Origin of the sequence: Enterococcus sp. AZ119, assembly GCF_050546175.1 — a bacterium.
Classification (GTDB): domain Bacteria; phylum Bacillota; class Bacilli; order Lactobacillales; family Enterococcaceae; genus Enterococcus; species Enterococcus faecalis.
In genome coordinates this window covers 2,613,356-2,671,026 of the sequence record NZ_CP172951.1, presented here as the reverse complement: position 1 = coordinate 2,671,026, position 57,671 = coordinate 2,613,356, and the positions used below count along the sequence as shown (strand labels likewise).

Genomic DNA, 57,671 nt, shown 5'->3' with positions numbered 1-57,671 from the left:
CTACCGAGTTGAAAAATGCGGTCGGTACTACGAGTGCCATTAGCTTGAATGCCAACAACACGGCCACTAGGATTATTGCCAACCAGCAATTCACTGGGAGTAATATTTATCAGTTGGACTTCACCTTCAACAATGTCAAACTTCAAGTGCCAGCCAACCAAGGGGTCAAGGGGCAACAATACCAAGCCGCAGTTACGTGGAACTTAGTGACAGGTCCTTAAAATAGTTAAGTTATCATGAGGAAAGCTCAAAATGTTAGTACCAAACACTAACATTTTGAGCTTTTGATTATAAAGATTAAGGAATTTAGTGGAGAATCAGTAGCAAAATGGCAGAAATTCTTGATTTTTCGCGCATTTTTCTAGTGAAAAAGGACTCTTCTACCTTGGTATAATAGGAATCGTCGGAAAAGTCACTTAGCTGTAGTAAAATTTGAAATTTCAAAGGCACCTTTTTTTGATAGAATGGAGAAAATTAAAAGCTGTACATAGACCAATGAACAATAAATCAATACATAAAGAAAGAGAATAGCATGAATCAAAAATGGCAACGCTTAGCATTCTCGGCTTGGCGGGAATGGTACATAGAAAGAAGGGACGACATGAAGAGAATTAACTGGCAACGCTTAGCAACCATTGGCTTGTGTAGTTCTTTAGTGATTAACGCCTTTTCTGGCGTGACCGTAGTTGCGGAAACAGTCACGAGTGAAAGTAGTCCGACAGTAGCAAGTAGCACAACGCAAGAAAGTACGGAAAGCAGTCAAGAAACGACTGAAACGAGTCAGGAAGAAGTAACACAGGAAACAGCGAAACAAGCAGAAATACCAGAGGTGAAAACTGAAACAATAGAATCGGTACCAGAAAGTAGTAATGAAAATGACCGACAAACGAGCATTTCACCACGTTGGGTACCGAATAATCAAGTGATTTATCCGAGAATGATCTTTGGCTTTACTGATGAAACAGGAAAAGCTTTTGCTGATGAAAACTTAACGTTATCAGGGACGTATTATAAATTATCCTATCAAACGGCAACTAGTCAGTGGCGTCCAGATGCGAATAGATATCCAATTGTTTCTTCTAATGCAGGTGGTGGTCAATATCGAGTATCTGTCAATGCAGCGGTTCCTATGCCGTACGATTTTCTTACAAATTTACCAGCAGGTTACCTTCATAATACGTACGCAATTGAACAATTAAAGATTGATAACACGTTAAAGTATGTCGACAGTATTGTTGCCCCGCCTGGTAGTATAAACAGGACCAGATACAGTGAGCAACAAACATCTGAAGCAGCTCAATTTGGTAATTATATTACAAGTAGTTTGACTCAGAGGGATAGAACATTTTCTAAAAATAGTGCAAATATCTTTTCTCTAAATTCATTAGCTTTGGCTCCATCAACGGCTGACATATTAACGATGCTGCGCACAGGTTCTATAGAACGTGGACCAATACTATATGGTTTTGATGGCACTACCACGTACCGAGAAACACTTAATTACGTAGTCACTCGGAAACAAGTCACCGAAAAGTTCGTAGATGCTAACGGCGTAGCCATTACACCGCCAACAGGTTTTACCCAAAACAAGAAAACACCAATGACCAGCAATGCTTTCACCTTCAAACAAGCTGGCACCTTGCCAGAGACTTACAAAGCAAGCAACGGCAAAACCTACAATTTCAAAGGCTGGTACAAAGGTAAAACCAAGCCAAATACTTTGACCACGACTAAAGCGCCAAGCTATGCGGTGACCTATGATGGGAATGACGATTTGAATGTTGTGTATGAAGAAGAGACAGTCACAACGTTGTATCCATCATTGGATGTAAACTTTGTAGACGAAAAAGGGGTTGGCTTCACGCCAGCGTTAACTTTTAGCGGCAAATATCGTGTGCAAAGAACGAGTGATAGGCTTTATACAGATTTGTACGATTTAACATCCAAAAGCAAAGGTAGCGGACAATACACACTGAGTCTTAACAATGGTACGATGCCATTATCACCAGAGCTATTGCTAGTTTATGGGAATGACAAACCAATTACTGGTGCGAACAGACTTAATTTTTCTTTAGATAAACTAGCGATCAATCAACAATTAAAATATGTCAATAGTATTGAATTAGATACAGTGAAAAGTGTTATGAAAATGTATGGCTATAACTATACCAGTGATAGCGCCACAATTATAGATCCTAATCAAGTGCCAGCAGAATATAACATGAGTGCTGCAACTCTCGCCTTATTAGGCTTTGATACAGATGGAGTATATTTTTCCAAGGAAAGTAGTGGAGTATTCAATACATTGATGGGTTATGCGAGTACCGGAGGTAAGCCTCTAATTACCATGAATCTTTTTAGTGGAAATCCAGTAAATGCATCCAAATTAGTCTACACAGTCACCCGTAAACAAGTCACCGAAAACTTCGTGGACACCAACGGCACTAAAATCACGCCACCAACAGGCTTTACGCAGGGGAACCAGATTCCCATGACGAGCAACACTTTCAAGTATACAGCAACAAGAGCTTTACCAGCTAGTTATTCAGTAGGTGGTAAAACTTACATTTTCCAAGGCTGGTACAAAGGTAAAACGAAGCCCAATACCTTAACGACAAGCACTACGCCAACATATAACACAACTTTTGATGGCAATGACGACATGACGGCAGTCTACAAAGAAGCAAGCATCAGCGCTAACTTAACGATGCGCGGTGCAGTCGATGTCATTGATAATGGCGCAGCCATGGAATATTGGGAAGTGCTGTTAAAAAATACTGGAGAAGCACCTTTAACTTCAGTTAAGATTAAACCAACCACTGACTGGGCGGCTGGAATTAGTACGCCCACGGAACTGTTTATTTTAGGTACTGGTCAAAATACGAAAGTTCGACCAATTACGAAAGAGCAGTGGGAAGCAGGTTTTGAGATTCCTTTAGACAGTAGTCTTCCTGTGGGCGGTCAACTAACGATTAATCTCCTAGGAACAAAAGTTACTGGACAACCAAACCAAGTGCTAAAAGCCGCTGTGGAAGTCACAGGGAATTTCAACAAACTGACTGCCTCAGATACGGTCCGGATTAAAGATTTAGATCAAGAAACAAAGGAACCGACCGGGGAAGGCTTCATCAGTGTTCCAACCTTCAATTTTGGTCAAGTTGGGGTAGCGGGAAGCACGCAACAGCACAGCTTGAAAAAAGCCGCTGATTATTATGGCAACGGCACACGCAATCCCTATCTGCGGATCAAGAAAACCCAACCGAATTGGAGCCTAACAGCGCAACTGTCGCAACCGAAATCAGCGACAGACAGCCTGCCGACAACGACCCGCTTGTTGCTAGGAACGGCCGCTGCTGCCAGCTTTACCGATTACAACCAACCAACAGAAACCAAGACACCGCTTGGTAAGACTGGCATCGTGAATTTAACCGCCGACAATACCGCAACAGCGGTGGTCGCGAACCAACAGTTCACAGGTAGTGACGTTTATCAGTTGGACTTCACGTTTGCTAACATCAAACTAGAAGTGCCCGCCAATCAAGGCATGGTTGGCCAACAATACCAAGCCGCCGTTACGTGGAATTTGGTGACTGGTCCCTAACAACCTTCGGGATTATGTGGCGGACTCCTTTTATAAATAGTAAAAATATCATGAGAAAAGCTCAAAATGTTAGTGTTTGATACTAATATTTTGAGCTTTTGTTTATGAAAATTAAGGAATTTGGCTGAGAATCAGTAGCAAAATGGCAGATTATCTTGATTATCAAGCACTTTTTCGGTGAAAAAGTGCTCTTCCGCCTTGGTATAATAGGAATCATTGGAAAAGTCACTTAGCTGTAGCAAAATTTAAAATTTCAAGGCCGCCTTTTTTTGATAGAATAATGGAGAAAATTAAAAGGTTTACATATAACAATTAACAATTAACAATAAAACCAATACATAAAAAGGAGAATAGCATGAATCAAAAATGGCAAAAGTTACTTACAACCGCCTTGTGTTGTTCCTTATTGATAAGTTCACTCAATGGCATCTCAGTATTCGCCGAAACAATGGTTGTTGAAAATGAAACAACCACTGAAACGGGCGAAACAACGGCAAGTGAGGATACCGCTACAAGCGACTCATCGTTAAACGCTAGTCAAGAAAATGAAACAGCCAACACAGTTGCGTCATCAGAACCAACCACAGAACCAGAGACATCAGAATTACCTCAAAAGATGATAGAAGAGCCGCAACTACCATCGGCAGAGGACCAGACTGAAGCAACAGCCGATACAACGACAGCGGCTGTTGAAGCGACTCATGAGGAGCCGACAAAGCGAGAAAATCGTGCAGTTAAAACGGCTGATATTCCTGAGAAAACCTATAAAATGGCCTTTATTGATGAAAATGGGTTGTTTATTGATCCTGCTAAAGTGACGTTCACAGCCGATGTCACGAAAGTAGAAAGAAAATCAGGTACTCAGACAAAGGTGGGAACCATTACAACTAGTAATCTAGGGAATTTCAAGATGTTGACGGTGCCGAAAGTTACACTTCCTGATGATGATGCCACAGAGGACTACGGTTTTTCGGGACTAACCAATCACAAAATTACGTTGCCAGGGCAATATGCTACCCCCAAGACAACGCCTAATAATTTTTATAAAGGACCAGACACGACAACCTTTCCTTTGGCTGTTTCCCGTCAAGTAACTATAGCTACTGGCAAGGATTTTAGTACATACACAACAGGGGAACGTTTTAATATGTTTACTACGGCAACGCCTAAGCAATTTAATTTGCGAACAACTTTTTGGACCGCTGATCCTCAAAAAGTCCAATTTTCTTCTGCTTACAATATGGCCACGACTTCAGGTGAAAATACTTATTTTATAACCGATGATACGATTTATTATTATGTACCCAATAGACGAGTTAGTATTTATTATAATGACATGACATCGACAGTTTTGCCAACCTATCCGACAGGCTATAATGCAGCCCTTTCGAAAACGGTGGTTGAGTCAGACAATTTTCACTATAAAGCCCCAAAAGCATTTCCAAAAACCTATTCTTCTGGGAATCGTCACTTCCAGTTTAAAGGGTGGTATAAAGGATCCGCTCGACCAGATCCTAAAGCCGTTAAGTTGGAAACCACATTGACACCAGAATTTGATGTTACTTACGATGGTAAAGACAATGTGTATGTTTTTTATGAGGAATTAGAAGAAAAGACAACGACAATCCCGGAAATCACTTATAGTTTTGGGTTTGTAGATGAAAAAGGCGCATTAATAGCGCCAGCGAATTTCGGGATGCAGACTAATTTAACATCGATCATGAACGGAATAGCGAAACAAGTAGGAACAGCAACAGGTGTTAATAGTGGGAATCTGAAAAAATTAACCATTCCTAGTCAACAATTAACCTACACGAAAACGATAAATCCTGCCTTTTATGGTAGTACTAATTTTCGCTTAACAATCCCTAAACAATACAAACCACCAACAGTAACACCTGGGCCTCATTATACAGGCTCCAGTACAGCTTATCCTGTTGCAACAAAAAGAAGGCGTTTTGTGGACAGTACGCTAGCTGACGTGCGGGTGGAGACAGATGGCAAATATTATAGTTTATATCCTACAACGACAGCCAATCAGTATCGACTGTACTACACTTATTGGATAGAGGATACGACCAAAACGAGATTTGATTCTATTTTGACTAGTACAAATACAGAAGTAAGTGTGCCAAATTACTATACAACCGATGATACGATGTATTATTTCTTAGAAAATCGGCGCATCACTGAAAATTTTGTAGATGAGAATGGTACGAAGATTACAGCACCGACAGGATTTACTCAGGGAAAGCAAACAGTCATTGACAGCGACACCTACCATTTTAAATTGGCGCAAGAATTACCTTATAGTTACTACGCGAATGACAAAGCCTATCGTTTTAAAGGCTGGTATAAAGGGAAAACGCAACCTCAAAATTTACAAACCACACGAGCGCCGGAATATGATGCCTCCTATGATGATAATGATGATTTAACAATTATATATGAAGAAATTAAATATGGCGGCAATACCGTGCAGTTTGGGTTTGTTGGAGAAAGTGGGCAATTACTCAATCCTGCTGACTTTAAAGTCACCACAGAGGTAGTTCAGATTATCGATGGCGTTAGCACGGTTTTAGATAATATTTCGGCAACGGATCAAACAGGAAACTTAAAAGCCATGACAATTCCACAAAAACAGTACACGTTGACGAATAGCTCGAACTTTTATGGTACAAGGAACTCGTTTATTGAGATTCCTAAATACTATAAGAACCTTTCGTTTCAAAAACCTTCTGGGTATCAAGGACAAGAGTATCCATTAGCAGGACGAGTAGAAAGGACTTTTTCTGGCAATCCTTATACAGAAGGCGCAAATCCTGTATATTTCACAGTAACGAAGAGTCAGAACCAACGTTATAAAATCCGTGAAATATACTGGAATGATAATCCTGAAAACCTTTTCTCAAATTTATATAAAACAACACTTATAAGAAATGATAATTCGTTAGCTGGCGTGGAAATGTTTCCTGAAAGCACGTTATATTACTATCTTGTTAATCGCCGTGTAACTGAAAATTTTGTGGATGCATCTGGAACGAAAATTACGCCGCCAACTGGGTTCACACAAGGGAAACAAACAATCATTGATAAGGATAATTTTACATTTACTCAGGCAGGTACGTTGCCTTTTATGTACAAAGTCAATAATCGGCCTTATGTCTTAAAAGGCTGGTATAAAGGCAAAGAAAAACCAGACAAACTAAATGAAATCACCAGAACAAATCGAAATATTAGTTATCCAGTGACTTATGATGACCAAGATGATATCACTATAGTATATGATGAATTTAAGACGGAAGACAAAACGATTAATTTTGGTTTTATCAATGAGACGGGTGACTATGTAGCACCAAGTAATTTCAATATCCGCACAGATATGTCTCAGGTAGTGGGTGGTTTACAAAGCAAGTTGCAAACTATTACCGCGTTACCAACTGGTGATTTTCTACAGTTAAAGCTTCCAGCTGTCAATATTGTGGGAAGTTTTACGTCGGATGAAGAGCTTTATGGAACACGTAATAGCATCGTGACAATTCCTAAGTATTATAAAACGCCGACTATAACCCCGTCGAGTAAATATAATGGTCCGAATTATTCTGGGGTTACGGGAATAATTGCGTATCATAATACGAAAAATAGTGCAGAATTTACTGAAAATCGTTTACAAGTGACACCAATTGTGGGGTCTCAAACGGATTACCGGTTTCCTGAAGTAGGGTGGCAAGGGGAAACCACTCGAACAACCTTCTCTTCTCTTTATAAAATGGATTATAATAGTACAGTGAGCGGGGTGACTGCTCACACAGAAATATACGCAACAGGGACAGTAAATTACTATTTAGAAAATCGGCGCATCACTGAAAATTTTGTAGATGAGAATGGTACGAAGATTACAGCACCGACAGGATTTACGCAAGGAAATCAGCTGGTAATGAACAGTGAAACGTATAAATATACCGCTGCAAAAGCGTTGCCGAAAACTTACCAAGTCGGAGAAAAAACCTATGTATTCAAAGGCTGGTACAAAGGGAAAGAAACAACAACACCTTTAAAAACAACAACAACACCAAGCTTTACTCCAACATTTGATGATAATGACGACATGACCGCTGTGTATCAAGAAGCGGTTCCTACAGCAGAATTAACGGTAAAAGGTTCCGCTGACATAGTCGAAAATGGCACGACAATGGATCACTGGGAAGTGCTATTAAAAAATACGGGAGAAGCCCCGTTGACGACCATTAAAATCAAACCAACGGCGACATGGGCCGCTGGCATCAGCCCGCCCAATACTATTTTTGTGTTAGGTACAGGGCAGAATGCTAAGGCCTATCCAGTTACGAAAGAACAGTGGGCAGCAGGTTTTTCTCTGCCATTAAATACGCCCTTACCAGCAGGCGGACAGTTACAAATGAACTTATTAGGAACCGCCGTTATAGGAAATCCTGGTCAAGTTTTAACCGCTGAAGTTGAAGTAACGGGCAACTTTGGCAGCTTAATCGCCAAAGATACGGTCCGTATTAAAGACCTAGACCAAGAAATAACTAATCCTGACGGCGACGGCTTCATTAGTACGCCAACATTTGATTTTGGCAAATTAGCGATTTCAGGAAGTAAGCAACAATATGGTTTGAAAAAAGCCGCTGATTACTACGACAACGGCACACGCAATCCCTATTTACGCCTGAATACTAGCCAAGACAACTGGAGCTTAACGGCGCAACTGTCGCAACCAAAATCAGCGACAGACAGACTGCCGACAACGACCCGCTTGTTGCTAGGAACGGCCGCTGCTGCCAGCTTTACCGATTACAACCAATCAACAGAAACCAAGACACCGCTTGGCAAGACTGGCACCGTGAATTTAACCGCCGACAATACCGCAACAGCGGTGGTCGCGAACCAACAGTTCACAGGTAGTGACGTCTATCAGTTGGACTTCACGTTTGCTAACATCAAACTAGAAGTGCCCGCCAATCAAGGCATGTCTGGCCAACAATACCAAGCCGCCGTCACTTGGAATTTAGTGACTGGCCCATAAAAATAAAAATGCCCGAGCCTCTTATTTTTCTAAGGCTCGGGCATTTTTATTGATGGTCTTTTGAGGGTCGTTGTGCTATAATGGTGATGAAAAGAGAGGTATGCGCCAACATACCTCTCTAGTGTAGAGCCGTTTAAGACGGTGACCTTTTTAGTTACAAAAAATAACCGTACTCAGTCAAAGTAGACGGTTATTTTTTCTTGTCATTTTTAAGCAATTTCACAATCAGCGCAATCAAAGCAATGGTAAACATACCAAACCCAAGAATTGTCTGAATTGTTTCATATGCTGACAAAAGGCCTCTCCTTTCTCTAAATTTCGGAAATACGTGCATACGCATCACCTCACCGAAAGAGGAAAGTCTCTGCTCCTACGCTTCTCACTTTGTTGCGATTCTCGTCGCAAAGCGCATGTTCCTGTGCGCTTGCCTCCGCCATAACTTCTCTACACTTAGATTATACCATGTGAAACAAAAAAATAATTAGTTTCCAATATATTTTTTTAGGTAATTGTGCTATAATGGTAATGAAAAGAGAGCTATGCGCTAACATACCTCTCTGATGTAGAGCCGTTACTAACGGTGACAAAAATTAATATTTTTGAAATGACCGTCTAACTAGCCAAAGTAAGCAGCGCCCCTTAATGAAAGGGGCGCTGCTTTTTAGTCGTTATTGCGATTGTTCAGTGTCTTTCGTAGAGAGGTTCATTTGTTCTTTGATGGCATTTTCGACACGTTGGCGTTCACTCTCTTCCACAAGTTGATAAGAAATACCTTCAATCCCTGTCACGCCATCGCCAGTGTAATCGTAGCCTTTTAATTGATCGGTTTCAATCGTTTTTAGTGCGGGGGTGTATTTTTTTAGCATTGCCATCATTTGGTCAAAGGACAAGTCGGTTTCGCCATGCTCGCCGATTACGTCCAGAATTTCTTGATATTTTAGCAAGCTGTTAAAAGAAAGTAGCTTGTTGGTTAATTCGATTAAAACTTCTCGTTGGCGGCGTTGACGACCATAGTCGCCTTCGGGGTCTTCGTAACGCATGCGCGCATATTGTAAAGCTTCCCAGCCCCCTAAATGCTGTTTGCCTTTCGGATAATGAATCCCTTCAGCGTCAAAAGCAAAGGCATTGTCAACAGTGACGCCGCCCACCGCATCGCCAAGGTCCTTCATAGCATCCATATCAATTGAAAAGTAATGATTGATTGGGATGTGCAAGACATTTTCAACCGTTTTAATTTGCATATCGGCACCACCGAAAACGTGGGCCGCATTGATTTTATTGTATTCGCCATTGGTGCCAGCCATTTCCACATAGTAGTCACGCGGGATACTGGTGATGGTAGTTTTTTGTAATTGATTATTCACTGTAACCACCATTAAGGCGTTGGAGCGGTAATCGGTTTTGCGTTTTGAGTCATTCGCAATTCCCATAATTAAGAAACTAACCGGCTCACCTTTGGCTAAATCGGGACTCTTCGTGGAAGATTTTCTTGGTTTATACATGGTGTTCGCCGTTTTTTGCAAATTACGATACATGCTGACGCCGTAAGCCGAAACAGAAAGTGTGCCTAAAAATAAAAGGGTTAAACTGAAGACCACGAATAAACTTTTTCTTTTACGAGAATGGCGGCGCCGGCGTTGTGTCGGTACTTCTGCTTCCTCTGGTTCAGGTGCCGGCAAATAACGTTGAACAATTTGAAATGAAAAGTTGATCCAGCTATAACTTAGGAGCATCCCAGCGATGACATCACTAGGATAATGAACGCGTAAGATTAAGCGACCTAACACAATCAAAACTAAATAAGTGAGTAAGAAAATTTTGATGCCTTTGGTTTTTTCGACATGAAGATAGGCCAAAATGATCAAAATCGTACAGACCAGCGCCATTGCCAATAATGAATGTCCGCTGGGAAAGCTAGCAGAGCTCCGGTCAGCTAAAGCGCCTAGGTTTGGTCGAGCCCGACCCACCACATGTTTAAAAACGCTCCCTAAGAAGCCGACAGCTAATAGGTTACTGACAGCCCAAAAGGCTAGGATTTTTTCTTTTTTGCGTAAAAGATATACCATCAATAATAAGAAGAATAGCAGCATTGGTCCAATTGTGGCTGTTTTTGCTAACAGATTGACCGCTGTTAAAAGTGGTGCATTTAATTGCCATTTGATGTGATAGATAGCTTCGTCCATTTGTTGAAACCAATTTGGACTAGCCGCCACTAACAAAGTGAGGAAAGTAAAACCAAGCGTTGTTAGGGCATAAAGTGGAAATTTTTTATTCGATGTTTGCATGAGAATCCCTTTCTTTTTCCCTTGAAAGAGTAGACTAAGCCAGCATCGATCGTAAATAAGCGCTTGCGACTAAACAGGACACAGCAAGCCAATCGGTTCTCATCGTCTGAGCTTTAGCACTATCCAACGTAAAGATTTCTCTTAGCTATTTTTAGAAGAGCCTTAATTCGACCATTCCTGTTTTACACATTGGTGTCTTTCGACATTTCTGCGCAATAGCCTATGTTTGGATAGGAGCCTCACCTAACAAGGTTATTTTATCTAACGCTAGAAGTATAGAATTTATGCAGCGGTTCTCACAATGAAGTTTAAGAAAATTTATTGTTTTTTAAATAAATTTAAAGGTGTGGGGAAGTGAAGAAGTTAAAAAAACAGTACTTGAGCATTCTAAAAAAAGTGTACAAGGCTGTTCTCGGTTAACCGCTATAAATAGTTGGTGTTCAATAATGATAAATTAAAAAACAAACATTTTTTATAAGAGTGCTATAAGTTTTTCTCAGTAAAAAAGGCGGACAGTTGCTATTGAATTGCTAGTTCATTTAAAATAAATATGTCGACAATAATTGTGCACAAAGTTGATGGTCGCTATCGAAAAAGTAAAAATGATGTTGTGGAGATTTTACGTTTCAGTTGATTAAGATTACATGTTTTTTGAAGGGTTTTGCTTATAAGGGAGCGATATACATGAAAAAAATGATGTTATTCATAATTGCAGTGGGCGCAACGATGATCAGTGTTTTTGCTTTAGGAGATGCACAGCAGAGTTATGCACACGGCTATGTTGATAGCCCAGTCAGTCGAGTCAAAAATGCGGAAGCAAACGGATTTGGATGGGGACCTGGTCAAGACAGCTCACAGCCAGAAATTATCACGACACCCCAAGGAATTGAAGCGCCAACTAAATTATTAGACACGGGTCAATTAAATGGAAGGTTGCCTTCAGCTGGCTTAGCAAGCTATTCCAAACTAGATGAACAAACAGCCACTCGTTGGGTAAAAAGTAATATAACAACAGGAGAGAATAATTTTAAATGGGTGATGACGGCAAAACATAAGACCAATCGTTTTAGATACTATATGACGAAACCTGGATGGAATCCTAATGCACCATTAACGATGGACGAAATGGAATTGATTGGCATAGTAGGGCAACCAATCGGTCAAGATTTACCTCCTGGTCAAGGATTTATGGTCAATGATACAGAAACACACAGAATAAAGATTCCCGCTGATAGGAAAGGATACCATGTTATTTATGCCGTTTGGGATATCAATGACACGATTAATTCATTTTATCAAGCGATAGATGTTAATGTTCAATAATCAGGTATCAAGATAATGCGGCTGAGACAAAAGTGCTTAGCGCCAAGAACCAAGTAGGTTCTGTTCATCATCGAATCGCTACGTTCTTCGTGATTCTCAACACTTGGAAGGATTAAGATACGCCGAACGCTTGTGTGAGAAAGTCAATTTCGGCTTATTTCCGAAGAGGTTGCTTTTGTTCAGCTGATTATCTTCAGAAGTAGCAAGTGGGACATCAGTCAAAACGACTAATGTCCCACTTGCTTTTTTCTAAATTTCTCCACTTATCCTCGACGCCATTCACCAATCTGGTCCAAACTAATTTCCCCAGAAGACAACGTTTTGGCCGTGCCATCAGGCAACTGGACAATCAATTCTCCATTTCCATTAATGGTTGTCGCAACGCCGCGGAAGTCTTGCCCGTTTTGGGTAAAAGCGACGTCTTTGCCAATCACAAAGGAGCGTTGTCGGTATTCTTCTAAAAAGTCTTTCGTTGAACGTTCGTCTAAAATTTGATAAAAATGATTCCAAATGTTGGCGACTAATTCATTTCGCGTCGCCGTCGGTTCACCATCTGGGAAAAGAGAAGTCACTTTCTGCCGAATGTCCTCAGGAAATTCGGTTTCTGTAATTGAAAAATTAATCCCCATGCCGATGATGACATTGGAAATCTGCCCTGTTTCCACATTGCTCATGGCTTCCGACAAAATCCCGCAAACTTTTTTGCCATTTAAATAAAGGTCGTTGACCCATTTAATTTCTGTGTGAACGCCTGCCAGAGCATCCATTGCTCGAGCGACCGCTACGGCCATAATCACAGTATATTGGGCGATTTCTTCAAAATTTTGGTTCGGTTGAAGCACCATGCTCATGTAAATCCCTTTACCTGGCGTAGCGAAAAACGGCCGGCCGAACCTGCCCCGCGGCATTTCTTGCATGTCAGCAACAATCAATGTATTGTCGGGCGTCTGGTCTAAAATCGCCCGCTTAGCATCGGTCATGGTAGATTCAGATGTTTCTAGGACGGTAATTGTTAAAGGCGGTGTTTGTGACCATAACGCCAACTGAATGCCTTCTGCAGAAAGGACATCTGATTTTTCAAGGCGATACCCCTTATTTTGCACGCTAGTAATTTGATAGCCATCTTTTTTCAATTCATTAATTGCTTTCCAAATAGCTGTGCGAGATAAGGACAGACGTTGTGCCATCTCTTCGCCCGAAAGGAATGCGGGCGTTTGTTTCATCAATAAAGTTAGGACTTGGCTTTTTGTCGACATATTTTTTCCTCCGATTCGTTATGCTTATTGTAGCGGAAAGGAAAAGGCTTGGTCAACTAGTGAAAAAATCCATCTTAGGATGGAGGAAAATGAAGCAGGCGTTTGCTATACTTGTTTTATTGAGAAGGAGTGAGGGGAATGGAAAAGCAACAATATGTTTGTGAGAAATGTGGCAACATGCACTATGTGTCGGACCAATTTCAAGCAACAGGTGGGAACTTTGCGAAAATTTTTGATGTTCAAAATAAAAAATTTATTACAATTAGCTGTACCCAATGCGGCTACACCGAACTTTACCGCAGCCAAACAAGCGGCGGCATGAATGTCCTAGACTTTTTATTAGGTGGCGGTTAGTCAAAAACGAATGCATCTTTGCATTCGTTTTTTTGTGTGAATAGAAGATAGGGGAAAAGGAGGTCGGGCCAGAAGCGTTTAACTCCGAGAACCAAGTAGGTACGATGATTTCATCTGTTCATGCTTCACAGTGAAACATCGCAACTCTTAGAGCTGTAGCTCTTTTGAAGGCTGTACTGTGACGAGACGCATGTCGAGAAACACCTTAGAAGTTGTTGAGATCGGAGCAACGCGTAGTGTTGCTTCTGTTCCCGCCGTTTATCAGTTTTTGAGCGTGGAGCAAAAATCCAAAGTGATTTTTGTCCCACGTGCATTATATAGTAAACTCAGTCACATTAAGTGTGATTTAAAATTCTTTCCATCATTGCAAAGGCATAGTATAATGAAGCGAAGGGAGTGATTTCATGCTAACAACTAAATCAAGAAGACAAGGAAGCTCGGTCGTTTTAACTTTACCCACTGATAATGGTAAAAAACCAAAAGTCGACCAAGAATATATTGTGATGTATTCTGACGACGGTACAATTACATTAGTCCCTAAAATTCAGGATCCATTTAGTGAAGGCCCAGAAGGTGAGTATTATGAAAAAGATGAGTGGCATGATCTTGCACCTGAGGGGAGAGAACTTTTTTAATGAACGTTGAAAAGAAGTACATTCCCAAAAAAGGAGATATTGTATGGATTGATTTTGATCCTGCTGCAGGTAAAGAAATTCAGAAGAGACGCCCTGGTTTAGTAGTGTCAAGATATGAATTTAATCGGAAAACCATGTTTGCTGTGATTTGCCCGATTACTTCCACCATTAAAAATATTCCCACTCGATATACGTTGCCCGATGACATAGAAACCCAAGGACAAGTAGTGATCTCACAACTGAAATCTTTGGACTTCACTGAAAGAAAATTAAGTCAAATTGAGCATTTGCCATTAAAAGATATGGCGAAAATTGACCAAATAATTGAATATATTTTCTAGTTGTTGAAAAAATGCGTAATTATTTATTACGCATTTTTTCATTAAAACCCTTTACAAAAAAACTCCTTTTTATGAAAAAGAAAACCTTAAAGAAACCCTTGACTTTTCTAGACAAAGGTAGTAGAATCTATAGAGCAAAAACTATCTGAAAGTGACGAAGCAGGAGCGAAATATTGTCCGTTCCGGTTTTTTATAGGAAAACAAAAGTAGAAACGCCAGAAAATTTTTCGGAAGCATGTTCTATTTTTGGTTTTTTTTTGCTTAAAAACTGCAAAAAATGCTTTTTGTTACATATATTTAATATATGTAACGTAAATGTAATTTTTCGGATCGGTGTTTTGATAGACTTATAACTAGAGGGGTGAAGAGCTTGGCTGGACACGTAGTAAAATACGGAAAGCATCGCGAACGTAGAAGTTTCGCACGTATCAGTGAAGTATTGGAATTACCAAATTTAATTGAAATCCAAACAGACTCTTATCAATGGTTTTTAGATGAGGGACTTCGTGAAATGTTTGAAGACATTTTACCAATTGATGATTTCCAAGGAAACTTATCCTTAGAATTTGTTGACTATGAATTAAAAGAACCAAAGTACACAGTAGAAGAAGCCCGCGCACATGATGCCAACTATTCTGCGCCATTACATGTAACATTACGTTTAACTAACCGTGAAACAGGTGAAATTAAATCCCAAGAAGTCTTCTTCGGCGATTTCCCATTAATGACAGAAATGGGTACCTTCATCATCAACGGGGCAGAACGTGTTATCGTTTCCCAATTAGTTCGTTCTCCAGGTGTTTACTTCCATGGAAAAGTGGACAAAAACGGCAAAGAAGGTTTTGGCTCAACAGTCATTCCTAACCGTGGTGCATGGTTAGAAATGGAAACAGATGCGAAAGACATTTCTTATGTTCGGATTGACCGCACACGTAAAATTCCTTTAACTGTGTTAGTTCGTGCTTTAGGTTTCGGTTCAGATGATACCATCTTCGAAATTTTCGGCGACAGCGAAAGCTTACGCAACACAATTGAAAAAGATTTACACAAAAATGCAAGTGATTCTCGTACAGAAGAAGGCTTGAAAGACATTTATGAACGTCTTCGCCCAGGCGAACCAAAAACAGCAGATAGCTCACGTAGCTTGTTAACTGCACGTTTCTTTGATCCAAAACGTTATGATTTGGCAAACGTTGGTCGCTACAAAGTTAACAAAAAATTAGACTTAAAAACACGTCTCTTAAACTTAACCTTAGCTGAAACGCTAGTTGATCCAGAAACTGGTGAAATCATTGTCGAAAAAGGCACGGTTTTAACACACCAAATCATGGAAACATTAGGCGAATACATTGACAACGGCTTAAACAGCGTAACTTACTATCCAAGTGAAGATGCGGTAGTAACTGAACCAATGACGATCCAAGTGATTCAAGTTCTTTCACCAAAAGATCCTGAACGTATCGTAAATGTGATTGGTAACGGCTATCCAGACGACAGCGTAAAAACAGTTCGTCCAGCAGATATCGTTGCTTCAATGAGCTACTTCTTCAACTTAATGGAAGATATCGGTAATGTCGATGACATCGACCACTTAGGTAATCGTCGTATCCGTTCAGTAGGCGAATTATTACAAAACCAATTCCGTATTGGTTTAGCCCGTATGGAACGTGTGGTTCGTGAAAGAATGTCTATTCAAGACACAGAAACATTGACACCACAACAATTAATTAACATCCGTCCAGTGGTAGCAAGTATCAAAGAATTCTTTGGTTCTTCACAGTTATCACAGTTCATGGACCAAACAAACCCATTAGGTGAGTTAACCCATAAACGTCGTCTATCAGCCTTAGGGCCTGGTGGTTTGACTCGTGACCGTGCCGGTTATGAAGTTCGTGACGTTCACTACTCTCACTATGGTCGTATGTGTCCAATTGAAACGCCTGAGGGACCAAATATCGGGTTGATCAATAGCTTATCTAGTTATGCGAAAGTGAATAAATTTGGTTTCATCGAAACGCCTTATCGCCGTGTTGATCGTGCGACAGGCCGTGTTACTGATCAAGTAGATTACTTAACAGCAGACATCGAAGACCATTATATCGTAGCGCAAGCGAACTCACTTTTAAATGAAGATGGCACATTTGCCAATGATGTTGTTATGGCGCGTCTACAAAGTGAAAACTTAGAAGTTGCCGTAGACAAAGTTGACTACATGGACGTTTCACCAAAACAAGTAGTCGCAGTCGCAACAGCATGTATTCCTTTCTTAGAAAACGATGACTCCAACCGTGCCTTGATGGGTGCCAACATGCAGCGTCAAGCGGTGCCGTTAATTCAACCACGCTCTCCGTGGGTAGGTACAGGTATGGAATATAAATCAGCCCATGACTCAGGTGCTGCTTTACTATGTAAACATGACGGTGTCGTAGAATTCGTCGATGCAAAAGAAATTCGCGTTCGTCGCGACAATGGCGCATTAGACAAATATATGGTTACTAAATTCCGTCGTTCTAACTCAGGAACAAGCTACAACCAACGCCCAATTGTTCACTTAGGTGAAAAAGTCGAAAAAGGCGATACTTTAGCGGATGGACCTTCTATGGAAGAAGGCGAAATGGCTTTAGGGCAAAACGTCTTAGTTGCCTTCATGACATGGGAAGGTTACAACTACGAGGATGCCATTATCATGAGCCGTCGTTTAGTTAAAGACGATGTCTACACTTCTGTGCATATTGAAGAATATGAATCAGAAGCACGTGATACAAAATTAGGACCTGAAGAAATTACCCGTGAAATTCCAAACGTTGGGGAAGACGCGTTGAAAGACTTAGACGAAATGGGGATTATCCGCATTGGTGCTGAAGTTCAAGATGGCGACTTACTAGTTGGGAAAGTCACACCTAAAGGGGTTACAGAATTATCTGCAGAAGAACGTTTATTACACGCAATCTTCGGGGAAAAAGCCCGCGAAGTTCGTGATACGTCTCTCCGTGTACCTCACGGTGGCGGCGGTATCGTTCATGATGTGAAAATCTTTACTCGTGAAGCTGGCGATGAATTATCACCAGGTGTCAACATGTTAGTTCGTGTCTATATCGTTCAAAAACGTAAAATTCACGAAGGAGATAAAATGGCGGGACGTCACGGAAATAAAGGGGTTGTTTCCCGTATTATGCCGGAAGAAGATATGCCATTCTTACCTGACGGAACACCTGTTGATATCATGTTGAACCCATTAGGGGTACCTTCTCGTATGAATATCGGACAAGTACTTGAATTGCACTTAGGTATGGCTGCTCGCCAATTAGGTATTCACGTCGCAACACCTGTTTTCGATGGGGCAACCGATGAAGACGTTTGGGAAACTGTTCGTGAAGCTGGTATGGCTAGCGATGCTAAAACAGTTCTTTACGATGGACGTACAGGTGAACCATTTGATAACCGTATTTCCGTTGGTGTCATGTATATGATTAAATTAGCCCACATGGTTGATGACAAATTGCATGCTCGTTCAATCGGACCTTACTCTCTTGTTACGCAACAACCGTTGGGTGGTAAAGCTCAATTCGGTGGACAACGTTTCGGGGAAATGGAAGTTTGGGCACTGGAAGCTTACGGTGCTGCTTACACATTACAAGAAATCTTAACTTACAAATCTGATGACGTTGTCGGACGTGTGAAAACATACGAAGCCATCGTTAAAGGTGAACCGATTCCAAAACCAGGTGTGCCTGAATCATTCCGAGTATTAGTGAAAGAATTACAATCACTTGGTTTAGACATGCGTGTCTTGGACATTGAGGAAGCTGAGATTGAGTTACGCGATATGGACGATGACGATGATGATTTAATCACCGTTGACGCACTAACCAAATTTGCGGAACAACAATCAGCGAAACAGCTGGAAAAAGAAGCAGAATCAGTCGTGAAAGAAGAAGCACAAGACGTTGTTCAAGAAATTGAAACAGCCGAAGACAGAGACTAATTTGTCGCTACCACTCTGATGAGTTGATTCAACTGCGACTTTGTTGCAACTGCGCAAGCCATTACTTGTTCCAAGTGTCGTCAGACCTTCTTTCAAGTGATGCTTGCCATTTGCTAACAAGTTGCTGACTCAGCTTCTCTAAATAAGGAAATGGAGGGAATTCCTTTTGATCGATGTAAATAAATTCGAAAGTATGCAAATAGGGCTTGCTTCACCAGAAAAGATCAGAAGCTGGTCTTATGGGGAAGTTAAAAAACCCGAAACAATTAACTACCGTACATTAAAACCCGAACGTGAAGGGTTATTCTGTGAACGCATTTTTGGTCCAACCAAAGACTGGGAATGTGCTTGTGGTAAATATAAACGTATCCGTTATAAAGGTATTGTCTGTGACCGTTGTGGCGTTGAAGTCACTCGTTCAAAAGTACGTCGTGAACGTATGGGACATATTGAATTAGCCGCACCAGTTTCACATATCTGGTACTTTAAAGGAATTCCATCTCGGATGGGTCTTGTTTTAGACATGAGCCCTCGTGCATTGGAAGAAGTCATTTATTTTGCTTCATACGTTGTCATCGAACCAGGTGACACAACATTAGAGAAAAAACAATTGTTAACGGAACGCGAATATCGTGAAAAACGTGAACAATATGGCCAAGCCTTCAAAGCTGCTATGGGTGCCGAAGCCGTGAAACAATTATTAGATAACGTCGATTTAGATGGCGAAGTTGCGCAATTAAAAGAAGAATTAAAAACAGCTTCTGGTCAAAAACGGACACGTGCCATCCGTCGTTTAGACATCTTAGAAGCCTTCCGTGCTTCTGGTAACCAACCAAGCTGGATGGTAATGGATGTTATCCCAGTTATTCCACCAGATTTACGTCCGATGGTTCAATTGGAAGGTGGTCGTTTTGCAACAAGTGACTTAAACGACTTATACCGCCGTGTTATCAACCGTAACAACCGTCTAAAACGTTTATTAGACTTAAATGCGCCAAGCATCATTGTTCAAAACGAAAAACGGATGTTACAAGAAGCGGTCGATGCTTTAATCGATAATGGTCGTCGTGGCCGTCCAGTTACTGGACCAGGTAACCGTCCATTGAAATCTCTTTCTCACATGTTGAAAGGGAAACAAGGTCGTTTCCGTCAAAACTTACTAGGTAAACGTGTTGACTATTCTGGTCGTTCCGTAATCGTCGTTGGTCCGTTCTTAAAAATGTACCAATGTGGTTTACCAAAAGAAATGGCGATTGAATTATTCAAACCATTTGTAATGCGTGAATTAGTACAACGTGAAATTGCGACAAACATTAAAAATGCGAAACGTAAAATCGAACGTGGCGAAGATGAAGTTTGGGATATTTTAGAAGAAGTTATCCAAGAACACCCAGTTTTACTTAACCGGGCACCTACGTTGCATAGATTAGGGATCCAAGCTTTCGAACCTGTTCTTGTTGAAGGTCGTGCGATCCGTCTTCACCCATTAGTTTGTGAAGCCTACAATGCCGATTTCGATGGAGACCAAATGGCGGTTCACGTGCCTCTAAACGAAGAAGCACAAGCAGAAGCTCGTATGTTAATGCTTGCTGCCCAAAATATCTTGAACCCGAAAGATGGTAAACCAGTTGTTACACCATCTCAAGATATGGTCTTAGGTAACTACTACCTAACAATGGAAGAAGAAGGCCGTGAAGGGGAAGGCATGATCTTCCGCGACATGAACGAAGCTGTTTTAGCATGGCAAAATGGCTACGTGCATTTACACTCACGGATTGGGGTTCAAACAACACTTTTAGGTGACAAACCATTTACTGATTGGCAAAAAGAACGAATCTTAATCACCACAGTTGGTAAGATCATCTTTAACGAAATCATGCCTGTTGAGTTCCCTTACTTGAACGAACCAACAGACTATAACTTAACTGTTCAAACACCAGATAAATACTTCGTAGAAGCTGGTACAGACATTCCTGCACACATTAAAGAGCAAGAATTAGTTTTACCATTCAAGAAGAAAAATCTTGGAAATATCATTGCTGAAGTCTTCAAGAGATTCCACATTACGGAAACCTCTAAAATGCTTGACCGCATGAAAGACTTAGGTTACAAACACTCAACTTATGCTGGGATGACAGTAGGGATTGCCGATATCATGGTTCTTCATGAAAAACAAGCAATCATTGATGCTGCCCACAAACAAGTTGAAACAATTACTAAACAATTCCGTCGTGGTTTAATTACTGATGACGAACGTTATGAACGTGTAATCGGCGTTTGGAACGGTGCCAAAGACGAAATCCAACAAAAACTGATCGAAAGTATGGAAGCTCGTAACCCAATCTTCATGATGTCTGACTCTGGAGCCCGTGGTAACATCTCCAACTTTACACAGTTAGCTGGTATGCGTGGTTTGATGGCCGCTCCGAATGGACGAATCATGGAATTACCAATCATCTCAAACTTCCGTGAAGGACTTTCTGTCTTAGAAATGTTTATCTCAACTCACGGAGCTCGTAAAGGGATGACCGATACGGCCTTGAAGACAGCCGATTCAGGTTACTTAACACGTCGTTTAGTTGACGTTGCCCAAGACGTAATCATTCGTGAAGACGACTGTGGCACTGACCGTGGTCTTGAAATCGAAGCAATTCGTGAAGGTAACGAAATTATCGAACCATTAGACGAACGTCTATTAGGTCGTTATACACGTAAATCAGTTGTTCATCCAGAAACTGGTGCAATCATCATTGGTGCGGATCAATTAATCACTGAAGATCTTGCCAGAGAAATCGTGGACGCTGGTATTGAAAAAGTAACCATCCGTTCTGTCTTTACATGTAACACAAAACATGGTGTATGTAAGCACTGTTACGGACGTAACCTTGCAACTGGTTCTGACGTTGAAGTCGGAGAAGCAGTTGGTACAATCGCCGCTCAATCAATCGGGGAACCTGGTACACAGTTAACCATGCGTACGTTCCATACCGGTGGGGTTGCCGGTGACGATATCACTCAAGGTTTACCTCGTATCCAAGAAATCTTTGAAGCACGTAATCCGAAAGGACAAGCAGTGATTACAGAAGTAACCGGTGAAGTTATCGATATTTCTGAAGATCCTGCCACACGTCAAAAAGAAGTAACCATCAAAGGAAAAACAGATACACGTACCTATACTGTCCCTTACACTGCACGTATGAAAGTTGCTGAAGGCGACATCATCCACCGTGGTGCACCATTGACAGAAGGTTCAATCGATCCAAAACAATTATTACAAGTTCGTGATGTTTTATCTGTTGAAAACTACCTATTACGTGAAGTACAACGTGTTTACCGTATGCAAGGGGTAGAAATCGGCGACAAACATATCGAAGTAATGGTTCGCCAAATGTTACGTAAAATCCGCGTAATGGATCCAGGTGACACTGAAATCCTTCCAGGAACATTAATGGACATCGCAGAATTTAAAGACCGTAACTACGACACATTAGTTGCTGGTGGCGTCCCTGCTACTAGTCGTCCAGTCTTACTTGGTATTACCAAAGCGTCATTGGAAACAAACAGCTTCTTATCTGCTGCATCCTTCCAAGAAACAACACGCGTGTTAACAGATGCTGCTATCCGTGGCAAAAAAGATCCATTACTTGGATTGAAAGAAAATGTTATCATTGGTAAAATCATCCCAGCTGGTACTGGTATGGCTCGTTACCGTAACATGGAACCAAAAGAAGTTGGCGTAGCTAGCGAAAACGTTTATAGTATTTCAGACATTGAAGCACAAATGGCTGCTGAAGATGCAATGAAAAACATCAATAAATAAACCCTAAAAAGCCGTAAGGAGCATGCTCCTTGCGGCTTTTTTTTATTTGCTATAAGCAACTGATTGTGAGTAAGCCCAAACTTAAAAAGGGGACAAAGGGAAGTGTCTGTTCAACTGGATACCCCAAAAATTTACAGCTGTAGCCATAGATTAGGCCATAACTACTGGCAAAAAATAGTAGCATCAGCAACTGAGGTACCTGTAAAAAACAGCCCCACAAACCCAGTAATAAAAGATCCCCTCGCCCCATGGCTTCCGGAAAATAATGTAAGACGGCTCGGAAAAAACAAAAACAAAAAAGACCAGTCAGTAAGTAAAACGAATGCTGACCCGTCACTTTCAGCAAACAAAGCACAAGAAAACTAGGATAAAGAATCTTCGGTTCAACCACTAAATACCAGTAATCAATCAAGGATAGTGTGAAAGCACTCGTCAGCCACCACCAGAGAATCAAAGCATCAATCGTCAGGCCAGCTGAAAAACAGCTTGCGGTTAAGCCGCCCATGACAAGTTCTGCTAAAAGATAACTCTTAGCTACTGGCTGTTGACACTTTCGACAACGAAAGTGCTGCAGCAAAATCGAAACAACTGGAATTAATTCATAAAGTTGTAGAGGCTGGTGGCAACCTTGACAGTGGGAAGGGGGCCACCACAAAGAACGCCCTACTGGTAAGCGCTCCGCCACTAAGCATAAAAAAGAACCGAAACAGGCACCAATCAAAAAGAGACTTAAGAAAAACATAGGTTACCTCCTTAAAAATAAACTACGCTTTTTTTAAACTTTTTCGTTTGACTAGACAAATCTTTTTTTGTTAGGAATAATAAAAGAAACAAGAAATGAGGGAATCAAATGGAAAAATTAGCGATTGGTGTCGACGTTGGCACTACGCAAGCCAAAGCAGTGGCTTTTCAAGCAAATGGCACAGTCGTAGCTTCTAGCTATGTGCGTTATCCATTAATTCAAGAGACTGAAGGAATGGCGGAGCAAGACCCAGAAACGCTGTTCCAAGCTGTGGTGAACTGTATTCGAACCGTCACACAACAAGTGAAGAATCAACCAATTGGGCTCATTTCTTTTGCTTCAGCGATGCATGGCTTAATTGCCATGGATGCGCAAGGACGCCCATTGACCCAAGTGATTACTTGGGCTGACACACGAGCATCTGATTATGCGGAAGCGTTAAAAGAAACGCCAGCGGCCCAATTGTTTTATCAATTGACAGGCATGCCAGTTCATCCAATGGCGCCTTTGTACAAGATTCGCTGGCTGCAGGAAAATCAGCCAGCCGTTGCGCAGAGCGCGGCCAAGTTTATTGGGATTAAGGACTACATTTTTTACCGTTTCTTTGGCGAATACTGGACAGATTATAGTAGTGCTTCGGGGATGGGTTTATTTAATATTCACACGCGGCAATGGGAATCGTCGATTTTAGCGTATTTATCTATTGAGGAGGAACAGTTGCCAAAAGTTGCCCCGTCAACGTTCATTTTTCCAGCGTTAGCGCCTTCTTGGCAAGAGATGCTTGGTGTTGAGGAGGAAACGGTTTTAGTTCTTGGTGGCGCGGATGGTCCATTGTCTAATTTAGGTTTGGGAGCGCTAGGAATGGGTGTAGCGACTTTGACCGTTGGTACGAGCGGCGCACTTCGGTATATTGTCGAAGAACCTTTTTTGCATCCGCAAGGTGAAACATTTTGTTTTGCTCTAGATGAACAGCACTGGGTGATTGGTGGCGCAAGTAGTAATGGTGCAGTTGCGTTAGATTGGGCGAGCCAAACGATTTTTGCAGAAGAACGTCAGCAAGCTATCCAAAACGGGACCAATCTCTATGACCCAATTATGGCCAAAATTGCAACCGTGCCAGCTGGGGCAAATGGCTTACTGTTTCATCCTTATTTGCTTGGTGAACGAGCACCGCTGTGGAATTCAGAGGCGAGCGCAAGTTTTATTGGCTTGCGCAAAAATCACCATGCTGGACATTTAGCTCGAGCGGTGGTGGAAGGCATCTGTTTCAATTTAAAAACTATTTTAGAGGATTTGAAACAACTCGGTGGACCCGTTCAGGAGATTCGGGCGACAGGCGGCTTTGCTGATTCCCCTGTGTTCCGTCAAATTATGGCTGATGTGCTGGGAGAAACGTTATCGTTCACTGATAGCACCGAAGCTTCGGCATTAGGCGCTGTTTTGCTAGGTTGGCAAGGCTTAGGGCAGTTACCAAATTTACAAGCAGCGGCGCAACAGGTGCTGGTTCATGAAACGGTCACGCCACGAGCGGATCAATTGCTAGTTTATCAAGAACTGTATCCTGTTTTTCAAGAAACCCAACAAGTTTTAGCACAAAGTTATCAAAAATTAGCAGAATTCCGCAAATAATTGATAGTAAATAGCTTTGACAAATGGCTGAGAAGTTGCTTAACTAGAAGAGAGACAAAGACTTGAGGAAATGAGGATGAGGAATGAAGAAGCAGCTACTACCACTATTTCTGTTATTCATTGGGGCGTTAGCAAGCTGCAGTGCACCGTCTCGTTCCGGCGAAAAAGCAGCGCAACAGTTGGTAGATTACTTTATTTATCAAGAAAAGACAGCGACATTCTCTCAAACTTTTCGTGAACCGAAAGTCTTGACGGAGCATTTGCAGACGAGCCGTCAACAGTTCCAGAAGCAATTTTTCAATAGCTTAAAAGAAATGAACGCTGAAGTCACCGAGACTGAAGCCCAGAAGCTTAGCGCAGAATTACTGGCTCAAGTGAAGAAAAAAGCGTCATATCAACTAGTAGCCACGAAAGAATTGAATGGGCAAGCGACAATCACTTTTCAGATTAAGGGCTTAGATTTTGTGACGGCGATTGAAGATACAACCACTGCTCTTCTTCAGCAAACGCAACAGGCGACACAAGCGCTAGACATGCAGCACACGTTAGCCGTTTTAAAAAAAGAAATCCAACAAATCAATGTCAGCCATGAGCCAGTTGAACTGCCATTAACGGTTAAGCAAGTAGAAGGACAATGGTATTTACCGGCAGCGGAGCAGCTGAGACTGAATCAGTTTTTTTTAGCTTTCGTCACAGGAAAAGAAGATACTGACCAGTTGACAGAGGCACTCGACACGATCCTCACTCAAGCGGAACAAAAAGTCGTCACTGCGGATGAAAAAACAGCGATTTCAGGAAATTAATTAGATTCTTAATTGTAATTATTATAATTTGATAATAATTTTAAAAAAGAAAGGTTTTCAGTGTACTTTTTTCACAATTCATATTACACTAAGAGTGTAGAAATAATATTTAGGAGGATGACAAAGAATGAAATTTGAAAAAACAAAAGAAATTTTGAACCAACTCGTTGCAGATTTAAGCCAATTTTCCGTGGTAATTCATCAAACACATTGGTATATGCGTGGACCTGAATTTTTAACACTTCACCCACAAATGGATGAATACATGGATCAAATCAATGAGCAATTAGATGTTGTTTCAGAACGTTTAATCACATTGGACGGCTCTCCATTCTCAACATTGCGTGAATTCGCAGAAAATACAAAAATTGAAGATGAAATTGGTAACTGGGACCGCACCATTCCAGAACGTATGGAAAAATTAGTAGCAGGCTACCGTTACTTAGCAGACCTTTACGCAAAAGGAATCGAAGTTTCTGGTGAAGAAGGCGACGACTGCACACAAGACATTTTCATCGCAAACAAAACAGACATCGAAAAAAATATTTGGATGTTACAAGCCAAACTTGGCAAAGCGCCTGGTATTGACGCATAATTTAAAACAACTCCCAAAGCCGCTGACGTTGACGTTGGCGGTTTTTTTCTGTTTAAAAGGCACAAAAAAATAAGTGAAAATCTATTTTCTGAAAGCGCAGAAAAACATTGACTTTATCAGTGATTGAAGGTAAAATATTAAATGGTATTGTTTGCCCCACAATGAGCCCCGGAAACTCAAGTGTATGTCAAACATCGAAAACAAAATTGGAGGAAAGAAACGTGCGTACAACATATATGGCCAAAGCTGGCGAAGTAGAACGTAAATGGTACGTAGTAGATGCAACAGATGTTCCTTTAGGACGTCTATCAGCAGTTGTTGCTTCTGTACTACGTGGTAAAAATAAACCAACATTCACACCACATGTGGATACTGGAGATTTCGTAATCGTAATTAACGCTGATAAAGTAAAATTAACAGGTAAAAAAGCTACAGACAAAATTTACTACCGTCACTCAATGTATCCTGGAGGATTAAAATCAGTGACTGCTGGTGAATTACGCGACAAAAACTCTCGCCGTCTTATCGAAACTTCTGTAAAAGGTATGCTACCTAAAAACACTTTAGGACGTAAACAATTTACTAAATTGAACGTATACGGTGGAGCTGAGCATCCACATGCTGCACAACAACCAGAAGTATTAGATATCACGAACTTAATTTAAGGAGGGAAATTCATTGGCACAAGTACAATATAGCGGCACAGGCCGTCGTAAAAATGCAGTTGCCCGCGTACGCTTAGTACCAGGTACTGGTAAAATTACTGTAAACAAAAAAGACGTAGAAGAATATATTCCACATGCTGACTTGCGTGAAGTTATCAACCAACCATTTGGCGTAACTGAAACAAAAGGCGCTTACGATGTAATCGTAAACGTAAACGGTGGTGGCTATGCTGGACAATCAGGAGCTATCCGTCACGGAATCGCTCGTGCATTGTTACAAGTAGATCCTGACTTCCGTTCTGCTTTAAAACGCGCTGGGTTACTTACTCGTGACGCACGTATGGTTGAACGTAAAAAACCAGGTCTTAAAAAAGCCCGTAAAGCTTCACAGTTCTCAAAACGTTAATATTGTTATTAAATCAACATTTCAAGCACTTCTCGAGGTTATTCGAGAGGTGCTTTTTTTTGGTAATGAGTTCAAGCTTATGCATTTTGTTGGTTTAAATACTTAGCGAACTTAGTAATAGTATTTCGTTCAGATTTGGGCGTCGCGTGACTATAAGTATCAAGTGTTTCTTTCGCAGAAGCATACCCTAATCGATTCGCCATATTGACAGAGTCACTTCCTATTTCATTCAGCAGTGTAGCGTGAGTATGACGAAAGCCATGTGGGGAAATCTTCCTCAATCTATAGTTTTGGATAATTTTTTTCAAAATGTTATTGATATAGTCGGCATGTAACGGCATAACTTGATTTTTCTGATTAACATAGGTAAAGCAATAATAATTCTCTGTATCAAGTGGAACACATTCTAATTGTGAGAGTTGCTTAAGCTGCTGATGTTTCCAATCTTTAAGAACAATCATTGTTTCTAAATCCATTGTAATTTTACGGATAGAAAACTGCTTTTTTGTTGCTTTTTTAATGGGGTGATTGTTAAGATGAGCTAGGATTTTCGTGATTGAAATAATATTTTCGTTAAAATCGATATCGTTCCATGTTAACGCATAAAGCTCACCTTTACGCATACCACTATACGCCAGTAGGCGAAACATTACATAATGATAAAATGGCTCGGATTGCTGAACGATTGCTAAAAACTGTTCCAATTCTTTAACTGTCCAAAAATTGTAGGTTCGATTGATACAAGTTTTTGGCATAATTAATCTACTCATTGGATTATCATGAATCATATTCATGTTTATTGCAAACTCAAAAATTTGTGAGGTATAAGATTTAAGTTGCTTGTTATTTTTGTATCGACTACTCCAATCATTTAAGCAGTCTTGACATTCTAAAGGTGTAATATCAACAATTTTTTTCTTTCCAAATGCTTTAAGAATATGCAAACGAAACAAATCAGTTGTACGCGAAAAAGTCGTACGTTCTACTGTTTTTTCATATGCAGGTAACCATTTTTGATAAACCTCTTCAAATATTTTGAACGATCGCTCTATAAACTGTCCTGTAGCAAGCTGATAGCTTAATCTATCTTTGTATAATTTTGCCTCTTTTTTTGTTTCATAAACGAATATAGACATTTAATTTCTCTCCTTTGCTTTGAGGAGCTTGGGTAGTCGAGAAATCAATTGTGAATAGGAAAGGGTGGTTCATTTTGGAAGAAACAACAAGATTAGCAGTATATTTGCCAGAAGATTTGGAACGACAATTAAGACTTCATTATGATGAAATTGTTACGAATGTGCTAAAAAAAGCGTTAGAAAATCCACTGCAAAAACCTTATTTGAGAGTGAATAAGTTAGCTTCATGGATTGGTGTTTCAGATACAACTATTCGTAAGTGGGTAAGACAGAGAATGCCCTCGGTAATGATTGATGGAGTTGTTTTATATAGCAAGAAGTCAATTACAAAATGGTTTGATGAACATGAGAGTTGAATACGAAATTTTTACTTATTTAATTTTGAGATTGGAAGGTTAGTGTCTAATGTTTAAGAATGAAAAAATAGAGTGGATTTTATAAGGAATTGAACATTATCTTCTGTTTGATGATTTACAATGTGAGTGTACTAGTAAAGGTATTCAAGAAGCACTAATTAAGATTGAAAAGAAAGAAAAAATGAATGAAAACCACGCTGAAGACAATAAAGGGTTTAGTGAAACATTCTTGGCAGAATCCACTAAACCCTTTTGGGAGAAGTAGAGTAATGTAGCTCTACTTCTCTTTCAGTATAACGTATGGAGGGATTCGGATATATGAAATTGAATGAAAATGATAGACGGTTTAAATTAACCGATTTTTGGGGTACGGAAACCTTTTATCGTATTCCTAAACTGTTAATTACTAACCCGTTGTATAAAGAAATGTCCAACGATGCAAAATTAACTTATGAGATATTTCAAGACCGTTTTGAATTAAGTTTGAAAAATAGATGGGTAGATAAAAGTGATTCTGTTTATTTTTATTTTACAGTAGATGAAATGCTGTCGATTAAAACGCAGTAAGACAAAAGTAATAAAGATCAAAAGTGAAATGAGTAAATACAATTTAATTGAAGAAGTGAGACAAGGTATTAACAAGCCAAACAGGTTTTATTTACTAAAGTCAAAGGAATCAATCATAAATGCTGGAAGCCTTGATATAAGCGGAAGTCCACGAAATGGACCCTAATGATACTTCTAAAGAGATTGATATAGACTATTCTAATTTGTTCGTTAACAATTTTAACAGAGGATTTATTACAAAGAAGACAATTGAGAAGCTAAATCTTTTTGGAGATGTGAGATTTACTAAAGAATTAATTGACATCATATTCCAAACAAAATACCAAGTTGAGAATTACAGAGAAAACGAAAATCGAAAATTAGGTATATCTACTAAAGAAAAAGGACTATGTACTTTTAAACTAGATGGGGATGTCTTCTCAATACCTTTGGAAGAAAAAGTGAACGAGTTTATTTTACAAAATAAACTAAAAAATGCGAAAGACCAGAAAATCAACAATTTGAAAAGTTATTTCAGAGTGGTTATGCGTACGTTTTGGGAAAACTGTTTACTAAATGATGATTTTTATGGTGTTGATATTATTTATGAAGATTGGGAATACCAGGATTTCTTGTATGATTGCAAATTTGATTCTAAAGAAGCACGCCACAATTTTATTTATGGGAAAGAGCGTATACATTATAATGGACAATTATTTTCAGATTTTTTTCTCTCTCAAAAAATGAAAGTAAAATGAATTGTTTCTTAAAAATGATTTTAAGGGGCGTTTATCTCTGAGTTGATAAATTATACTGATTTTAGTTTGAAACGTCTGTAATATACCTTAAAATCGTTTTTATCTTATGAGTAATGTTTTAAAGTCTGAATAATTTCAATGGGTCACCATTTTTAAGTGAAATGAGAGATGTAGGTGAAAAAAGAGATTCGAGTACACTCTAAATTTAGAATTGTGCGAGGTGTCTATTTAACTGGAGTTGGTCAAGAAAAAGGAAGCTACTATTTTAAGATTCCAGTCAATCATGAAGACTTTAAGAAAACTGAAAGAGGATCTGTCTGTTTATCTTTTTATCAAGGGAGGGGATTTGTTACAGCTCTTCTTGCTATCATCCAAACAGATGCCATCTTAACTGGTCACTATCCTGTTTAAGCTGCATTAAAGCAGGAAATAAATAGGAGCTATCCTTTGTTGCCAATTTTTTCTGTTTTTGATTCTTTTGATGAAGTTAAATTCCAAAAAAACTTAAACGGATGGAAGCGGTATGAGAGGGAATTACGGAAACTCTCTAGCCAAATAATAGCAAAAAGAATAGGAATGAGGATAAAAAAATGAACACAGAAGTAAAAGAAATTTCGTATAAATTAGAAGATTTAAATACAAGTATTTCTCTTGTTTTGAATTATCTGAAATGTGTAAACTTAGAATTGCCGAAAGAAAAGAGTGTAAAAGAATTACCATTAATTTTACAGGGATTGAGGATGAATGGCTTGGAAAATGTGATAGATAATTTGGAAATTATTGGGAAAAGGCTCACTCAATATTCTAGTGAATTATTGGATCTTACTGAAGCTGAAACAATTTAATAATGCAAAATAATACCTAAGTGTATTTAAAGCGAAGTATGTCTACTTTGATTCATTGCTAGTATGCAAAAAACTAAATAATTTAGCTATAGAACTGCTTTTTTGTGGTGGAATCTAAAAATAGGTATGCTAAGGTATGTTTGAAGAAAAGAGCATAAGGGAAACTGTCCCCACAAGTTGTGTGGAGTTGATTGTATCAACGGTTCCAAGACCGTCAAATTTTATCGCTTCGCTTACTGTAGCATACTACAGTTGCATATCAGAGCATACCTAATTGCATACTTTAGCATACCAGAATGAACAACATAGATACATCAAAAATTCTAGAAGTATATTGTTGAAAAAATATTGAAAAATCTCTATGCCGAATTTTTGGCATAGAGATTTTTGATTGCATGTTACAATAATAAAAAAACAAGAAAAGATGATTGATATGTCTAAACAAAAGACAACTATTAAAATTTTAGTAGATGGAGAATTGATAAAGGAAGCAGAAAGTGTTTTTCAAAAATTTGATGTAAATGTTGAAAGTGCTATCCAATTATTTTTAGAACAAGCAGTTGAAGAACAAAAGCTACCATTCGATAGAGGTATTTCAAAAAAGGAAACTTTACAGGCAACGAATGATGTGGGAAATAATAATAATTATGGATAATTTTGTTCTGTTAAAAGGCTAACAGATAAGCTAAATGTATATTTATAATCAATAAGAAAATTAAAAAGGTGGCTATTATTTTACCATGTGTATTTGCATAATTTGATTGATGTCGTCTATGTCTAAAGCTTCTGCAATTCTTTCAATATGCGGAAGATAAATTTTTTCTCTTTTGTTATTTGCTAATTTATTTATAATTGATGGTTCGATATCAGATAGGCGAGCGAGTTCTCTTAAAGATATGCCACGTTCTTTAACGAGTTGTTTTAGATGAATTTCGACTTTTCTTTCCATAATGAAATAGACCCCATTTCTATATCTCTGTTGTTCTTAAAAGCATCATATAGTATAATAAGTCTAAAAGTGGTGCTCCTAAAAGCATCATTAAATGAAAGTTGGTATATTTGTGGGAAAAATAGGTATAGTTACGTCTAATAAGCAACTGGTCAAAGCTATTAGCCAAGAAGATATACGTTATCTGGAAGATTTAACTGAGCAGCTAAGCTCATGGATAGAAATTTTGGAGATTATAAAAGATTTTTTTTCAGAAGAAGACTACCCATTAAATAAAAAGAAGATTATAAAAAAATACTATGCGTATTCTCATGTACATAGGATTTTTTTGGAAATTACGCTCAGACAGTTAGCAAACTTGAAAATTACATAATAATTCTAAAGAATAGACAAAAAGTTTAAAATGTAATTGTGCATATTAATCTAAAAAAAGAGATAAGCTATTTTTTGCTTATTATAATAAAGAGAGATAGACAAAATAAATAAGTCATAACTGAAGGTGGGGGGCTCAATAATAGTTTAATTAAACAGAGTTGAAAACTAATAGTGTGAACTTTATGAAAATATAATTGGTTATAATCATTAAAAGTTCACACTATAAAACAGAATATTTTAGAACGTATACTAATTCTAAAGTTACTTTTTTTGGAAATTTCAGTTTGTATGCTATCTAGATTTTCAATCTGTATATCCACAAAAAATAATAGCATCTAAACTTTTAATAGGATCATTTGGATCTGGCAAGGTGATTTCTTTTTTGACTAATTTCCCATCTGTATAAAAAGGCGTAAAGTCAGGATTCTTATTACTCATTTCTAGTTGTTCTAAATCACTTTTTAAAATTACTAAATAAATCTTTGTGCTATCATTGTCACATTCAAAATCATCTATATATTGATCAAAAACAAGAGCAGGATGGTGTAGCTCATACATACCTCTAACTCTTAAATTTGAATGTTTTAGAGGATCGATTCCGATAGCTCTCGCAAGTTCTTTCGATTCTTGCAAAGTTGCTTTTGTCTCTGCTACAGCTTCCCTTATTTCATCTACAAGATTTAGATAGACTTTTCTATCAGCAATAAATGTGTTTCCATAAACCATCCAAAGAGAAATCAATTTGTTTGTTTTATTATTCAAGTTTCCAGCAACATAAACAACTTCTTTCTTTTCCCATTCAAGATCTTCAATTATAAGGTTTTTATTAGGAATATTCTGACTATCTGGATAAATATAATCTTTAGGATAAGAGCTATTCAGAGCAATACTTGCTTTAGATTGATTATTCATTTTTTTTGGCTCTACTCCTACTCCACCATTAACAATGAAATCTGGGAAATGAGAACTATCACCTGACCAAGAGAGGTATTGGTCATAAATTTTTTGTTTCTCATGTTCATATTGATACTGTGAAGCTCCTGTACAAAACATGTCTTTAACAAAAAACTCTAAACTATCTCCCGCAGCATTTGCAGAACCATTTGATCTGAAAATTGGTGTTAAAATAGATGAATTTCTTGATAAAATATTATATAAAGCTATTAAAACATTACTCTTTGCTTCCATTTATACAACTCCTTAAAAAAGTTATTCAACCTCATTCTCTCACAAAATAACATGCTGGCCAAATTGAAATTTATATGATAGAATACCCTTATGGACAAAGGAGGAATACTAGTGTCTTTACAAAAAAAAATATTTCGCTCATCATTGAGCTATCCACCTGAAGAAGTATCTTCAGTGTTGAAAAATAAAATTGAAGAAGAAAACCAAATAGTAGAGAAAAATTCAACTATAGATTTAATAGAGTTTGAAAAACAGTTGTTGAGTAATATACATTATAAGTCTAACCAAATTAATGTTGTTTCTCTTTTTAGTGGTGCAGGTGGACTTGATTTAGGAGTTGAACTTGCAAGCATGGCTGCTACTTTAGGTGAGCAAGAAGCTTATAGAATTCTTCACGATAAGCAAGAATTTGAGAATTCACTTTCAAAAGTTAATATTGTGTATTCAAATGATCTATTCAAATCCGCAAATCAAACTTATGTTCAAAATTTTAGTAGTGATTTAGTCAAAGATTCTAGAGATATCAGAAAAGTAATTAACTTCCCAAAGAGTGATTTAATGTTAGGTGGGTTTCCGTGCCCGGGTTTTAGTGCTGCTGGACCAAGATTATTAGATGACCCAAGAAATTTTCTTTATATTCACTATATTAGAGCGTTAATGAAGTCACAACCAACTTTCTTTATTGCTGAAAATGTAAAAGGTTTAATGACAATGGCTAAAGGTCAAGTGCTAAAACAGATGACTGAAGACTTTGCTGCTGCAGGATATCAAGTTTCAGCACATCTAGTAAATGCAAGAGATTATGGGGTTCCACAAAATCGTGAACGTGTATTTATTATTGGGGTAAGAAATGATATCGTTGAAAGATTTGGGTTTGAATATATCTTACCACTTCCCACACATGGAACTATTGAGACTCCTTTTAAAACATTACATGATGCTATTGGAGATCTTCCATTGGAAGCTACTGATGTATTTGAAAGCAGTTATAGCTCAATGTACATGTCAAGGAATAGAAAGAAAACTTGGAATGATCAATCGTTTACCATTCAAGCTTCTGGAAGACAAGCCCCTCAGCATCCTGCTGGAGAGCCTATGGAACACATTGGAAGAGATTTATGGGCTTTTAGAGGAGATTTTAATAGACGTTTATCTGTTAGAGAATGCGCAAGAATTCAAACTTTTCCTGATTGGTTTACTTTTTCTAACGGAAACAATCTCAATGTTTCTAAAAATAACCTTCTTAATGAGCAATACAAGCAAATAGGAAATGCTGTTCCTGTATTACTTGCAGAAAAAATGAGCAGACCTATAATGAAATTTTTGATTGAGAATAAAGAGTTATTTTAAGAAAAAATTTTAAAGATTACTCAAAATTATTACCCAAAAAGCTCATCAATCGTCAAATTGATGAGCTTTTTGGGTAAAAACAATAGGAAAAGATAGACGATTAATTTCAGGACATTACCACAAGCTTCTGGTAATGAGTTAGTAATGGATACTTTGTTTCTATTATGGAAAGTATCGCTCAATAGATTTTTTTAACAAAAAAATACAGAAATAATGCGTATTTGGGTGTACTGTTGCCAAATGAGGGTAAACCAGGTCTTAAAAAAGCCCGTAAAGCATCACAATTCTCAAAACGTTAAAAACAGCTTCATATCAGTACTTTCAGACGTTTCGCAATTCATTTTGCGAAGCGTCTTTTTTGGCTCTTTGTCAAATAATGTTGGTAAAGAGAAATTGTAGAATTATGTCGAGTCCAGAGGAGAAAATCCTCTGGACTTTTTTTATTTGGTCTGTAGGGCTTGTCCTTGTTGGACGAGAATCCGCAATTTGAAATTATAAAAGTTACGAAAACCATAGGCATTCCGCTTTAACACTTTGATATGATTATTTAGACACTCCAATTGTCCATTGGAATAAGAATAATTCAAGGCATGGTGAATTTATTTTTGGTATTTTTTAAAAAGTGGTTTGATAGGTAGCTGGCAAGGGAGAAATATTTTGCGTAAGCAAGGCATCAAAATACGTTTGGTTGCGTTTATGAACGGCATACAAGAAGTCTTGGTACAACGTGTAGCCTTGTGCTAACTCAACACTATAAGAAAGCTGTCTGTCCACAAGCTCTGTTTCGGTTAAATACGTTTTAAACAAAGGGCGCCAACGGCGGTTTAAACTATCCAACTTTTCTTGATTTTTTTGTAATAACTTCCAATATTTTTTTAGCTGTTTTCCTTGTCGTTTTTCAGCTAAACTTGAACTTTTTAATAGGCGGTTTGTCCAAGTGATTCGATGGTTTCGAAAGGTCCGAGGCTCAAAACCTGATAAACGGCGGGAACAGAACCAACACTACACGTTGCTTCGATCTCAACAACTTCCAAGGTGTTTTCTCGACATACGTCTCGTCACAGTCCAGCCTTCAAAAGAGCTACAGCTCTAAGAGTTGCGATGTTTCACTGCGAAAAAGGAGCAGATGAAAGCAACGAATCTACTTGGTGAAGGACTTGGTCTCCAAAAATTAAAGAACACCAGGTAGGTATCATGCAACATCAACTCGTTCCTCGTTGTGTTTTATGACAATTTTCGGAAATTCCTTCTTGTTGGCTTTCTCATGTGACCATTCGTCGCAGTTTAGCCTTTGGGAGTGTTGAACAGTACCTACTTGGTTCCCGGAGTTAAACACTTGTCATTGTCTCCACTTTGTTTTTCTCAAAAGATGATATCACAATTATTGAATGCTTCTGCCTGAACCTCCAAACCTAATTTTTGCTGATCGTTCTGAGATGAAATACAAGCATAACCAATTTTTACCTTGTCTAATTTCTCTAATTCCTTTTCCTTCTTTTTCTGCCGTTTTTCTATATTGGAAAACTCCACATATATTATTTTGTGTTACATATATATGGTACAGCGAAATAGAGAGAATGACTAAAAGAGGACATAAAAAAGCCTGCAGTCTTGAGGACTACAGGCTTATATGCGGGGCGAGCTTCTAGTTTTTAGTACTGTTCTTTGTGGTAAGTTAGTAAAGTGTGTGCTTTTGTCTATTCTGGCTAAAATAGCAATCCATAATTGCCGCTCCAATTAGTATCTATAATTTGACCACTCCATTATATTCATAAAAATTTATGATAAAATAGTACTTAAATGCAAATTTACAATTTGCAACATCATTAACTAGGCCAAGTTTTTCAAACGGCATGTTTAATTAAAGGGAGTGTTATCAAATGTCAACTTTAGAATTTATCAAAACCAAAAATGAATTAGTTTGTAAATATTCACCTGCTTGGACTGGGTTAGTTCCTATATCTTCACGTATAAAAACCGACAAATTTGCAACAATCAGGAGAGTATTCAAGGTCACAAAGGACGACCTAAGACCAAGCAAATCTGCGTATTATTATAAAGACGAGTTTGCTAATATTGATATTTTAGATTTAATTGACCAATCGAAAATTGAAGATGTAGAGTTTACAATTGGAACTCTAGATAATGAGTATTATTTACTAGATAATAATATTTTAGAATTTGACAACAACATCTATTTGCATCAAGACTTGAAAATAACTAACAAAACTTTTCTTGCTTATTCAGATATCAACGTATTACGGAAACTTGATAATATTTCAGAGAAGGATATTTTTATAGGAGAAATGTCAGTATGTGACAATCAACAGTCTGAGTTTACGATACCAGCTACGGATTTCTATAAATTAATTAAATCATTTCCGAATTCAACTGAAGTGGCAAAGTATAATTATATGAGAATTACACAAGTAATTGGCAATTATATTGGGCTGAAAAAAGACTACACTTATGACTACGAACAATATATGAATAAAAAACACAGCAGTTTAGCTCTAGATAATGAAATAGAAAATAAAGAAATCATTAAAAACATATACGAAAACGAATATCAGAAGTATAAATTTATTCATCAAAAACTACAAAATATGATTCTAGAAGAGAGGGATTATCTTGAGAAAGATTGGCAGAGAGAAATCGCTAAGATTTTACCTTTAATCTTTCCAAAGTATCTTTCATTTTTGAGTGAAGAAACAATTAGCACTGAGGAGGGAGAAAAGAGACCTGATTTTATCTTTATTGATACTCAAGGAAATATCGATGTGGTTGAGATTAAGAAATCTTATAATGTCTCAGTTTTAGCAAAGAGCAATAAGAAATCGACGAGAAATAACTATGTTCCATCAAGGGATTTAACCATAGCAATAATGCAAATAGAAAAATATATTTATCATCTTAATCGGACTGGTTTAAAGTCGGAAACAAAAATCTGTAATGCGCTTCTCGAAAAGAACCATATTGATATGCCTATAAGAATTAGAAATCCTCAGGGAGTTATTATTTTAGGAAGATCTAATGAATTGAACGAAGAACAACAGAGTGACTATGAAGTAATTAAAAGACAATATAAGCACATAGCTGATATTCTTACGTATGATGATCTTTTGAATAGATTAACCATGCTACTGAATCATTTTGAAGATAAATAATGTGTTAAAAAACTGTACGTTCTGAATTAGCGCAGCCTTAATAGTCATCCACATAATGCTTGAAATTTTGAATTATCGTTTGTAATTTTCGATCTTTCTTATATCTGAAAAAAGACACGCTTTACAACAAAAACGTGAAAAAAGACCTTCGATAATGAAGGTCTTTTTGGGTATGGACGAGTCCTTTTATTGTTTAACGTTTTATTTGTCCTTATGAAAGTTAAACACTTCTGTCCCGACCTCAGAAAGTACAGAGCCTCTTTTTCTTTCAAACCAATTAACCTACCTTTTTCAAATAGCAATTAAGTGTTACAATAATATTCATGAATATTTATACATTAAGGAGAGTTACGAATGACTGATGCTCTTGTGATACAAGATTTACGCAAAGTGTACGCTTCAGGTGTTGAAGCGTTGCGGGGGATTGATTTAACAGTCGAAGAAGGCGATTTTTATGCTCTTTTGGGACCGAATGGCGCAGGAAAATCAACGACGATTGGGATTGTGACCTCGTTAGTTAATAAGACTTCGGGGAAAGTCAAAATTTTTGGGTATGATTTAGATACGGAAATGGTGCGGGCGAAGCAACAGATTGGGTTAGTGCCGCAGGAGTTTAACTTCAATCCGTTTGAAACGGTCCAGCAGATTGTGGTCAATCAAGCGGGCTATTATGGGGTGTCTCGTAAAGAAGCCATGAAACGGAGTGAAAAGTATTTAAAACAATCCAATTTATGGGAAAAACGGAACGAACGGGCGCGAATGCTTTCTGGCGGAATGAAACGTCGCTTGATGATTGCTCGCGCGCTGATGCATGAGCCGAAGTTATTGATTTTAGATGAACCAACTGCAGGTGTCGATATTGAATTGCGCCGTGAAATGTGGGCCTTTTTACAAGAGTTAAATGCGCAGGGAACCACGATTATTTTGACGACCCATTACTTAGAAGAAGCTGAGATGTTGTGTCGCAACATTGGGATTATTCAGTCTGGTGAATTGATTGAAAACACCAGCATGAAGCACTTGTTAGCAAAATTACAATTTGAAACGTTTATTTTTGATTTAGCACCTTATACGCAGGCGCCAGTTATTGAAGGCTATCAAAGCGTATTTGAGGACGAGTTAACGTTAGCGGTGGAAGTGGAACGAAACCAAGGAGTCAATCACTTGTTTGAACAGCTAAGTCAACAAGGAATCAAAGTATTGTCAATGCGGAATAAGTCCAACCGTTTGGAAGAGCTCTTCTTGAAGATTACCGAGGATACGTACCAAAGGGAGGATCAACATGTTTAGTCTGTATTTTACTGCTTTAAAAAGTTTAGCTGTGAAGGAAACCAACCGTTATTTACGGATTTGGGTACAAACACTGGTACCGCCAGTGATTACGACGTCCTTATATTTTGTGATTTTTGGGAAAATGATTGGCGGGCGAATTGGCGACATGGGCGGTTTTTCTTATATGGAATTTATCGTGCCAGGTTTAATTATGATGTCAGCCATTACAAGCTCGTACGCCAATGTTTCATCTTCCTTTTTCTCACAAAAATTCCAGAAAAATATCGAAGAAATTCTCGTGGCGCCAGTTCCAACTCATGTGATTATTTGGGGATTTGTGATTGGTGGCGTTGGTCGTAGTATTTTGGTCGGTGCGTTAGTCACCATCATTTCTCTATTTTTCGTCCCATTGCACGTTGTTTCTTGGCTGATGGTCATCATGACTTTATTGATGACAGCGATTCTCTTTTCTTTAGCTGGTTTGTTAAATGGTATTTTTGCGCAATCCTATGATGATGTATCGATTGTGCCGACCTTTGTGTTACAGCCTTTAACCTATTTGGGTGGGGTTTTCTATGCCATTTCCATGTTGCCGCCATTTTGGCAAGCTGTCTCAAAAGTTAATCCGATTGTTTACATGATTTCTGGGTTCCGCTACGGTTTCCTAGGGGTTCAAGATGTGCCAATTGGTATTTCTATGACCATTTTAATCTTATTTATTGTCGTTTTATATGGCATTTGTTGGTACCTTGTAGAAACAGGGCGTGGCTTACGTAGTTAAGCCGTAAAAAGATTAAACTGTCTGAATCACTCATTCTAGCGAGCAGATTCAGACAGTTTTCTTGTTTCTAAGTATGCCTTTTTTGATTCTTCGTGCATTTCCCTGTATAATAGCAATGTTTCGCACCAGAATATGTCGACAATTGTCGTTGAAAATAAAGAAAAAATCAGAAACGGAGTATATGAAGATGAGCAAGAATTTTTGGGCAACATTGCCAAAGCCCTTTTTTGTTTTAGCACCAATGGAAGACGTCACTGATGTGGTCTTTCGTCATGTCGTGAAAGAAGCTGGGGCACCAGATGTGTTTTTTACAGAATTTACTAATTCGGATAGTTATTGTCATCCTGAAGGAAAAGATAGTGTACGCGGGCGCCTCGTTTTTACAGAAGATGAACAGCCGATGGTGGCACATATTTGGGGGGATAAACCGGAATTTTTCCGTGAAATGAGTATCGGCGTAGCGGAGATGGGCTTTCAAGGATTAGACATAAATATGGGCTGTCCTGTGCCCAACGTGGCTGAGCGTGGAAAAGGCAGCGGGTTAATTTTGCGCCCAGAAGTCGCGGCTGAATTGATTGACGCCGCCAAAGCAGGTGGCTTACCTGTTAGTGTCAAAACACGCATTGGGTTTACTGAAATGGCGGAAATGGAGGCATGGATCACGCATTTATTAGAGCAAGACATTGCGAATCTATCCATTCATTTGCGAACACGAAAAGAGATGAGCAAAGTGGATGCTCATTGGGAGGTCATTCCGCAAATTATGGCTATTCGGGACCGTGTCGCACCGCAAACGACAATTACGATTAATGGGGATATTCCCGATCGTCAAAAGGGCCTAGAATTAGCAGAACAATATGGTGTAGATGGCATCATGATTGGCCGGGGGATTTTTAAAAATCCTTATGCCTTTGAAAAAGAACCCAAAACGCATACGCCACAAGAATTGCTGGGCTTGCTACGTTTACAATTGGATTTGCAAGACAAATATGCAGAATTGGTGCCTCGTTCCATCGTTGGGCTGCATCGCTTCTTTAAAATTTATGTCAAAGGCTTTCCAGGTGCCAGCGATTTAAGAGCACAATTAATGAATACAAAATCAACGGATGAAGTGCGCCAGTTGTTAGCGACGTTTGAAGCAGAACATGGTGTGCTTGACTAAATAAAAAAAGAGAGGAGGCAGCATTTTAGCTAATGCTATCTCCTCTCTTTTGAATGCTTAATGCGCAATCATTTCTTGGGCAATTTCTTGTTTGCTTAAGTCGCTTGGATAATACGTTGGCCAGTTGTCCATTTCATTGAACAGACTTTCTTGGCTATCGCCGCCGAAGAAGATGTGGAAATGAGCGGCTTTCGTTGGTGCGATGTTGTGGTCGCTAAATTGGACGTATTTAAACCGTCCAGCATTGGCATCGTCTGTTTCAAAAAGGAAACGGACGCCACGGTTGCCTTTTGCATAGTTTAAAATTTTATAACCGGCTGCTTTATAGGTGAATTTTTGTGGTTTGCCATTGACCAGAAATTCAATGGTGGAATCAGTGATGTTGATGTGGTCGACATCGGTTTGATAGCCGGCATCATAGTAGGTTTTGTATTCGGCTGGTGTTTTATCTTTTTTCAGTTTCGCTTTGTAATCGAAGACTTGGTCTAATGTGCCATCTTTTAATAAAGGATAGACGGATTGCCAATTTCCAGCGTAATCTGTCAGTGTTCTCTCAGCCACCTCACTGTCTTTGAAATAGCCGTTAGCCACGGTTTTTTCTGTTTTTTCAGAGGTTTCTGGCTGAACCTCTTTCCCGGCTGTATCTGTTGTTTTTTTCAAAGCAGTTAAGTTTTCTTTCATTACAGAAAGATAATCTTCGCCATTGTCCATTTGTTTTTGTGTCAAACTTTCTAGCGGGTTTAGGACTTCCAATTGAACATTTGCTTCGTCAGCTAACGTTTTAGCAATTTTATCGTTGGCATTTTTTTCAAAATAAATATAGCGAATTTGATTGTCTGTGACATATTTTTTCAACTCTGCCAAGCGCCCTGCGGTTGGCTCTTGTTCAGGTGTTAAACCAGCTATTGGCACTTGTTTTAAGCCGTAATCTAAGGCAAGATAACCAAATGCAGCATGTTGGGTAACAAAACTTTTTTGCTTAGCGTCTTTCAAAGCTGTTTGGAACTCTTTGTCTAAGGCCGTTAATTTTGTTAAGTATTTTTCTGCGTTTGTTTCAAATGTTTTGGCTTTTTTAGGGTAAAGTTTGACTAATTGTTCTTTGATGTTTGTGACTTCTTGGATGGCACGATGGGGCGAAACCCAAGTATGCGGGTCTAATTCATGGTGGTGTCCTTCTTCGCCATGTTCGTGGTCATGGTCGTGTCCGTCTTCGTCACTGCCAGGAAGTAAGACCATGTTTTCGGTACCTTTAATGACGTTCGGGGCTCCTTTTTTCCAGCCTTTAGCAGCTTTTGGTACCCAAGATTCCATATTTTCATTGTGGTAAACGAAAACATCCGCATCATGGATGGTAGCCATATCTTTGGCGGATGGTTCATAATCGTGGGGTTCAGAACCAGCAGGGATTAACAATTTGACGTCTCCTTCATCGCCTACAATATTTTTAGTGAAATCGTACATAGGATAAAAAGTCGTGACAATGGATAGTTTTTCTTTACCGTCAGCTGTTTTATCAGAAGTGTTTGTTCTGCCGCAAGCGCCGAAAAGAATTAGCGATAAGGCGGCTAACAGGGGAAGAGTAAATTTTTTCATAGGTGTGCTCCTTTAGTGAATTACGCAATTTTCTTTTGTTTATTGCGCTTATGTTCTTTAATGATTTTAAGTGCGCGTTTTCGTGTTTTGATGTTGGGACTTTTCAGTCGACGATAAGCGCTAGATAAGTCAGTTTTTTCCATTATATAGGACCTCCATTTCGTAAAAAATAATTTACGGAGTAGCTATTTTGTTGAGGGTTTGAAAGGTTTCTTGAATTTTTTTTGTCTCTAATTCTTTGCCAATCAGAACAATTGTCGTTTCTTGAGGGGGTTGATTCGTCATTTGAAAGGCCACTTGCTGGTTGACGCCTTGCATGGCAATGGCCAAGTCATGCTCCTGTAAGGCGAGAATCCCTTTGAAACGGTATAACTTTTCCTGATGTGTATACATTAACCAATCAAGCCAACGAGTGAAAAGAGGTTCGTTGAGGGCTGAGGACGCCGTTAACGTAAGGGAGTGAAAGGTATGGTGATGATGCTCGTGGGCGTGCTCATGCGGGGAATGAGTCATTTCGTGTTCTGTAAGTGTTGCCGTAAACTTATTTAATTGAAAAAAGTCACTAGCCAAAAGAGGCTCGTTGGCTTGAAAGGATAAAATATCAGCAAAAGGATTAATGGTACGAAGGGTTTCTTGGAACGTTGGTAGCTGAGTGCTGTCTGCTGGTTCCTTGACAGAAAAAAAGAGGCGATCTGCTAAGGCCAGTTGTTTGATGGCTTCGGTTTCTTGAAGTTGCTGTTGCCAATGATGCCCATCAACGACCGTTAAGAGACTGTCTATATAGAAATGATTTTTGATGTGCGGGGTCGTTAAAATTGTTTGAATGATTGGTTGCGGATCAGCAATGCCCGTTGTTTCTAAAATGACTTGGGCAACGGTTTGTTGTTCTTCTTGGTACACTTCTAAGATTGCTGATAAAGAGGCAAGAAGATCTCCTCGTAAGCTGCAACACATGCAACCGTTATTTAATTGAATAATTCGTTCCGTGGTTTGTAAAAGTAATGCGTGGTCAACGCCTGTTTGACCAAATTCATTTTCAATAATAATAATTTCTTCTTTAGGAAACGGTGACTGCGCAAGCGCATGGTTAATTAAGGTTGTTTTTCCTGCGCCTAAAAAGCCAGAAACAATGGTGATTGGAATGCCCATCAAGTTTTCCTCCTGTTATTTGACTTCAGTGAAAAGTGCGCGGCGCCGTAATTTTGGTGAATATTTTTTCAGCTGTAATTTTTCTGGTGTATTTCGTTTGTTTTTACTTGTTAAGTAAAGGCGCTCGCCAGTTTCAGCGCAAGCTAACGTAATGGTTTGGCGCATAGTACCGTCCTCCAATTTGATTTTTTTAATTGCGTATAAAAGATAAAGGGGGCTGCGAGGTCAGCCCAAATGCGACTGTCCTCGCTAGTTGTCTTTATCGAAATAATGAGTTACCAGCTTGCTTTTTTGACGCCAGGAATCAAGCCTTGGTGAGCCAATTCACGGAAACGAATCCGAGACATGCCAAATTTACGCATGTAGCCACGTGGGCGCCCATCTGTTTGATCGCGGAGTTTTAAGCGACTTGGATGAGCATCTTTTGGCAATTTGCTAAGACCTTCATAATCGCCAGCTTCTTTTAAGGCTTGGCGAATAGGCGCATATTTTGCAATCATTGCTTGTTGTTTTTTTGCTTTAGCAATTTTTGATTTTTTAGCCATAAGGCACTTCCTTTCTTTTTGGATTTATAAAATCTAAATCGTAATGGTTACGATTTGAACGGAAGTATATTATCAGGTGTTGCGTTATTTGTCAAGTGAGAATTTCATTTTTTTTTAGGACTTGCTAAGTTGAAAAGTTAGAAATGTTTGTTTTAGCGCTGTTTTGTAGTATCTTTTAAGAAAGAGTAAAAAGGAGTGAAGATGGCAATGGTAGAACGTTTGACGATTATTCGTGGTGTGGAAAAATTTGAATTACAAACGAAAACAGCGCACTGGGTGTTAGCAAAAGAAGAGGGATATTCGCCAGTTCAAATGCTCGTTTCGGCAATTGGCGCTTGTGGGGGATACGTGTATCAATCCGTTTTGGAAAATTCGCACATTCCCTTTGAGTTTGAAAAAATAGAAGTCACGTATTCAAGAGAAGTAGAGAGACGCGCACAACCATTAAAACAGGTGACGATTCTCTTTTATGTGTCTGTTCCAGAAGACTTTCAAGCACGGGCGACACGGTGTTTGAAGCTTGTCTCCCCAAACTGTCCAGTGATTCAATCATTGGCTGAAAGAATTACTGTCGAAGAAACAGTTGTATTTAAAAAGTAAACTATTAGAGACATTATCGTTACGAGCGCTTTTCCTTTTTTGGATGCCTCGTTTCTGAGAATGTCTTTTTTTAGAGGAGCGTGGGGAAATAGCTGTAGAAACAGGAAATTTTTAATTCATTTGTACAAAATAATACAGGCAAAAAACAGATAGTGTTTTTTTCACAAATAAAAAGGTTGCTTTTTTTTCTGTTTTAGTAGATGATGTAAGTAGTTACATCTCTGATATAACGCTGTTTTTCGAAACGTATGTTATTTTTTAATTCGTAATAGTTTTTTTAAATCGTTTCACAGAATTACTTTAATTGTTATACAGTTTTTTTAGTTGTTATAGTTTGTTTGTCGGCCTTTAGGAGGTAATCATGATTGAGTTAGTGAATGTGTCGAAAGTCTATCAAGAGACACACGCGTTAAAAAATATTCACTTTTCTGTCCAACCAGGAGAAATCGTTGGGATTGTTGGGAAAAGTGGCTCTGGCAAGTCCACGTTGTTACGTTTGTTGAATTTAATGGAACAACCGAGTGAAGGGGAGATTCGTATTGATGGCAGAAATGTTCAAACCTTTTCTAAAAAAGAAGTTCGCCAGCAGCAACAACAAATGGGGATGGTGTTTCAGCATTACAATTTGTTAGAAAATTTGAAAATTTATGATAATGTTGCGTTGCCTTTGAAACTTTTAAAAGAGAAACAGCCTGAAAAAATTGAGCGTTTATTAACGTTTGTTGATATGGCCCATAAGGCAGAAGCGTATCCTGCTCAGCTTTCTGGTGGGGAAAAACAGCGTGTCTCTATTGCTCGAGCGTTGAGCCGTAATCCAAAATGGTTATTATGTGACGAGGCAACGAGTTCATTAGATGAAGAAAATACAGAAAGTGTCGTTCGACTATTACATAAGACGCATCAGGAATTCCGACCGACTATTTTTTTTGTTAGTCACGAATTAGAAACCGTGAAGCGCTTATGTAATCGTATCTTAGTGATGGAAAAAGGTCAGTTAATTGGCGAATTTCTGAATAATCCTCAGCAATATGAGGAAGAACCGCTTTCCTATTTAGAAAAAGTGGAAAGGAGTTTGCGTCCATGACTTTTTCAGAAACCTTTGCCGAATATTGGCCATCTATGCTGATTGGTTTAAAAGAAACAGGGATTATGATGTCGATTTCGATGGCTATCTGTTTGCTTGTCGGCTTGCCTTTAGGATTAGGACTATTTTTGGCTAATCCGAAAGTCAAAGGGCATCAACCTTGGCTGTACTGGGTTTTAAATTTCATTGTAACTGTTATTCGCTCGTTTCCTTATTTATTATTTGTGATTGCGTTGATTCCAGTCACTCGTTCTGTTTTAGGAAAGGCGTTTGGCCCAATTCCTTCATCTGTGCCATTGAGTATTGTTGCGATCGCGATTTTTGCTCGCTTGGTTGAACAAGTGCTGTTGGATGTTCCAGAAGAAATTTATTTTTTAGCTAATTCGTTAGGTACCTCGAAAGTCCAATACATTTGGCACTTTTTATTGGTGGAAGCACGTAGCGGATTAGTCCTTGCTTACACAACCACGACAGTGAGTATGGTTTCATATTCCACGGTGATGGGTGTTGTTGGTGGCGGCGGGATTGGCGATTTTGCAGTTCGTGTCGGGTATCAACGGTATGAATACGGTATTATGTATGTGGCCATTGTGATTATGATTGCACTGGTCTTCATTTTACAAATGCTTGGGAACTTCATTGCCCAAAAACTAGACAAAAGAAAGTAGGAGGACAAAAGAATGAAGAAGTTTTATTTAGCAACATTCGCTGTTATTGCAACAGTCATTTTAGCTGCCTGTGGGGGAAATAAACAAGCAGATCAGAAAGAAGACAAGGAGATTACCGTGGCCGTGCAATTGGAATCTTCAAAAGATATCTTGGAGATTGCCAAGAAAGAAGCTGAGAAAAAAGGGTACAAAATTAACATTATGGAAGTGAGCGACAATGTTGCCTACAACGATGCCGTGCAACATGACGAAGCGGATGCTAATTTTGCGCAACATCAACCCTTCATGGAAATGTTTAACAAAGAGAAAAAAGCTGATTTAGTGGCTGTGCAACCGATTTATTATTTTGCTGGTGGTTTCTATTCAAAAGAATACCAAGATGCGAAAGATTTACCTGAAAATGCCAAAGTGGGGATTCCTAGCGATCCAACCAATGAAGGTCGTGCTTTAGCAATTTTAAATGCAAACGGCGTGATTAAATTAAAAGAAGGTGTCGGCTTTAACGGCACGGTGGCAGATGTCGTGGAAAATCCTAAAAACATCACTTTTGAAAGCATTGATTTACTGAATTTAGCTAAAGCCTATGATGAAAAAGACATCGCTATGGTGTTCTGCTACCCAGCCTACTTAGAACCTGCTGGTTTAACAACGAAAGATGCGATTTTGTTAGAAGATGAAGAAGCAAGTAAACATTACGCATTGCAAGTTGTGACACGTAAAGGCGAAAAAGATAGCGAAAAAATCAAGGTTTTAAAAGAAGCGATGACAACAAAAGAAGTTGCTGAATACATCAAGAAAAATTCTAAAGGTGCCAATATTCCTGCGTTTTAATGAATAGAAAAAATGAAGCTTCTTTTTTGAGAAGCTTCATTTTTTTCTTTTCCTTGATTTATAGTATAGTTAATAGGAAGGAGGTGCCGGTGTGGTCGAATTATTTATTTTAATGATGGAACGGGTAGGCTTAATTATTTTACTGGCCTTTCTTTTAGTGAATGTGCCTTATTTTAAGCGTGTTTTATTAAGTCGTGAAAAAATGTCTTCAAAAGTTCAATTGATTTTGATTTTTGGTTTATTTGCTATTATTTCTAATTTTACAGGTATCGAAATCGCTAAGAATCAGATTGTTCCCAATAATTTACTAACCTATTTAAGCAGCAATGCTTCCATTGCGAATACGCGTACGTTAGTAATTGGCGTTTCTGGATTAGTGGGTGGTCCGATTGTCGGCAGTGCGGTTGGTTTAATTGCTGGCTTTCATCGGGTTATTCAAGGCGGGGGGCATAGTTTCTTTTATGTGCCTGCTTCTTTAATTGTTGGCTTAATTGCCGGTTTTTTAGGGAGCCGCATGGCAAAGCAAACCGTTTTTCCGTCTGCCGGCTTTTCTGCCATTGTCGGAGCGTGCATGGAAATGATTCAGATGATTTTTATTTTCTTTTTCAGCGGTGATCTATCGGATGGGGCCACGTTGGTTCGTTTTATTGCGCTGCCGATGATTTTGTTAAATAGCGTAGGAACGTTCATTTTTATGTCGATTCTAACGACGACATTGAAACAAGAAGAGCAGGCCAAAGCGGTTCAGACGCACGATGTTTTGGAATTAGCAGCGGAAACACTGCCATATTTTCGAGAAGGCCTCAATAAAAATTCCAGCAAAAAAGTTGCGGAGATTATTAAGCATTATACAAAAGTCAGTGCGATTAGCATGACAAACAGTCATCAAATTTTAGCTCATGTTGGCGCAGGAAGCGATCATCATATTCCAGAGCTAGAAGTCATTACAGAGCTTTCTCGGGAAGTGTTACGGACGGGCCGAATGACCATCGCACATGCCAAAGAAGAAGTCGGTTGTTCGGACCCTAATTGTCCGTTGCAAGCGGCGATTGTGATTCCATTATTTTCCCATCAGCAAATTGTTGGCACCTTAAAAATGTATTTTACGGATCCAGCGCAGTTAACGCATGTCGAGGAACAGTTAGCAGAAGGTCTTGGGACAATTTTTTCTTCACAAATTGAATTAGGGGAAGCGGAAGTACAATCAAAATTACTTAAAGAAGCTGAAATTAAATCCTTGCAAGCGCAAGTGAACCCGCATTTCTTCTTTAATGCCATCAATACTATTTCCGCATTAATGCGGAAAGACAGTGAAAAAGCGCGGAAACTATTGCTCCAATTAAGCAAATACTTTCGAGGTAACTTGCAGGGAGCCGTGCAAACTACGATCCCAGTTTCACAAGAACTAGAACAAGTAAAAGCCTATTTGTCATTAGAACAAGCACGGTTTCCGAATCGTTATCAAGTAACATTTGACGTGGAAGAAGCGGTTGCTTCAGAAAAAGTACCGCCGTATGCGATTCAGGTGTTAGTGGAAAATACCATCAAGCATGCATTTGGCAGCCGGAAGGAGAACAATCAAGTTCGGGTAGTGGTCAAAGCAAAACAACATAAATTACATGTGGATGTGTATGACAATGGGCAAGGGATTCCTGAAGAACGCCGCTTGCTATTAGGAAAGACGACAGTGACTTCGGAAAAAGGCACCGGCACGGCACTGGAAAACTTGTCCCGCAGAATGGCGAACCTTTATGGATCAGAAGGTTGTTTTTTAATTGAAAATTTAGAGACAGGCGGGAGCCATGTTCATTTAGAAATCCCGATGGAACAGGAGGAATTAGATGCACGTATTAATCGTTGATGATGAGCCCTTAGCACGAGAAGAATTGAGCTATCTTGTTTCCCAACATCCGCAAGTGACGAGCGTTGCAGAAGCGGATTCTGTGGCGGAGGCAATGGAAGAGATGATGGATCAAAAGCCAGATCTGTTATTTTTAGATATTCATTTGACTGATGAAAGCGGGTTTGATTTAGCGGAAAAATTAACCCATCTTAAAAAAGCGCCCTACTTGGTCTTTGCAACCGCCTATGATCAATATGCGTTAAAGGCCTTTCAAGTGAATGCAAAAGATTATATTTTGAAACCTTTTGAAGAAGAAAAAATAACACAAGTCATTGAAAAAGCATCGAAAGAAATGGCTCAAGCTGTCCCAGAAAACACTGCCGAAAAAGGACCAAAATCTGAAGCAATACCTATTCAAGGGGAAGACCGCATTTATCTTGTGGCGCCAGAAGATATTTACCTCGTTTCTGTCGAAGAACGGCAACTGAGCATTTTTGTAGATCAACAGGTCTATAAGATGACAGGGACCCTCAACAGTATCGAACAGAAATTACCTGCCACGCTCTTTATTAAAACGCACCGAAGTTTCATCTTGAATCGAACAAAAATTCAAGAAATCCAGCCGTGGTTTAATAACACGTTGCAAGTAATTTTAACCAACGGCTCAAAAGTACCTGTTAGCCGTTCATACGTCAAAGAATTTAAAGAAAAACTTGGCTTAAGTTAAAAAATCACCACTTGAAATGTCGAATGCATTTCAAGTGGTGATTTTTGCATTTGGTGAAGAAATTCTGGCATTTCATGAAAAAAAGCCCTTAAAAAAACGTTTTCTTTATATACTTAACCCATAGAAAACAGACAAAAGGGAGCGAAGAAGAATGGAAAAGAAAGTATATTCATTTTTACAACAAGCAGCAGTTTTTGCCATTATTATGTTAATCGCCAACGGCTTGGCGTTCATTTCCCCAATACCAATGCCTGCTTCAGTAATTGGCATGGTGTTATTGTTCATTGGTTTATGTACAAAAGTTGTTAAATTGGAGCAAGTGGAAGGGCTAGGTAATAGCTTATCAACGGTTATTACATTTTTATTTGTTCCTTCAGGGATTTCCTTAGTTAATTCTTTAGGGATTATGCAACAATTTGGCGTTCAAATTGTTTTTGTTATTTTAGTAGCGACACTAGCGTTACTAGCAACGACTGGTTGGACGGGCGCCTTTTTATTGCATATGAAAGATGCTCGAAAAGAAAAAGAACCCGCAGCAACGAAGAAAGCGAAAGGAGAGGTTCGCGCATGAATCCGTATGTTGGCATTATTATTTCATTAGCTGTATTTGGCATAGGTACTTGGTTGTTTAAAAAAAGTAAAGGTTTCTTCTTATTTACGCCATTATTCGTTGCGATGATTTTAGGCGTTGTCGTTTTAAAAGTAACAGGAATTAGTTACGAGCAATACAATGAAGGTGGCAAATATATCAGCTTCTTTCTAGAGCCTGCGACAGTAGCGTTTGCGATTCCTTTATATAAAAAGAGAGACGTGTTGAAAAAATATTGGTTAGAAATTTTAACGGCGTTAACAATTGGTTCTTTTGGTTCGCTAGTGGCTGTTTATTTTGCAGGAAAAGTGATTGGCATGGATAATCATTTAGTGGCCTCAATCTTACCACAAGCAGCTACAACAGCGATTGCCGTACCTATTTCTCAAACTGTTGGCGGCATTGCTTCCATTACGGCGTTTACTGTAATCTTCAATGGTGTACTAACCTATGCCTTGGGCCGAATTGCATTGAAATGGTTTAAAATTAACAATCCAATCGCCAAAGGTTTAGCTTTAGGTGCGGCCGGACATGCCCTAGGTGTGGCAGTTGGCATGGAAATGGGCGAAACAGAGGCTGCTATGGCTAGTATTTCTGTCGTAGTGGTTGGTGTAGTTACTGTTTTAGTAGTTCCTTTCTTTGCAACGGTCATTGGTCTATAAAAAAGTGGGCTTCCCCACTCTTTTATGAGTAGCTAATTTCTATCAACTAGCAGTCTCTGCTTATTCTGTTCCCGCCGTTTATCAATTTTTAAGCCTGGGACAAAAATCCAAAGTGATTTTTGTCCCAGGCTCTTTTGTGTTGTTTACACGATTTTTTGAGTATAGATAGGGCGCGTGGAAGGATTGACCAGTCTTTTTATAGAATGGTTGCTCCTAAAGTTTGTTTAAAGTGGCGTAACGCCCATTCGTGTCCTTGTTCATCAAAACTAGCAACGGCATTCTCGGGAATCATTAATTGATAGCCTAAATTATAGGCATCGACAGCCGTATGCAACACGCAAATATCTGTACAAACACCAGTTAAACAAAGCTCTGTAATTCCTCGTTCTCGTAATCGAATGTCCAAATCTGTACCACTAAAAGCAGAATAGTGCCGTTTGTCCATCCAATAAACGCTTGCCTCATTTTTGTGAGCTTGATAAAAATCAGCTAGCGAGCCAAACAGATTACGCCCGTCAGTTCCTAAGACATTGTGGGGCGGGAAAAGTTTATTTTCAGGATGATAGCGATCTAGGGGGTCATGCCCATCAATGGCAAAAACCACAAAATCGCCATTGTCAAAATAGTGCTTTGTTTGTTGAACAAGGGCCGTTTCAATGGCTTGCCCAGCGGCACCAGTGGTTAGTTTTCCGTCTGTGGCGACAAAATCATTCGTATAATCAATGGAAATCAGAGCTTTCATTTGGCAACCTCCTAAAGGTTAAAGTCATTTTGTTCATTTTACAGCTTTTAAGAAAGCATTTCAAATGATAAAAGTACATCAAATTCTAAAAAAGCTGTTTCAAAATAAACGCTTTGGCTAAAAAACATGCTATAATTTTGCTACAAATTAAAGCAGGTGAATAGAGTGAAAAGAAAAATCGTACGTTTTATCCTTTGGTTGTTAGGAATCATTGTGGTTATTTGCTTAGGCGTGTTTCTCGCCTTTCAATTATCCCCTAAGCCAGGCGCTTGGGTCATCAACCAGTTATTCGCAGGCGAAGTTGAAATAAAAGATTCAGCTTCCTATGATAAAGCATTACCCAATGTCCAATTTCAAGAAAATCAAACATACCCTTCTTCAAGAAAAAAGAATACCTTTGATTTGTATTATCCCCAAACGTCAAAACAAGCGGTACCAGTCGTTTTATGGGTCCATGGTGGTGGCTATGTGGGAGGAGATAAGTCTGGGATGAAAGAGTTTGCGACACGTTTAGTGGCTGATTCCTCAGTTGCCTTTATTTCAATGAATTATGAATTAGCACCAGACGCACCTTATCCAAGCCAGCTCCAGCAGGTCAATGAACTTGTTCAATTTTTATTAGAAAAGAAACAAGCATATCCCATGTTAGATTTATCTAAGCTTTTTATTGGCGGGGACAGTGCGGGTGCACAGATTGCTCTACAATATGCAACAGTTCAAACCAATGCCAACTATGCCAAAGAACTAGGGATGACTGCAGCGTTGCCGGCTAGCCATTTAAAAGGCACACTCTCGTATTGTGGTCCGGTGGATTTGAAACAAATGGCCAACCAACAAAGTGATAATCGTTTTATGAAATTTTTCGTTAAAACAGTGGCTTGGTCTTTGCTCGGCACTAAAGACTGGCAGACGAGTGCAGAACTGCAAGAAGTGAGTTTAGTGGATAAAGTCACCAAAGAATTTCCCCCGACGTATCTAACAGATGGCAATAGTTTTTCATTCCAAGAGCAAGGACTAGCCTTGGTTCAGCGGTTAAAAACTTTAAATGTTCCAGTTTCAGCTCTCTTTTTCAAAGATAAGAAAGCAACGATCACACATGAATATCAATTCGACTATCAAACAAAAGAAGCTAAACAATGTTACCAAGAAACAGTCCAGTTTGTGAATACGTATAAATAAACAGAGGCCTTAGAAATATTTCTAAGGCCTCTGTTTATTTGTTTTTGTCATTTTTTTAGCTGAGAAATATGTATAAATTAAACAAAAATGTTTATTTAATGATGTTTACATGAGAAAAAATCCGTGCTATACTACGAACTCGTTTGTTAATTTTAATGTTAAAAATAACGTTTTTGTTATTTTTGTGAACAAATTAACATTTTTATCTTACAAAAACAGCAAAAAATTCGTTTAGTTAACAAAAAGAAAATTAAAAAATAAATTTTTTTTTTGAAATTAAGAAAATATCTTTAAAAAAATCAGAAGAAAACTTCGTATACTTGAGCCATAGGTTGGTTGTGGAAAGTTTACTTCGAGGGAGGAGTGATGAAGTTAATGAAAAAGAAAATCGCTGTTTTATTGGCAACTTGTTTACTTGTACAACCATTTTTATCTGTTTCAGCGTGGGCGATTGAAGGGGAGCAACAAACGGAACGTACGCAGACACAGCCAAAAACAGCAGAAACCAGTACAAGTGAAGCAACAAAAGAAAGCAGCGCACATTCTACAGAACAGTCATCAATGACTGAATCTAGTGCTATCACAGAAAAAGTAACCACCTCTTCCACAGAAACAAAACCAAGCGAAGAGCAGAAGCAAATCACGTTGACCTTTGAAACAACGGATCAAGCTTTGTTTCAAAATGATGCCAAAAGTTATCAAGTGGTAAAAGAAAAAAATCAGCCACTTCGGACAGAAGAATTACCAAAATGGGCGAATAGTGAGGAAAATGCGACTTTCGTTGGCTGGTCTTATCAAGGCAAAACATATACAAATGAAGAACTTCTTCAATTAGAGTTTTCAGAAGATACACAACTTACGGCTGTCTTTAAACAGAAACTGACACGCATGGCCAGAGCTGTTTCAGTTGATCAGTCCATTGCGGACACAATTGCCCCTGCGGATAAAACAAAAGTGATTGTTGTGCCAAGTCCTGCAGGAGATGGAGCAGCGTACAAAGAATATGCATCGACAGAGGCTGGCTTGAAAGAAGCCTTGTTTGATTTGTATCAACAGGGGAACAATGGCGATTTCACTCTTTATATAGGAAACAATATTACGACGAGTGCGGCGACCACCGCTAAAGTGATTCCTGACACCGTTACGGCAAGTAATATGACCTTTTACGCCTTGCAAGGCAAGGTCAATCATTTAGTGATTACTGGAAACAGCGCGGATCCGATTAGTATGGATACAACTTTACCTACAGGTTCCAAAACATTGGCACTAGGAATTGTTCACTTCGGTACAGATATTACTTTAAGAAATATTTCTTACACAGGATCACAAATGTATTTAAACGGTCATAGTTTGTCCTTGAATGGTGGTTCTATCGGGAATGGTTTCTCTGTGTTTGGCGGAACGGATTCAGGCGATGTTACAGGAAATCCTGTGATTACAGTAAATAGCACAGGTTCAGGTACGTGGTATTTTTATGGCGGAAATAATAATGGTGGAACTTTAAAAGGAAACCCAACGTTGCTCATTAATAACACGGTCTCCGGAATCAATACGCTATCAGGCGGTGCAAATCTAGGTACAGTCGATGGGAATGTAACCGTTTCTGTTAAACGAATCAATGGTGCTCTTTCTAATTATTATGGTGCAGGAATTGGTACAGCAGCAAACCCAATTTCTGTGACCGGGAGTGTTTCCAATGAGTTAGACATTGCAGCGGAAGCAAATAGTTCTTTTAGGATGTCCACTTACTATGGTGGCGCACTTTATGGAAACATTAATGGTACCATTAAAAATTCATTATCTGGATATGGCGGTTGGAGTTCAAGAGGGCCTTATGTTGGTGGTTCAGGTCGTGGGAATATTGGAACAAATCGTGGAACAAATGCAATTTCCACAACCCTCGATGCAAGTAATTATACAACCTATGGACCAAGTATTATTGGAGCCAATCGTTATAACGGCACAATAACAGGAAATATTGAAAATACGGTTATTGGTGGAACAACAGCTGCTCAAGGCGGTATAGGTAATTTTGATGGTGGTAGTGGAACGGAAGCTGATCGATTATCAAAAGCAGCACTAGGGGCTTCCAATGAAGGTATCTATGATGCTTATACATCAGAGCAACGGGCAAAATTAGCTTTTGATAGTGCAACTTATAAAATTTTAGGAAATATTCACTCACATCTTGTTAAAGGTTCATTTGGTAATGCGGATCTGTGGCGAACAACCGCAGCTGGTGTAGGTGGTTACGTAGAAGGTAAGGCAACTATAGAAGTTGGAACACAAACAGGCGATGGCACAGCTGGCGGCGATGGCTTGGTTTATAAAGGAAGTCGTCCAACTGACACGAATTATTCTTCTAGTAGAAATAATTTAGCGAATGCGAAAGATTTTGATATTGCTGGCGGTGGTCTTGTCATTGGCCGAGATGCTTGGACTATCTACATTCGCGGTGAGTCAAATACAGTAATTAATAATGCTGTAGCTCGACGAACATACGGTGGTTTATTTTCTGGCGTTGTTGAAGGGAACACCTCTAATACATTGAATGGAGGTATTGTCGATACCTTAGAAGGAAGTGGTTATGAAGGCGGTCGAGTTTATGGAAATGCCCAAGCAACTGTCAGGAATGGTCAAGTTGACTGGTTCTTATCTGGTGGTGGCTGGAATGATAAAAAAATTGTCGGGAATGTTGGAGTAACCGTTTATGATGGTGTCATTAATGCCTCAATGGGAGCATCTTATGGTGCTTCAAGTGATCATACTGTTACTGGAAATTCTAATAATATTGTTTACGGTGGCGACTTTTCTGGTACTCCTCGTGAAGGAACGAATGGTTTTTCTGGCGGAATAACAAATGTTGGTTCTTTGTTAGGAAACGCAAATTTGACCATTGATTTAAGAAACTACAATCGCGAGTTTAAATTGCCTTCGGGAACGTCTATTTCAGGAGGTGTTCCTTATAACGGAACAACTAATTTAGGAACAGATGATTCTAATACAATTACGCTAAATATCTATACAAAACCAGGTTCAGATGTTTTGAATGGTGCAGCTATATACGGAGATGGCGCGCGGACGTCCTCATATACAAAAAGTGGCAAAATTATTATGAATATTCAAGCAACAGGTTCAAGTATTGGTAACTTATATGCAACAAATTATGGTAATGCCCCTACGACAGGGCTGTTACGTGATGTCGAGATAAATTTACAAGGTGCCAAAACAATCAATGGATTATCTGGTGGAAATGCAACAGATAGTTTCACCAATACCATTGTTTCTAAAAATGCTCAGAAAGTTGTCATTAACATTGGCGAGAACGTTGACGGCACCAATAACTATCAAACAGAACCACTGAATGCGACAGGCTTAGGCGTTGTCAACTTTACGGAATTAAATGTCACCAATGGCATTAAATTAATGGCTAATGGTGGGAACATCAAAAATGGCGTTTCTGCTACTGCCGCGAACCACAGTACGACTTACAATGAATTCGGATCAATTCATCTATCTAAAAACGCTGGAATTGGGATCACCAACACGGCCAATTTAATTTCAGCTAGCAAACTAACGGTTCAGGATCATGCAACATTAGAAACAATTCCTGGTACAGGTAAAGTAAACATTGCGGATTTTGAAGCTGTCGATCCAACAAAAGATGAACTTTTATGGATCAAACCAACGACAGATACAACTGCTTTGGTGGATAGCACAGGGACTTGGTTTGGAAATGTCAAAGCCTATCAGGTCTTGACGATTAATCCAACGGTCAATAATGCTACAAAACTTACGCCAACAACGTTTCATGGGATTGAAAAAGCGACTGGAAAAACATTTATTGGCGATAACGATGTGACCAAGGGCGCCAATGGCTATGGGATAGCAATTCCTGGCTCCATCATCGATTACGAAGTGGAAACGCCTGGAATTGTGGCAGGTGCAGGTACTATTTCTCATGATGTAAAAGAGGTCAAAGCCGGCAATGCGCCATTAACCTTACAAGCGTGGGGCACCGAAGTAGCTGGACAAAAAGTTCAAAAAGGACGTTTGATGATTCCGACCTCAAGTGCTTTAACACCAA

Annotated in this window: 49 protein-coding genes, 1 pseudogene and 1 riboswitch (2 of these 51 running past the window's edge); of the genes and pseudogenes, 36 read left to right on the top strand and 14 right to left on the bottom strand. The window is 39.0% G+C overall.

Features of this window, described 5'->3' with window-relative positions:
• The 3 genes from IGL37_RS12915 to IGL37_RS12905 all read left to right on the top strand — a co-directional run.
• Positions 1 to 221, top strand: partial view of a WxL domain-containing protein gene (locus IGL37_RS12915; RefSeq protein ID WP_202583905.1) — the final stretch only. Its footprint begins 2,800 nt before the window's first position; 221 of the gene's 3,021 nt are visible here — the last part of the coding sequence; its start codon lies beyond the left edge, outside the window; its stop codon occupies positions 219 to 221.
• 380 nt (positions 222 to 601) lie between these two features.
• Positions 602 to 3,601 carry a WxL domain-containing protein gene (locus IGL37_RS12910; RefSeq protein ID WP_202583903.1) on the top strand — a complete coding sequence of 1,000 codons (3,000 nt, stop codon included), beginning with the start codon at positions 602 to 604 and terminating at the stop codon, positions 3,599 to 3,601.
• Positions 3,602 to 3,956: 355 nt separating this feature from the next.
• Positions 3,957 to 8,648: a WxL domain-containing protein gene (locus IGL37_RS12905; protein WP_033918128.1), complete on the top strand. Its 4,692-nt coding sequence runs from the start codon at positions 3,957 to 3,959 to the stop codon at positions 8,646 to 8,648.
• Positions 8,649 to 8,838: 190 nt separating this feature from the next.
• Here the strand turns inward: IGL37_RS12905 and pepG1 are convergent, their stop codons facing one another.
• Both pepG1 and IGL37_RS12895 read right to left on the bottom strand, forming a co-directional pair.
• Positions 8,839 to 8,982 (bottom strand): type I toxin-antitoxin system toxin PepG1, encoded by a 144-nt coding sequence (gene pepG1 / locus IGL37_RS12900; protein ID WP_002389461.1) that lies wholly within the window; start codon positions 8,980 to 8,982, stop codon positions 8,839 to 8,841.
• 334 nt (positions 8,983 to 9,316) lie between these two features.
• Positions 9,317 to 10,933 (bottom strand): phosphatase PAP2/LCP family protein, encoded by a 1,617-nt coding sequence (locus IGL37_RS12895; protein WP_002372620.1) that lies wholly within the window; start codon positions 10,931 to 10,933, stop codon positions 9,317 to 9,319.
• A 91-nt stretch (positions 10,934 to 11,024) separates the two neighbouring features.
• A riboswitch (M-box (ykoK) riboswitch) is annotated at positions 11,025 to 11,191 on the bottom strand.
• Positions 11,192 to 11,617: 426 nt separating this feature from the next.
• Between IGL37_RS12895 and IGL37_RS12890 the strand changes: the two genes are divergently transcribed.
• Complete coding sequence (locus tag IGL37_RS12890; RefSeq protein ID WP_002378863.1) at positions 11,618 to 12,256, top strand: lytic polysaccharide monooxygenase; 639 nt, start codon at positions 11,618 to 11,620, stop codon at positions 12,254 to 12,256.
• 263 nt (positions 12,257 to 12,519) lie between these two features.
• Here the strand turns inward: IGL37_RS12890 and IGL37_RS12885 are convergent, their stop codons facing one another.
• A complete protein-coding gene (locus IGL37_RS12885) occupies positions 12,520 to 13,512 on the bottom strand; it encodes a biotin--[acetyl-CoA-carboxylase] ligase (protein WP_010817727.1) in 993 nt (330 codons plus the stop codon).
• Positions 13,513 to 13,650: 138 nt separating this feature from the next.
• Here IGL37_RS12885 and IGL37_RS12880 point away from each other — a divergent pair, with 138 nt between their 5' ends.
• The 5 genes from IGL37_RS12880 to rpoC all read left to right on the top strand — a co-directional run bounded on the left by IGL37_RS12880 (position 13,651) and on the right by rpoC (position 22,647).
• Complete coding sequence (locus tag IGL37_RS12880) at positions 13,651 to 13,866, top strand: zinc ribbon domain-containing protein (protein WP_002354768.1); 216 nt, start codon at positions 13,651 to 13,653, stop codon at positions 13,864 to 13,866.
• 404 nt (positions 13,867 to 14,270) lie between these two features.
• Complete coding sequence (gene mazE, locus IGL37_RS12875) at positions 14,271 to 14,501, top strand: type II toxin-antitoxin system PemI/MazE family antitoxin (RefSeq protein WP_002354773.1); 231 nt, start codon at positions 14,271 to 14,273, stop codon at positions 14,499 to 14,501.
• Positions 14,501 to 14,842: a type II toxin-antitoxin system PemK/MazF family toxin gene (locus IGL37_RS12870; RefSeq protein WP_002354774.1), complete on the top strand. Its 342-nt coding sequence runs from the start codon at positions 14,501 to 14,503 to the stop codon at positions 14,840 to 14,842. The genes mazE and IGL37_RS12870 overlap by 1 nt, the downstream gene beginning before the upstream one ends.
• Before the next feature lie 370 nt (positions 14,843 to 15,212).
• Positions 15,213 to 18,827, top strand: coding sequence for a DNA-directed RNA polymerase subunit beta (gene rpoB, locus IGL37_RS12865; RefSeq protein WP_002389470.1), 3,615 nt, complete (start codon positions 15,213 to 15,215; stop codon positions 18,825 to 18,827).
• Between the two features lie 166 nt (positions 18,828 to 18,993).
• Positions 18,994 to 22,647, top strand: a complete 3,654-nt coding sequence (gene rpoC / locus IGL37_RS12860; protein WP_002354777.1) for a DNA-directed RNA polymerase subunit beta' — start codon at positions 18,994 to 18,996, stop codon at positions 22,645 to 22,647.
• 49 nt (positions 22,648 to 22,696) lie between these two features.
• Here the strand turns inward: rpoC and IGL37_RS12855 are convergent, their stop codons facing one another.
• Positions 22,697 to 23,389 carry a prepilin peptidase gene (locus IGL37_RS12855; protein ID WP_033918127.1) on the bottom strand — a complete coding sequence of 231 codons (693 nt, stop codon included), beginning with the start codon at positions 23,387 to 23,389 and terminating at the stop codon, positions 22,697 to 22,699.
• Between the two features lie 108 nt (positions 23,390 to 23,497).
• Here IGL37_RS12855 and IGL37_RS12850 point away from each other — a divergent pair, with 108 nt between their 5' ends.
• The 5 genes from IGL37_RS12850 to rpsI all read left to right on the top strand — a co-directional run bounded on the left by IGL37_RS12850 (position 23,498) and on the right by rpsI (position 27,487).
• Positions 23,498 to 25,018, top strand: coding sequence for a gluconokinase (locus IGL37_RS12850; RefSeq protein WP_033918126.1), 1,521 nt, complete (start codon positions 23,498 to 23,500; stop codon positions 25,016 to 25,018).
• Between the two features lie 83 nt (positions 25,019 to 25,101).
• Complete coding sequence (locus tag IGL37_RS12845; RefSeq protein WP_033918125.1) at positions 25,102 to 25,821, top strand: DUF5105 domain-containing protein; 720 nt, start codon at positions 25,102 to 25,104, stop codon at positions 25,819 to 25,821.
• 127 nt (positions 25,822 to 25,948) lie between these two features.
• The gene (locus IGL37_RS12840; RefSeq protein ID WP_002354782.1) at positions 25,949 to 26,416 is read left to right on the top strand and encodes a Dps family protein; all 468 of its coding nucleotides are present in this window, start codon (positions 25,949 to 25,951) and stop codon (positions 26,414 to 26,416) included.
• A gap of 236 nt (positions 26,417 to 26,652) precedes the next feature.
• Positions 26,653 to 27,081, top strand: a complete 429-nt coding sequence (gene rplM / locus IGL37_RS12835; RefSeq protein ID WP_048670019.1) for a 50S ribosomal protein L13 — start codon at positions 26,653 to 26,655, stop codon at positions 27,079 to 27,081.
• A gap of 13 nt (positions 27,082 to 27,094) precedes the next feature.
• Complete coding sequence (gene rpsI, locus IGL37_RS12830; protein ID WP_002354786.1) at positions 27,095 to 27,487, top strand: 30S ribosomal protein S9; 393 nt, start codon at positions 27,095 to 27,097, stop codon at positions 27,485 to 27,487.
• 77 nt (positions 27,488 to 27,564) lie between these two features.
• Here rpsI and IGL37_RS12825 read toward each other — a convergent pair whose 3' ends face one another.
• On the bottom strand, positions 27,565 to 28,623 hold the full coding sequence (locus tag IGL37_RS12825; RefSeq protein WP_033918124.1) for a tyrosine-type recombinase/integrase: 1,059 nt from the start codon (positions 28,621 to 28,623) through the stop codon (positions 27,565 to 27,567).
• A 74-nt stretch (positions 28,624 to 28,697) separates the two neighbouring features.
• On the opposite strand from IGL37_RS12825, the gene IGL37_RS12820 reads away from it, so the two are divergent.
• The 6 genes from IGL37_RS12820 (at position 28,698) to IGL37_RS12795 (ending at position 31,783) form a co-directional block, all read left to right on the top strand.
• The gene (locus IGL37_RS12820) at positions 28,698 to 28,979 is read left to right on the top strand and encodes a helix-turn-helix domain-containing protein (protein ID WP_033918123.1); all 282 of its coding nucleotides are present in this window, start codon (positions 28,698 to 28,700) and stop codon (positions 28,977 to 28,979) included.
• A 318-nt stretch (positions 28,980 to 29,297) separates the two neighbouring features.
• Entirely contained in the window at positions 29,298 to 29,546 is a 249-nt protein-coding gene (locus tag IGL37_RS12815) for a replication initiator protein A (protein ID WP_033918122.1), read from the top strand.
• Between the two features lie 155 nt (positions 29,547 to 29,701).
• Positions 29,702 to 30,283 carry a hypothetical protein gene (locus tag IGL37_RS12810; RefSeq protein WP_033918121.1) on the top strand — a complete coding sequence of 194 codons (582 nt, stop codon included), beginning with the start codon at positions 29,702 to 29,704 and terminating at the stop codon, positions 30,281 to 30,283.
• A gap of 174 nt (positions 30,284 to 30,457) precedes the next feature.
• Entirely contained in the window at positions 30,458 to 30,694 is a 237-nt protein-coding gene (locus tag IGL37_RS12805) for a hypothetical protein (RefSeq protein WP_052133310.1), read from the top strand.
• Between the two features lie 179 nt (positions 30,695 to 30,873).
• Positions 30,874 to 31,128 carry a hypothetical protein gene (locus IGL37_RS12800; protein WP_033918120.1) on the top strand — a complete coding sequence of 85 codons (255 nt, stop codon included), beginning with the start codon at positions 30,874 to 30,876 and terminating at the stop codon, positions 31,126 to 31,128.
• Between the two features lie 391 nt (positions 31,129 to 31,519).
• Positions 31,520 to 31,783, top strand: coding sequence for a type II toxin-antitoxin system RelB/DinJ family antitoxin (locus tag IGL37_RS12795; protein WP_080296926.1), 264 nt, complete (start codon positions 31,520 to 31,522; stop codon positions 31,781 to 31,783).
• Positions 31,784 to 31,858: 75 nt separating this feature from the next.
• Here IGL37_RS12795 and IGL37_RS12790 read toward each other — a convergent pair whose 3' ends face one another.
• Positions 31,859 to 32,077: a helix-turn-helix domain-containing protein gene (locus IGL37_RS12790; RefSeq protein WP_033918119.1), complete on the bottom strand. Its 219-nt coding sequence runs from the start codon at positions 32,075 to 32,077 to the stop codon at positions 31,859 to 31,861.
• Between the two features lie 94 nt (positions 32,078 to 32,171).
• On the opposite strand from IGL37_RS12790, the gene IGL37_RS12785 reads away from it, so the two are divergent.
• Complete coding sequence (locus IGL37_RS12785; protein WP_052133309.1) at positions 32,172 to 32,450, top strand: hypothetical protein; 279 nt, start codon at positions 32,172 to 32,174, stop codon at positions 32,448 to 32,450.
• Between the two features lie 305 nt (positions 32,451 to 32,755).
• Here IGL37_RS12785 and IGL37_RS12780 read toward each other — a convergent pair whose 3' ends face one another.
• Positions 32,756 to 33,640 carry an NgoPII family restriction endonuclease gene (locus tag IGL37_RS12780; RefSeq protein WP_033918118.1) on the bottom strand — a complete coding sequence of 295 codons (885 nt, stop codon included), beginning with the start codon at positions 33,638 to 33,640 and terminating at the stop codon, positions 32,756 to 32,758.
• Between the two features lie 111 nt (positions 33,641 to 33,751).
• Here IGL37_RS12780 and IGL37_RS12775 point away from each other — a divergent pair, with 111 nt between their 5' ends.
• Positions 33,752 to 34,990: a DNA cytosine methyltransferase gene (locus IGL37_RS12775; RefSeq protein WP_229294033.1), complete on the top strand. Its 1,239-nt coding sequence runs from the start codon at positions 33,752 to 33,754 to the stop codon at positions 34,988 to 34,990.
• Positions 34,991 to 35,430: 440 nt separating this feature from the next.
• Here IGL37_RS12775 and IGL37_RS12770 read toward each other — a convergent pair.
• Positions 35,431 to 35,953 (bottom strand): annotated as a pseudogene (locus IGL37_RS12770) (transposase); the annotation flags it as partial.
• A 917-nt stretch (positions 35,954 to 36,870) separates the two neighbouring features.
• On the opposite strand from IGL37_RS12770, the gene IGL37_RS12765 reads away from it, so the two are divergent.
• From IGL37_RS12765 to IGL37_RS12750, 4 genes are all read left to right on the top strand, one after another.
• Positions 36,871 to 38,157, top strand: a complete 1,287-nt coding sequence (locus IGL37_RS12765; RefSeq protein WP_033918116.1) for a Shedu immune nuclease family protein — start codon at positions 36,871 to 36,873, stop codon at positions 38,155 to 38,157.
• 354 nt (positions 38,158 to 38,511) lie between these two features.
• Entirely contained in the window at positions 38,512 to 39,447 is a 936-nt protein-coding gene (locus IGL37_RS12760; RefSeq protein WP_002354809.1) for an ABC transporter ATP-binding protein, read from the top strand.
• Positions 39,440 to 40,210 (top strand): ABC transporter permease, encoded by a 771-nt coding sequence (locus IGL37_RS12755; protein WP_002354811.1) that lies wholly within the window; start codon positions 39,440 to 39,442, stop codon positions 40,208 to 40,210. Before IGL37_RS12760 ends, IGL37_RS12755 begins: the two co-directional genes overlap by 8 nt.
• A 187-nt stretch (positions 40,211 to 40,397) precedes the next feature.
• On the top strand, positions 40,398 to 41,372 hold the full coding sequence (locus IGL37_RS12750) for a tRNA dihydrouridine synthase (RefSeq protein WP_002413934.1): 975 nt from the start codon (positions 40,398 to 40,400) through the stop codon (positions 41,370 to 41,372).
• Between the two features lie 57 nt (positions 41,373 to 41,429).
• Here IGL37_RS12750 and IGL37_RS12745 read toward each other — a convergent pair whose 3' ends face one another.
• The 5 genes from IGL37_RS12745 to rpsN all read right to left on the bottom strand — a co-directional run bounded on the left by IGL37_RS12745 (position 41,430) and on the right by rpsN (position 44,659).
• Entirely contained in the window at positions 41,430 to 42,965 is a 1,536-nt protein-coding gene (locus IGL37_RS12745; protein WP_033918115.1) for a zinc ABC transporter substrate-binding protein AdcA, read from the bottom strand.
• Between the two features lie 20 nt (positions 42,966 to 42,985).
• On the bottom strand, positions 42,986 to 43,108 hold the full coding sequence (locus IGL37_RS12740; protein ID WP_002383181.1) for a putative metal homeostasis protein: 123 nt from the start codon (positions 43,106 to 43,108) through the stop codon (positions 42,986 to 42,988).
• 31 nt (positions 43,109 to 43,139) lie between these two features.
• The gene (locus IGL37_RS12735; RefSeq protein WP_010822218.1) at positions 43,140 to 44,114 is read right to left on the bottom strand and encodes a CobW family GTP-binding protein; all 975 of its coding nucleotides are present in this window, start codon (positions 44,112 to 44,114) and stop codon (positions 43,140 to 43,142) included.
• Positions 44,115 to 44,129: 15 nt separating this feature from the next.
• Positions 44,130 to 44,279, bottom strand: a complete 150-nt coding sequence (rpmG, locus tag IGL37_RS12730) for a 50S ribosomal protein L33 (RefSeq protein ID WP_002354818.1) — start codon at positions 44,277 to 44,279, stop codon at positions 44,130 to 44,132.
• Positions 44,280 to 44,389: 110 nt separating this feature from the next.
• The gene (rpsN, locus tag IGL37_RS12725; protein WP_002354822.1) at positions 44,390 to 44,659 is read right to left on the bottom strand and encodes a 30S ribosomal protein S14; all 270 of its coding nucleotides are present in this window, start codon (positions 44,657 to 44,659) and stop codon (positions 44,390 to 44,392) included.
• Between the two features lie 201 nt (positions 44,660 to 44,860).
• On the opposite strand from rpsN, the gene IGL37_RS12720 reads away from it, so the two are divergent.
• The 8 genes from IGL37_RS12720 (at position 44,861) to lrgB (ending at position 51,663) form a co-directional block, all read left to right on the top strand.
• The gene (locus IGL37_RS12720) at positions 44,861 to 45,259 is read left to right on the top strand and encodes an OsmC family protein (protein ID WP_002401676.1); all 399 of its coding nucleotides are present in this window, start codon (positions 44,861 to 44,863) and stop codon (positions 45,257 to 45,259) included.
• A gap of 361 nt (positions 45,260 to 45,620) precedes the next feature.
• A complete protein-coding gene (locus IGL37_RS12715) occupies positions 45,621 to 46,343 on the top strand; it encodes a methionine ABC transporter ATP-binding protein (protein WP_002354824.1) in 723 nt (240 codons plus the stop codon).
• Positions 46,340 to 47,011: a methionine ABC transporter permease gene (locus tag IGL37_RS12710; RefSeq protein ID WP_002354825.1), complete on the top strand. Its 672-nt coding sequence runs from the start codon at positions 46,340 to 46,342 to the stop codon at positions 47,009 to 47,011. The genes IGL37_RS12715 and IGL37_RS12710 overlap by 4 nt, the downstream gene beginning before the upstream one ends.
• A gap of 12 nt (positions 47,012 to 47,023) precedes the next feature.
• A complete protein-coding gene (locus tag IGL37_RS12705) occupies positions 47,024 to 47,842 on the top strand; it encodes a MetQ/NlpA family ABC transporter substrate-binding protein (RefSeq protein WP_002354826.1) in 819 nt (272 codons plus the stop codon).
• A 91-nt stretch (positions 47,843 to 47,933) separates the two neighbouring features.
• The gene (locus IGL37_RS12700; RefSeq protein WP_002354827.1) at positions 47,934 to 49,703 is read left to right on the top strand and encodes a sensor histidine kinase; all 1,770 of its coding nucleotides are present in this window, start codon (positions 47,934 to 47,936) and stop codon (positions 49,701 to 49,703) included.
• A complete protein-coding gene (locus tag IGL37_RS12695; RefSeq protein WP_002354828.1) occupies positions 49,684 to 50,412 on the top strand; it encodes a LytR/AlgR family response regulator transcription factor in 729 nt (242 codons plus the stop codon). Before IGL37_RS12700 ends, IGL37_RS12695 begins: the two co-directional genes overlap by 20 nt.
• 151 nt (positions 50,413 to 50,563) lie before the next feature.
• Entirely contained in the window at positions 50,564 to 50,983 is a 420-nt protein-coding gene (lrgA, locus tag IGL37_RS12690; protein ID WP_002354829.1) for an antiholin-like murein hydrolase modulator LrgA, read from the top strand.
• Positions 50,980 to 51,663, top strand: coding sequence for an antiholin-like protein LrgB (gene lrgB, locus IGL37_RS12685; protein WP_002354830.1), 684 nt, complete (start codon positions 50,980 to 50,982; stop codon positions 51,661 to 51,663). Before lrgA ends, lrgB begins: the two co-directional genes overlap by 4 nt.
• 196 nt (positions 51,664 to 51,859) lie before the next feature.
• On the opposite strand, the gene IGL37_RS12680 is transcribed toward lrgB, so the two are convergent.
• Positions 51,860 to 52,405, bottom strand: a complete 546-nt coding sequence (locus IGL37_RS12680) for a cysteine hydrolase family protein (protein ID WP_002381050.1) — start codon at positions 52,403 to 52,405, stop codon at positions 51,860 to 51,862.
• 165 nt (positions 52,406 to 52,570) lie between these two features.
• Here IGL37_RS12680 and IGL37_RS12675 point away from each other — a divergent pair, with 165 nt between their 5' ends.
• The gene (locus tag IGL37_RS12675; protein WP_002365410.1) at positions 52,571 to 53,584 is read left to right on the top strand and encodes an alpha/beta hydrolase; all 1,014 of its coding nucleotides are present in this window, start codon (positions 52,571 to 52,573) and stop codon (positions 53,582 to 53,584) included.
• Positions 53,585 to 53,950: 366 nt separating this feature from the next.
• On the top strand, positions 53,951 to 57,671 hold the 5' portion of the coding sequence (locus IGL37_RS12670; protein WP_002413932.1) for a hypothetical protein. Its footprint extends 1,136 nt past the window's final position; the window shows 3,721 of its 4,857 coding nt (coding positions 1–3,721); it begins with the start codon at positions 53,951 to 53,953; its stop codon lies beyond the right edge, outside the window.

Coding starts and splice junctions, on each gene's coding strand:
- rplM (WP_048670019.1), top strand. CDS start 26,653: ATGGCCAAAGCTGGCGAAGTAGAACGTAAATGGTACGTAGTAGATGCA.
- rpsN (WP_002354822.1), bottom strand. CDS start 44,659: ATGGCTAAAAAATCAAAAATTGCTAAAGCAAAAAAACAACAAGCAATG.
- IGL37_RS12705 (WP_002354826.1), top strand. CDS start 47,024: ATGAAGAAGTTTTATTTAGCAACATTCGCTGTTATTGCAACAGTCATT.
- IGL37_RS12880 (WP_002354768.1), top strand. CDS start 13,651: ATGGAAAAGCAACAATATGTTTGTGAGAAATGTGGCAACATGCACTAT.
- IGL37_RS12710 (WP_002354825.1), top strand. CDS start 46,340: ATGACTTTTTCAGAAACCTTTGCCGAATATTGGCCATCTATGCTGATT.
- IGL37_RS12785 (WP_052133309.1), top strand. CDS start 32,172: ATGAAAGTTGGTATATTTGTGGGAAAAATAGGTATAGTTACGTCTAAT.
- lrgA (WP_002354829.1), top strand. CDS start 50,564: ATGGAAAAGAAAGTATATTCATTTTTACAACAAGCAGCAGTTTTTGCC.
- IGL37_RS12855 (WP_033918127.1), bottom strand. CDS start 23,389: ATGTTTTTCTTAAGTCTCTTTTTGATTGGTGCCTGTTTCGGTTCTTTT.
- IGL37_RS12680 (WP_002381050.1), bottom strand. CDS start 52,405: ATGAAAGCTCTGATTTCCATTGATTATACGAATGATTTTGTCGCCACA.
- IGL37_RS12870 (WP_002354774.1), top strand. CDS start 14,501: ATGAACGTTGAAAAGAAGTACATTCCCAAAAAAGGAGATATTGTATGG.
- IGL37_RS12695 (WP_002354828.1), top strand. CDS start 49,684: ATGCACGTATTAATCGTTGATGATGAGCCCTTAGCACGAGAAGAATTG.
- IGL37_RS12905 (WP_033918128.1), top strand. CDS start 3,957: ATGAATCAAAAATGGCAAAAGTTACTTACAACCGCCTTGTGTTGTTCC.
- IGL37_RS12760 (WP_002354809.1), top strand. CDS start 38,512: ATGACTGATGCTCTTGTGATACAAGATTTACGCAAAGTGTACGCTTCA.
- IGL37_RS12790 (WP_033918119.1), bottom strand. CDS start 32,077: ATGGAAAGAAAAGTCGAAATTCATCTAAAACAACTCGTTAAAGAACGT.
- IGL37_RS12840 (WP_002354782.1), top strand. CDS start 25,949: ATGAAATTTGAAAAAACAAAAGAAATTTTGAACCAACTCGTTGCAGAT.
- IGL37_RS12735 (WP_010822218.1), bottom strand. CDS start 44,114: ATGGGCATTCCAATCACCATTGTTTCTGGCTTTTTAGGCGCAGGAAAA.
- IGL37_RS12845 (WP_033918125.1), top strand. CDS start 25,102: ATGAAGAAGCAGCTACTACCACTATTTCTGTTATTCATTGGGGCGTTA.
- IGL37_RS12750 (WP_002413934.1), top strand. CDS start 40,398: ATGAGCAAGAATTTTTGGGCAACATTGCCAAAGCCCTTTTTTGTTTTA.
- IGL37_RS12910 (WP_202583903.1), top strand. CDS start 602: ATGAAGAGAATTAACTGGCAACGCTTAGCAACCATTGGCTTGTGTAGT.
- IGL37_RS12765 (WP_033918116.1), top strand. CDS start 36,871: ATGTCAACTTTAGAATTTATCAAAACCAAAAATGAATTAGTTTGTAAA.
- IGL37_RS12740 (WP_002383181.1), bottom strand. CDS start 43,108: ATGGAAAAAACTGACTTATCTAGCGCTTATCGTCGACTGAAAAGTCCC.
- IGL37_RS12815 (WP_033918122.1), top strand. CDS start 29,298: ATGAAATTGAATGAAAATGATAGACGGTTTAAATTAACCGATTTTTGG.
- IGL37_RS12890 (WP_002378863.1), top strand. CDS start 11,618: ATGAAAAAAATGATGTTATTCATAATTGCAGTGGGCGCAACGATGATC.
- IGL37_RS12745 (WP_033918115.1), bottom strand. CDS start 42,965: ATGAAAAAATTTACTCTTCCCCTGTTAGCCGCCTTATCGCTAATTCTT.
- pepG1 (WP_002389461.1), bottom strand. CDS start 8,982: ATGCACGTATTTCCGAAATTTAGAGAAAGGAGAGGCCTTTTGTCAGCA.
- IGL37_RS12810 (WP_033918121.1), top strand. CDS start 29,702: ATGGACCCTAATGATACTTCTAAAGAGATTGATATAGACTATTCTAAT.
- IGL37_RS12720 (WP_002401676.1), top strand. CDS start 44,861: ATGGCAATGGTAGAACGTTTGACGATTATTCGTGGTGTGGAAAAATTT.
- IGL37_RS12825 (WP_033918124.1), bottom strand. CDS start 28,623: ATGTCTATATTCGTTTATGAAACAAAAAAAGAGGCAAAATTATACAAA.
- IGL37_RS12780 (WP_033918118.1), bottom strand. CDS start 33,640: ATGGAAGCAAAGAGTAATGTTTTAATAGCTTTATATAATATTTTATCA.
- IGL37_RS12850 (WP_033918126.1), top strand. CDS start 23,498: ATGGAAAAATTAGCGATTGGTGTCGACGTTGGCACTACGCAAGCCAAA.
- IGL37_RS12755 (WP_002354811.1), top strand. CDS start 39,440: ATGTTTAGTCTGTATTTTACTGCTTTAAAAAGTTTAGCTGTGAAGGAA.
- IGL37_RS12885 (WP_010817727.1), bottom strand. CDS start 13,512: ATGTCGACAAAAAGCCAAGTCCTAACTTTATTGATGAAACAAACGCCC.
- IGL37_RS12800 (WP_033918120.1), top strand. CDS start 30,874: ATGAACACAGAAGTAAAAGAAATTTCGTATAAATTAGAAGATTTAAAT.
- IGL37_RS12895 (WP_002372620.1), bottom strand. CDS start 10,933: ATGCAAACATCGAATAAAAAATTTCCACTTTATGCCCTAACAACGCTT.
- lrgB (WP_002354830.1), top strand. CDS start 50,980: ATGAATCCGTATGTTGGCATTATTATTTCATTAGCTGTATTTGGCATA.
- IGL37_RS12715 (WP_002354824.1), top strand. CDS start 45,621: ATGATTGAGTTAGTGAATGTGTCGAAAGTCTATCAAGAGACACACGCG.
- mazE (WP_002354773.1), top strand. CDS start 14,271: ATGCTAACAACTAAATCAAGAAGACAAGGAAGCTCGGTCGTTTTAACT.
- rpmG (WP_002354818.1), bottom strand. CDS start 44,279: ATGCGCCAAACCATTACGTTAGCTTGCGCTGAAACTGGCGAGCGCCTT.